Origin of the sequence: Streptomyces sp. NPDC050997 (genome assembly GCF_040660135.1) — a bacterium.
Lineage (GTDB): Bacteria > Actinomycetota > Actinomycetes > Streptomycetales > Streptomycetaceae > Streptomyces.
Genome location: NZ_JBFAGK010000036.1, coordinates 1 through 46,924 on the forward strand (window position 1 = coordinate 1; position 46,924 = coordinate 46,924).

Consider the following 46,924-nt stretch of genomic DNA (forward strand, 5'->3'; position numbering starts at 1 on the left):
CTCGGTGAGAAACCGATTCCGCGCCAGACCGAGGACGGACACCCCCGTCCCGTCCCCGACCCCCACCCCCGAAAGCGTCTCGTACTCTTGAGCCCGTGCAGGAACTCCACGACGCCCCCCTCGCCCCCCTGACCACCTTCCGCCTGGGCGGACCCGCGACTCGGCTGGTCACCGCGACGACCGACGCCGAGGTGATCGCCGCGGTTCGAGAGGCCGACGACACCGAAACGCCGCTGCTGATCATCGGCGGCGGCTCGAACCTGGTCATCGGGGACAAGGGCTTCGAAGGCACCGCACTGGTCATCGCCACCAGAGGCTTCACACTCCAGGGCGCTCACCTGGAACTGGCCGCCGGCGAGGTGTGGACGGACGCGGTAGCCCGCACCGTCGAACAGGGACTCGCCGGCGTCGAGTGCCTCGCAGGGATCCCCGGCTCAGCCGGCGCGACACCGATCCAGAACGTCGGGGCCTACGGTCAGGAAGTCTCGTCGACGATCACAGAAGTCGTCGCCTACGACCGCACCACGCGCACCACGGTCACCCTCACCAACGACGAGTGCGGCTTCTCCTACCGCCACAGCCGCTTCAAGGCCGACCCCGAGCGCTACGTCGTCCTGCGGGTCCGCTTCGCCCTGGAGAACGCGAACGGCCTCTCCGGCCCCATCAGGTACGCCGAGACCGCCCGCGCCCTCGGCGTCGCCCCCGGCGACCGCGTACCGCTGTCCGCCGCCCGCGAGACCGTGCTCAAGCTCCGCTCCGGCAAGGGCATGGTCCTCGACCCCGAGGACCACGACACCTGGTCCGCAGGCTCCTTCTTCACCAACCCGATCCTCACCGACGAGGAGTTCGCCAAGTTCCACGCACGCGTGCGGGACCGGCTGGGCGAGGACGTACAGCCGCCCGCGTACCCGGCCGGGAACGGCCGCACCAAGACCTCCGCCGCCTGGCTGATCGACAAGGCCGGCTTCACCAAGGGCTACGGCACCGGCCCCGCGCGGATCTCCACCAAGCACACCCTCGCCCTCACCAACCGGGGCAAGGCCACCACGGAGGACCTCCTCGCACTGGCCCGAGAGGTCGTCACCGGCGTCAACAACGCCTTCGGCATCACGCTGGTCAACGAGCCGGTGACAGTAGGCGTAACCCTCTGAAAACCCCCGCCCCGCCCTGCCCCGCCCCGAACCGCCTCCGCCCCACAAACGCGTCAGCCGACCGGCCCACTGAGCCAGGCGTCGATCCCCGCCAACAACCCGCCCCGCACATCATCCGGTGCCGCCGAAGCCCGTACCGACTGCCGTGCCAGTTCCGCCAGTTCCTGGTCCGTGAAGGCGTGGTACTCCCGCGCGATCTCGTACTGGGCCGCGACCCGGGAGCCGAACAGCAGCGGGTCGTCAGCACCCAGGGCCAACGGAACCCCCGCGTCGAAGAGCTTCCGCAGGGGCACGTCCTCGGGCTTCTCGTAGACGCCCAGGGCCACATTCGACGCCGGGCACACCTCGCACGTCACGCCCCGGTCGGCGAGCCGCTTCAGCAGCCGCGGATCCTCCGCCGCCCGCACCCCGTGGCCGATCCGGTGCGCGTGCAGGTCGTCGAGGCAGTCCCGCACCGACGCCGGCCCGGTCAGCTCACCACCGTGCGGGGCCGACAGAAGCCCACCGTCCCGCGCGATCCCGAACGCCCGGTCGAAGTCCCGCGCCATGCCCCGGCGCTCGTCGTTGGACAGACCGAAGCCGACGACACCCCGGTCCGCGTACCGCACGGCCAGCCGGGCCAGCGTCCGCGCGTCCAGCGGGTGTTTCATACGATTCGCGGCGACCACGACACGCATCCCGAGCCCGGTCTCCCGCATCGTCGTGTCCACCGCGTCGAGGATGATCTCCAGAGCCGGGATCAGACCGCCCAGGCGTGGCGCGTACGACGTCGGATCCACCTGGATCTCCAGCCAGCCCGAGCCGTCACGCAGGTCCTCCTCGGCAGCCTCCCGCACCAGGCGCTGGATGTCCTCGGGCTCCTGCACGCACGAGCGGGCCGCGTCGTACAGCCGTTGGAAACGGAACCAGCCCCGTTCGTCCGTCGCCCGTAGCTTCGGCGGCTCCCCGCTGGTCAGCGCCTCGGTCAGGGCATCGGGCAACCGCACACCGTGTTTGTCGGCCAGTTCCAGCACGGTGGTGGGCCGCATCGACCCGGTGAAGTGCAGGTGCAGATGGGCTTTAGGCAGCTCAGAGACATCACGTACACGCTCCATCCGAGGATCCTGCCGTACGCCCCCGCCGTCCCGGTACCACTTTCCCCTTTAGTGGTATTGCTCGCACAAACAAACCAAACAAACAGGGCCCCGCCTACGACAACGCGTAGGCGGGGCCCTGCGACGGTACTCAGTCCCGCGCCTCCGCGAGCAACTTCTGGATCCGCGCGACACCCTCGGCGAGGTCCTCGTCACCCAGGGCGTAGGACAGCCGCAGATACCCCGGCGTGCCGAAGGCCTCGCCCGGGACGACCGCGACCTCGGCCTCCTCCAGGATCAGCGCGGCCAGCTCGACCGTGTCCTGCGGCCGCTTGCCGCGGATCTCCTTGCCGAGCAGGCCCTTCACCGACGGGTACGCGTAGAAGGCGCCCTCGGGCTCGGGGCAGACCACGCCGTCGATCTCGTTGAGCAGCCGCACGATGGTCCTGCGCCGCCGGTCGAAGGCCTCGCGCATCTCGGCGACGGCGTCCAGGCCACCCGACACCGCGGCGAGCGCCGCGATCTGGGCCACGTTCGAGACGTTCGACGTGGCGTGCGACTGGAGGTTCGTCGCCGCCTTCACGACGTCCTTCGGGCCGATGATCCAGCCGACCCGCCAGCCCGTCATCGCGTAGGTCTTCGCGACACCGTTGACCACGATGCACTTGTCGCGCAGCTCCGGCAGGATCGCGGGCAGCGAGGTGAACTCGGCGTCGCCGTAGACGAGGTGCTCGTAGATCTCGTCGGTCAGCACCCACAGGCCGTGCTCGACGGCCCAGCGGCCGATCGCCTCGGCGTCCTCCGCGCTGTAGACCGCACCGGTCGGGTTGGACGGCGACACGAAGAGGACGACCTTCGTCTTCTCCGTACGGGCCGCCTCCAGCTGCTCCACGCTCACGCGGTAGCCGGTCGTCTCGTCCGCGACGACATCCACCGGGACACCGCCGGCCAGCCGGATCGACTCCGGGTACGTCGTCCAGTACGGCGCCGGGACGATGACCTCGTCGCCCGGGTCGAGGATCGCGGCGAAGGCCTCGTAGATCGCCTGCTTGCCACCGTTGGTGACGAGGATCTGCGACGGGTCGACCTCGTAGTTCGAGTCGCGCAGCGTCTTCGCGGCGATCGCGGCCTTCAGCTCGGGCAGACCACCGGCCGGGGTGTAGCGGTGGTACTTCGGGTTCTTGCAGGCCTCGACGGCCGCCTCGACGATGTAGTCCGGGGTCGGGAAGTCGGGCTCACCGGCGCCGAAGCCGATCACCGGCCGCCCGGCTGCCTTGAGGGCCTTGGCCTTGGCGTCCACGGCGAGGGTGGCGGACTCGGAGATCGCGCCGACTCGGGCGGAGACCCGGCGCTCGGTGGGAGGGGTTGCAGGGCTCATGGGCCCCATCGTTTCAGACTGGAAACTCCCACGGCACGGGGGTTTCACAGACTGAACAACCGCTGAACAACCGTCCGGATTCGGGCCCCACGCTGGACGATCTTCCGCGAACAACGCCCCTACTGGCACTTTCTGTTCGACGACCGGCCCCGAAACACGTACACTCTCACCTCGTTGGCCTTCAGCGGGCTGCGCTCAACCGGTGCCCACCGAGCACTCGGTCGGATGCGGTACGTTGGATGGCACACAAAGGGTCGTAGCTCAATTGGTAGAGCACTGGTCTCCAAAACCAGCGGTTGGGGGTTCAAGTCCCTCCGGCCCTGCTACACACACCTTCGCCAGGATGTGTGCACGCATGTACGTACAGCAATGCACCGCCGTGCGGCTCAGACCGGGCGCGGCACGGCCACGACCCGGAATCAGGTGAGGACGAGTGACGGACGCCGTGGGCTCCATCGACATGCCTGATGCCCAGGACGAGGCGCCGGAGTCCAAGAAGACTCGTAAGGGCGGCAAGCGGGCCAAGAAGGGTCCGCTGAAGCGTCTCGCGTTGTTCTACCGCCAGATCGTCGCGGAACTCCGCAAGGTCGTCTGGCCGTCACGCAGCCAGCTGACGACGTACGCGACCGTGGTGATCGTCTTCGTGCTCGTCATGATCGGCCTTGTGACCGTGATTGACTATGGTCTCGACCACGCCGCCAAGTACGTATTCGGCTGAGCACAGAGCGAAGGGCGCCGCGGTTACCGGCGCCCGTTTTCGCATGTTCCACCCCTATGTATCCAGGAAGAAGCAGCCACCGTGTCTGACCAGAACCTGAACGACGCCATCGAGCCACACGGGCAGGACGCCGAGTCCGTGGAAGACGAGCTCGAGATCGTCGAGGGCGCGGACGAGGACCTGGACGAGGTCGAGGCTGCCGACGCCGAAGCGGGCAAGCCCGCCGAGGAAGCCGCGCTCCACGCCGATGACGAGAGCGACGAAGCCGCCGAGGGCGCTGACGCCGAGGACACCGACGGTGAGCTCGCGGACGAGGCCGGAGAAGCGGAAGAGGCCGAGGAAGAAGAGCCGGCCGAGCCCGTCGACCCCGTGGTCGCCCTGCGCGAGGAACTGCGCACTCTCCCCGGCGAGTGGTACGTCATCCACACCTACGCCGGCTACGAGAACCGCGTGAAGACCAACCTGGAGCAGCGCGCCGTCTCCCTGAACGTCGAGGACTACATCTTCGCGGCCGAGGTGCCGCAGGAAGAGGTCGTCCAGATCAAGAACGGCGACCGGAAGACCATTCGTCAGAACAAGCTCCCCGGCTATGTGCTGGTGCGCATGGACCTGACGAACGAGTCCTGGGGCGTCGTCCGCAACACCCCCGGCGTCACCGGCTTCGTGGGCAACGCCTACGACCCGTACCCGCTGACCCTGGACGAGATCGTCAAGATGCTCGCTCCGGAGGCCGAGGAGAAGGCCGCCCGTGAGGCCGCCGAGGCCGAGGGCAAGCCGGCTCCGGCCCGCAAGGTCGAGGTCCAGGTCCTGGACTTCGAGGTCGGCGACTCGGTCACCGTCACCGACGGCCCGTTCGCCACGCTGCAGGCGACCATCAACGAGATCAACGCCGACTCGAAGAAGGTCAAGGGTCTCGTGGAGATCTTCGGTCGCGAGACGCCGGTCGAGCTGTCCTTCGACCAGATCCAGAAGAACTAGCTCCTCGGGGTCTTCTGGGCCTACCGCTTCCGACCAGGTCAGACGGGCTGCCTAAAGCCTGTCTGACCTGCTCGGTTTTTGGCCGCGCATCTATACCCGTTATCGTTGTGCGGTATGCCTTCATCCGGGACGCGACCCGGGCGCAGGCACATCCGATTCGAAAGGACCCGGAGAGCAATGCCTCCCAAGAAGAAGAAGGTCACGGGGCTCATCAAGCTCCAGATCCAGGCCGGTGCCGCCAACCCGGCTCCGCCGGTCGGCCCCGCGCTGGGTCAGCACGGCGTCAACATCATGGAGTTCTGCAAGGCGTACAACGCCGCGACCGAGTCGCAGCGTGGCTGGGTGATCCCGGTGGAGATCACGGTCTACGAGGACCGCTCCTTCACCTTCATCACCAAGACGCCGCCGGCCGCCAAGATGATCCTCAAGGCCGCGGGCGTGGAGAAGGGCTCCGGCGAGCCGCACAAGACCAAGGTCGCCAAGATCACCCAGGCGCAGGTCCGCGAGATCGCCACCACGAAGATGCCCGACCTCAACGCCAACGACCTGGACGCCGCGTCGAAGATCATCGCCGGCACCGCGCGTTCCATGGGCATCACGGTCGAGGGCTGAACCCCAGCCCCGTAGCACCTTCGTAGTACCCATGCGGCCTCGGCCGCACGTGGCAGGGCCTGCTCGGCCCGTACCACGACTCCTTTCAGAACACACAGGAGCAGTTGTGAGCAAGCGCAGCAAGGCTCTCCGCGCTGCGGACGCCAAGATCGACCGGGAGAAGTTCTACGCCCCGCTCGAGGCCGTCCGTCTCGCCAAGGAGACCTCCACGTCCAAGTTCGACGGCACCGTCGAGGTCGCCTTCCGTCTGGGTGTCGACCCGCGCAAGGCCGACCAGATGGTCCGTGGCACCGTGAACCTCCCGCACGGCACCGGTAAGACCGCCCGGGTCCTGGTCTTCGCGACCGGTGACCGTGCCGAGGCCGCGACCGCCGCGGGCGCCGACATCGTCGGCTCCGACGAGCTCATCGACGAGGTGGCGAAGGGCCGTCTGGACTTCGACGCCGTCGTCGCCACCCCGGACCTCATGGGCAAGGTCGGCCGCCTCGGCCGCGTCCTCGGCCCGCGTGGTCTGATGCCGAACCCGAAGACCGGCACCGTGACCCCGGACGTGGTCAAGGCCGTGACCGAGATCAAGGGCGGCAAGATCGAGTTCCGCGTCGACAAGCACTCGAACCTGCACTTCATCATCGGCAAGTCGTCCTTCGACGACACCAAGCTGGTGGAGAACTACGGCGCGGCCCTGGAGGAGATCCTCCGTCTGAAGCCGTCCGCCGCCAAGGGTCGCTACATCAAGAAGGCCGCGATCAGCACCACGATCGGCCCCGGCATTCCTCTCGACCCGAACCGCACCCGCAACCTCCTCGTCGAGGAGGACCCGGCGGGGCTCTGATCGGCCGAGCCTGCCGGATCGCCCAGTCGGCGACGGGCCCCGCACCTTCTGGGTGCGGGGCCCGTTCCCATGTGCGGGTGCCGTGCCCTGGGTTAGCGTGCGGACAGGGCAACGCCACGGGGGGACGTATGAAGTGCAGGAACGGGCGCGGGGCCGTCCTCGCGATCGCGATCGCGGCCGCGCTGACGGGCCTGGCCGCCTGTACCTCCTCCGAGTCCTCCGACAAGCCCGAGGGGGAGCGCCGGACGCGTTCCGCGTCCCATGCGGCCCTGCGCCTGGCCGAGCGGTCCACCGACCGCGCCGAGTCGGCCCGGATACGGTCCACGACCGTCATGGGCACCGAACTGTCCCTCAAGGCCGACGGCGTCCTCGGCTGGGGCAAGGGCCTCACCGGCACGCTGACCATCACGTACACCGGCGGCACGACGGCCGAGACGATGCGCGGGCTCGGCATCACCTCGATGGAGGCGCGCTATCTGTCCGACGCCTACTACGCGCACATGGGAGACACGTTCGCGAAGAAGGCTGGCGGCAAGCACTGGATCAAGTACGCCTACGACGACCTCGCGGACCTAGGCGGCGGCGCGACCTTCGGCGACCAGATGCGCAACACCACGCCGAACCAGTCGGTGCGGCTGCTGCTCGACTCCGAGGACGTGCGCGAGGTCGGCGAGGAGAAGGTCGACGGGCGGGCCACCACGCACTACTCCGGCACGGTGGACGTGGGCGAGGTGGCCGACGCGCGGCTGCGCAAGCAGCTCCAAGAGGCCGGTGTCACCACCGAGACTGTGGACATCTGGGTCGACGACCAGGATCTGCTGGTCAAGAAGGTCGAGAAGGGCAGGACCGCGACCGGCGAGTTGACCCAGACCGCCTACTACAGCGACTACGGCGTGCGGGTCTCCGTACGCGAGCCCCCGGCCGGCGACACCGAGGACTTCAGGATCCTGATGGAGCGGCAGGGCGGTTCGGCCTCCTGAGTCCCCGGGAATTCAGGGGTCCCGTTCCGCCTCCTGGGATACGCTCACGGCCTTGCTGTGAATGGTCCATGTGTTCCTTGGGGGGAATCAGTGGCGTCTTCCATACGTATGTCCTTACGGCGTAAATCAGCCGGCACCGGCCTCGCGGCCCTGCTCCTCGCCGCCGGTGCGGCGGGATGCGGGACGGAGAAGTCGCCGAGCATGACGCCGGCCGCGGCCGTCGCCAAGGCGGCGAAGAACACGGAGGACATCACGTCCTTCCGGTACCGCATGACCGGCCGCGTGCCCGAGGAGGGCCGTATCAAGGCCGATGCCTCGATGCGCACCAAGCCCACCGTGGCCATGAGCATGAAGATGACGGCGCTCGACCAGGGCGCGGACGGCACCGCGGAGATCCGGCTCGTCGACAAGGCCATGTACATCGGCGGGGGAGCCGCTGCGGCCAAGGAGATGGACGGCAAGAGCTGGATCAAGTTCGACATGTCCGCGCTGGGCGACAAGGGGCTCGGCGTCGGCGCGGGCACGCCGGGCGCGGGCCAGGCCGACCAGAACCCGGCGACCGAGTCCACCTTCCTCACCGGCGCCAAGGACGTGAAGAAGGTCGGCACCGAGACCGTCGAGGGCACCGAGACCACGCGCTACTCCGGCGTCGTCACCCTCAAGGACCTCAAGGCCTCCCTGAAGGACGAGGACAAGGCCACCCGCGAGCGGCGCGAGAAGAGCATCGAGCAGTACGAGAAGCTGGGCGTCGACGAACTCACGATGGACATGTGGGTGGACGGCGACGACCACACCAAGCAGTTCCGTATGCGGGGCGACGCCGACAAGGGTCCGCTCGACATGACCATCACCTTCCTCGACCTCAACAAGCCGGTGAGCGTGACGGCCCCGCCCGCCAAGGACACGATGGACCTCGCCGAGATGATGAAGGAAGCCCAGAACGGCTGACCGGACGCCGGGAGCCGAGCCCCGTACGACCGGATTTGCCTGACGGCGATTCGGTCGCGTACTCTCCTGAAGAAGCCAAAGACCGCTGGTCGTTGCCGTGTGCTCGCGAGAGGGCGCGGTGGCCGAAGGATCCGCTGCAAACCGCGGACGACCCGCGTAGGTGAATGTGGAAGTACTCCCGGAGTTCGCTGCTCACGCTGCGAAAACCGGTCGAGTTACGCCCCGTGCGCCTGCGCCGGGGCGTTTCGTTTCTCCCAGCCCCTTCCGAGCGGTCGTCATCACCCGGAAGGAGGCCGACGCTCATGGCAAGGCCCGACAAGGCTGCCGCGGTAGCCGAGCTCGCGGAGCAGTTCCGCAGCTCGAACGCCGCTGTGCTGACCGAGTACCGGGGTCTCACCGTCGCGCAGCTCAAGAACCTGCGCCGCTCGCTCGGTGAGAACGCCCAGTACGCCGTGGTGAAGAACACGCTGACCAAGATTGCGGCCAACGAGGCCGGGATCTCGACGCTCGACGACCTGTTCAACGGTCCGACGGCAGTTGCCTTCGTCACCGGTGACCCGGTGGAGTCGGCGAAGGGTCTTCGTGACTTCGCCAAGGACAACCCGAACCTCGTCATCAAGGGCGGTGTCCTTGACGGCAAGGCGCTGTCCGCCGACGAGATCAAGAAGCTTGCGGACCTCGAGTCCCGCGAGGTTCTGCTCTCCAAGCTGGCGGGTGCCTTCAAGGGCAAGCAGACTCAGGCTGCGCAGCTCTTCCAGGCGCTTCCCTCGAAGCTCGTCCGCACCGTGGACGCTCTTCGTGCCAAGCAGGACGAGCAGGGCGGTGCCGAGTAATTCGGCTCGCACACTGACCGCCGCCTGACGCGGTGGTCGACGCGGGCCGAACGTACGCCCGCCGACATGTACATCCGGCACCTGCCGATTTAAGTGGAAGGATCGCCCACATGGCGACGAAGCTGTCCCAGGAAGAGCTGCTCGAGCAGTTCGAGTCCCTCACCCTCATCGAGCTCTCCGAGTTCGTGAAGGCCTTCGAGGAGAAGTTCGACGTCACCGCCGCCGCCGCGGTCGCCGTTGCGGGCCCGGCCGGTCCGGCCGCCGCCGCCGAGGCCGTCGAGGAGCAGGACGAGTTCGACGTCATCCTCACGGGTGCCGGCGAGAAGAAGATCCAGGTCATCAAGGTCGTGCGTGAGCTGACCTCCCTGGGTCTGAAGGAGGCCAAGGACCTCGTGGACGGCGCCCCGAAGCCCGTCGTCGAGAAGGTCGCCAAGGAGGCCGCTGAGAAGGCCGCCGAGGCCCTCAAGGGCGCCGGCGCCTCCGTCGAGGTCAAGTGACCCCACGGAGTCCGCAGGACTCTCTCGCCGGCTGACACGGTCCCTCCGAGAGGGCTGTAACGCTGACGCATCGAAGAGCGATCATCCATCCGGGTGGTCGCTCTTCGGCGTTCCGGGGAGCCGGGCGGCGGCAACCTTGCACCGAGGTGGGTGCGGAGTATGGTGATCTTCGCCGTGTCTCCGGGCGTCCCCGGTGCGGGCTGTACGTGACGAGCGCAGCACCCGGTTCGGGCAAGGGGGGCCTTGACGAACCGCACGCAGCGCGCAATTCTCAGGACGCGTCGTCACAACGATCCGAATCCGAGGCATGGATCGGCGACGGAGAGGGCAGTATCAACGTGCGTTGAGGACGTGGGCTTGCCGAAGGTGTTGAGAACGACGAGGGTCTCAAAAACCCGCACTGGACATCAGTGTGCCAAGTGGCTACACTGACCCTTTGCGCTGCCTGTTAGCTGTCCCCTGCCCGTCACCAGGGGCATGCCCTCACTTGAGCACAGACGATCAGACCGAATCCGACCTGGCCCTTTGGGCTGGAGAGGGAAACGGCTGTCTCTGTGCCCCTGAGAGGGACCGGTACGCGCGTAGTGAGTCCGAGCCCTCGGAAGGACCCCCTCTTGGCCGCCTCGCGCACTGCCTCGACCGCGAATACGAACAACGCCGCCAGCACTGCCCCGCTGCGCATCTCTTTTGCAAAGATCAAGGAGCCCCTCGAGGTTCCGAACCTTCTCGCGCTGCAAACCGAGAGCTTTGACTGGCTGCTCGGCAACGACGCGTGGAAGGCTCGCGTCGAGGCGGCTCTCGAGTCCGGTCAGGACGTTCCCACCAAGTCCGGCCTGGAGGAGATCTTCGAGGAGATCTCTCCGATTGAGGACTTCTCCGGGTCGATGTCGCTGACGTTCCGCGACCACCGTTTCGAGCCTCCGAAGAACAGCATCGACGAGTGCAAGGACCGTGACTTCACGTACGCGGCCCCGCTCTTCGTGACGGCCGAATTCACCAACAACGAGACCGGCGAGATCAAGTCCCAGACCGTCTTCATGGGCGACTTCCCGCTCATGACCGGCAAGGGCACCTTCGTCATCAACGGCACCGAGCGTGTCGTGGTGTCGCAGCTGGTCCGCTCGCCCGGCGTCTACTTCGACTCCTCCATCGACAAGACGTCCGACAAGGACATCTTCTCCGCCAAGGTCATCCCGTCCCGGGGTGCCTGGCTCGAGCTGGAGATCGACAAGCGCGACATGGTCGGTGTCCGCATCGACCGCAAGCGCAAGCAGTCCGTCACCGTTCTGCTCAAGGCTCTCGGCTGGACGACCGAGCAGATCCTCGAGGAGTTCGGCGAGTACGAATCGATGCGCGCCACCCTGGAGAAGGACCACACCCAGGGCCAGGACGACGCGCTGCTCGACATCTACCGCAAGCTGCGTCCGGGCGAGCCCCCCACACGTGAGGCCGCGCAGACGCTTCTTGAGAACCTCTACTTCAACCCCAAGCGCTACGACCTCGCCAAGGTCGGCCGCTACAAGGTCAACAAGAAGCTGGGTGGGGAAGCTCCGCTGAACGCGGGCGTCCTGACCGTCGAGGACGTCATCTCGACGATCAAGTACCTGGTGAAGCTGCACGCCGGCGAGACCGAGACGGCCACTGACAACGGCACGACGATCGTCGTCGAGACCGATGACATCGACCACTTCGGCAACCGTCGTCTGCGCAGCGTCGGCGAGCTCATCCAGAACCAGGTCCGTACGGGTCTGGCGCGTATGGAGCGAGTCGTCCGTGAGCGCATGACGACCCAGGACGTCGAGGCGATCACGCCGCAGACCCTGATCAACATCCGGCCGGTCGTCGCCTCCATCAAGGAGTTCTTCGGCACCAGCCAGCTGTCGCAGTTCATGGACCAGAACAACCCGCTGTCGGGTCTCACCCACAAGCGCCGTCTGTCGGCTCTTGGCCCGGGTGGTCTCTCCCGTGAGCGGGCCGGCTTCGAGGTCCGTGACGTGCACCCGTCCCACTACGGACGCATGTGCCCGATCGAGACGCCCGAAGGCCCGAACATCGGTCTGATCGGTTCGCTCGCCTCGTACGGCCGCGTCAACGCGTTCGGCTTCGTCGAGACGCCGTACCGCCGGGTCACCGACGGTGTCGTCACCGACGAGGTCGACTACCTGACGGCCGACGAAGAGGACCGATTCGTCATCGCGCAGGCCAACGCCACGCTCGACGACGATCTGCGCTTCACCGAGAACCGCGTCCTGGTCCGCCGCCGTGGCGGCGAGGTCGACTACGTCCCCGGTGACGACGTGGACTACATGGACGTCTCGCCGCGCCAGATGGTGTCGGTCGCGACCGCCATGATCCCGTTCCTCGAGCACGACGACGCCAACCGTGCCCTCATGGGCGCGAACATGATGCGTCAGGCCGTGCCGCTCATCAAGAGCGAGGCCCCGCTCGTCGGCACCGGCATGGAGTACCGCTCCGCCGTCGACGCCGGCGACGTGGTCAAGGCCGAGAAGGACGGTGTGGTCCAGGAGGTCTCCGCGGACTACATCACCACGGCCAACGACGACGGCACGTACATCACATACCGCCTGGCCAAGTTCTCCCGCTCCAACCAGGGCACCTCGGTCAACCAGAAGGTCATCGTCAACGAGGGCGACCGGATCATCACCGGTCAGGTCCTCGCCGACGGCCCGGCCACCGAGAACGGCGAGATGGCCCTGGGCAAGAACCTGCTCGTGGCGTTCATGCCGTGGGAGGGTCACAACTACGAGGACGCGATCATCCTGTCGCAGCGCCTCGTGCAGGACGACGTCCTCTCCTCGATCCACATCGAGGAGCACGAGGTCGACGCCCGTGACACCAAGCTCGGCCCCGAGGAGATCACCCGGGACATCCCGAACGTCTCCGAGGAGGTCCTCGCCGACCTCGACGAGCGCGGCATCATCCGTATCGGTGCCGAGGTCGTCGCCGGCGACATCCTGGTCGGCAAGGTCACGCCCAAGGGCGAGACCGAGCTGACCCCGGAGGAGCGCCTGCTCCGCGCGATCTTCGGTGAGAAGGCCCGTGAGGTCCGTGACACCTCGCTGAAGGTGCCGCACGGCGAGATCGGCAAGGTCATCGGCGTCCGCGTCTTCGACCGCGAGGAGGGCGACGAGCTTCCCCCCGGTGTGAACCAGCTGGTGCGCGTGTACGTGGCGCAGAAGCGCAAGATCACCGACGGTGACAAGCTCGCCGGCCGACACGGCAACAAGGGCGTCATCTCGAAGATCCTGCCCATCGAGGACATGCCGTTCCTCGAGGACGGGACTCCGGTCGACATCATCCTCAACCCGCTCGGTGTCCCGTCCCGAATGAACCCGGGACAGGTCCTGGAGATCCACCTCGGCTGGCTCGCCAGTCGCGGCTGGGACGTCTCCGGCCTCGCGGACGAGTGGGCGCAGCGCCTGCAGCTCATCGGCGCCGACCAGGTCGACGCGGGTACGAACGTCGCGACCCCCGTCTTCGACGGTGCGCGTGAGGACGAGCTCGCGGGTCTGCTGAACCACACGATTCCGAACCGCGACGGCGAGCGCATGGTGCTCCCGACCGGCAAGGCACCGCTGTTCGACGGCCGCTCCGGCGAGCCGTTCCCGGAGCCGATCTCGGTCGGCTACATGTACATCCTGAAGCTGCACCACCTGGTCGACGACAAGCTGCACGCTCGTTCGACCGGTCCGTACTCGATGATCACCCAGCAGCCGCTGGGCGGTAAGGCCCAGTTCGGTGGCCAGCGCTTCGGCGAGATGGAGGTGTGGGCGCTGGAGGCATACGGCGCCGCGTACGCCCTCCAGGAACTGCTGACCATCAAGTCCGACGACGTCACCGGCCGCGTGAAGGTCTACGAGGCCATCGTCAAGGGCGAGAACATCCCCGAGCCCGGCATCCCCGAGTCCTTCAAGGTGCTCATCAAGGAGATGCAGTCGCTCTGCCTGAACGTGGAGGTGCTGTCCAGCGACGGCATGTCCATCGAGATGCGTGACACCGACGAGGACGTCTTCCGCGCAGCGGAGGAGCTCGGCATCGACCTGTCCCGGCGCGAGCCGAGCAGCGTCGAAGAGGTCTGACGGGAGTCCGGTACGGAGGTTCTGCGACAAGATCCAGAACCTCCGGCCGGCCCCAGGACCCCCGTTTCAGACCCCTAAGACTTACAACCCTGAGAGGGATTGACGCATAGTGCTCGACGTCAACTTCTTCGATGAGCTCCGGATCGGTCTGGCCACCGCTGACGACATCCGTCAGTGGAGCCACGGCGAGGTCAAGAAGCCTGAGACCATCAACTACCGCACCCTCAAGCCCGAAAAGGACGGACTCTTCTGCGAGAAGATCTTCGGTCCGACCCGGGACTGGGAGTGCTACTGCGGCAAGTACAAGCGTGTCCGGTTCAAGGGCATCATCTGTGAGCGCTGCGGCGTCGAGGTGACTCGCGCCAAGGTGCGTCGTGAGCGGATGGGCCACATCGAGTTGGCCGCCCCCGTCACGCACATCTGGTACTTCAAGGGTGTCCCGTCGCGTCTGGGCTACCTGCTCGACCTGGCGCCCAAGGACCTCGAGAAGGTCATCTACTTCGCGGCGTACATGATCACGTTCGTCGACGATGAGCGCCGTACGCGTGACCTGCCCTCCCTGGAGGCGCATGTCTCCGTCGAGCGGCAGCAGGTCGAGAACCGCCGGGACTCCGACCTGGAGGCCCGCGCCAAGAAGCTCGAGACCGACCTGGCCGAGCTGGAGGCCGAGGGCGCCAAGGCCGACGTGCGCCGCAAGGTGCGCGAAGGTGCCGAGCGGGAGATGAAGCAGCTGCGTGACCGTGCGCAGCGCGAGATCGACCGTCTCGACGAGGTGTGGACCCGGTTCAAGAACCTGAAGGTCCAGGACCTGGAGGGCGACGAGCTCCTCTACCGCGAGCTGCGTGACCGCTTCGGCACGTACTTCGACGGTTCGATGGGTGCCGCGGCGCTGCAGAAGCGCCTGGAGTCCTTCGACCTGGACGAGGAGGCCGAGCGCCTCCGCGAGATCATCCGTACCGGCAAGGGCCAGAAGAAGACCCGTGCGCTCAAGCGCCTCAAGGTCGTCTCCGCGTTCCTGCAGACCAGCAACAGCCCCAAGGGCATGGTTCTGGACTGCGTGCCGGTGATCCCGCCGGACCTGCGTCCGATGGTGCAGCTGGACGGTGGCCGCTTCGCGACCTCCGACCTGAACGACCTGTACCGCCGTGTGATCAACCGGAACAACCGACTGAAGCGCCTTCTCGACCTCGGTGCGCCCGAGATCATCGTGAACAACGAGAAGCGCATGCTTCAGGAGGCCGTCGACGCGCTGTTCGACAACGGCCGTCGTGGTCGCCCGGTCACGGGCCCCGGCAACCGTCCGCTGAAGTCGCTGTCCGACATGCTCAAGGGCAAGCAGGGCCGCTTCCGTCAGAACCTGCTCGGCAAGCGAGTCGACTACTCGGCGCGTTCCGTGATCGTCGTCGGTCCGCAGCTGAAGCTGCACCAGTGCGGTCTGCCGAAGGCGATGGCGCTGGAGCTCTTCAAGCCGTTCGTGATGAAGCGCCTGGTCGACCTGAACCACGCGCAGAACATCAAGAGCGCCAAGCGGATGGTCGAGCGCGGCCGCACGGTCGTGTACGACGTCCTCGAAGAGGTCATCGCGGAGCACCCGGTTCTGCTGAACCGTGCGCCCACCCTGCACCGCCTCGGCATCCAGGCCTTCGAGCCGCAGCTGGTCGAGGGCAAGGCCATCCAGATCCACCCGCTCGTCTGCACCGCGTTCAACGCGGACTTCGACGGTGACCAGATGGCCGTGCACCTGCCGCTGTCCGCGGAGGCGCAGGCCGAGGCCCGCATCCTGATGCTGTCCTCGAACAACATCCTCAAGCCCGCCGACGGCCGTCCGGTGACGATGCCGACCCAGGACATGGTCCTCGGTCTGTTCTTCCTCACCACCGACGGCGAGCTGCGCAACGTCAAGGGCGAGGGCCGGTCCTTCGGCTCCGCGGCCGAGGCGATCATGGCGTTCGACGCCGGCGAGCTCTCGCTGCAGTCGCGCGTGGACATCCGCTTCCCGGTGGGCACCATCCCGCCGCGCGGCTGGACCCCGCCGGCCCGTGAAGAGGGCGACCCGGAGTGGCAGCAGGGTGACACCTTCCGCCTGAACACCACGCTGGGTCGTGCGCTCTTCAACGAGCTGCTGCCCGAGGACTACCCGTTCGTCGACTACGAGGTCGGCAAGAAGCAGCTCTCCGAGATCGTCAACGACCTCGCCGAGCGCTACCCCAAGGTCATCGTGGCGGCGACGCTCGACAACCTGAAGGCGGCCGGCTTCTACTGGGCGACCCGATCCGGCGTCACCGTGGCCATCTCCGACATCGTCGTTCCCGACGCGAAGCGCGCGATCGTCAAGGGCTACGAGGACCAGGACGAGAAGGTCCAGAAGCAGTACGAGCGCGGTCTGATCACCAAGGACGAGCGCACGCAGGAGCTCATCGCGATCTGGACCAAGGCGACCAACGAGGTCGCCGAGGCGATGAACGCGAACTTCCCGAAGACCAACCCGGTCGCGATGATGGTCAGCTCGGGCGCTCGCGGAAACATGATGCAGATGCGTCAGATCGCCGGTATGCGTGGTCTGGTGTCGAACGCGAAGAACGAGACCATCCCGCGTCCCATCAAGGCCTCGTTCCGTGAGGGTCTGTCCGTGCTGGAGTACTTCATCTCCACGCACGGTGCCCGTAAGGGTCTGGCGGACACCGCCCTGCGTACCGCCGACTCGGGTTACCTGACCCGTCGTCTGGTGGACGTCTCGCAGGACGTCATCATCCGCGAGGAGGACTGCGGCACCGAGCGCGGTCTGAAGCTGAAGATCGCCACGCGCGGCGCCGACGGCGTGCTGCGCAAGACGGACGACGTCGAGACCAGCGTCTACGCCCGCATGCTCGCCGAGGACGTCGTCATCGACGGCAAGGTGATCGCGCCGGCCAACGTGGACCTGGGCGACGTGCTCATCGACCAGCTCGTGCACCACGGTGTGGAGGAGGTCAAGACCCGTTCGATCCTGACCTGCGAGTCCCACGTCGGCACCTGCGCGATGTGCTACGGCCGTTCGCTGGCCACCGGCAAGCTGGTCGACATCGGTGAGGCGGTCGGCATCATCGCCGCCCAGTCCATCGGTGAGCCCGGCACCCAGCTGACGATGCGTACCTTCCACACCGGTGGTGTGGCCGGTGACGACATCACCCAGGGTCTGCCGCGTGTCGTCGAGCTCTTCGAGGCCCGTACCCCGAAGGGTGTCGCCCCGATCTCCGAGGCCAACGGCCGCGTGCGGATCGAGGAGACCGAGAAGACCAAGAAGATCGTCATCACGCCGGACGACGGCAGCGACGAGACGGCGTTCCCGATCTCGAAGCGCGCCCGACTCCTGGTCAGCGAGGGCGAGCACGTCGAGGTGGGCCAGAAGCTCACCGTGGGTGCCACCAACCCGCACGACGTGCTGCGCATCCTGGGCCAGCGTGCCGTCCAGGTCCACCTGGTCGGCGAGGTCCAGAAGGTCTACAACTCGCAGGGTGTGTCGATCCACGACAAGCACATCGAGATCATCATCCGGCAGATGCTGCGCCGCGTGACGATCATCGAGTCCGGCGACGCCGAGCTGCTGCCCGGCGAGCTGGTCGAGCGCTCGAAGTTCGAGCAGGAGAACCGTCGTGTGGTCCAGGAGGGCGGTCACCCGGCCTCCGGTCGTCCGCAGCTCATGGGCATCACCAAGGCCTCGCTGGCCACGGAGTCCTGGCTGTCGGCGGCGTCCTTCCAGGAGACGACCAGGGTTCTGACGGACGCGGCGATCAACGCCAAGTCCGACTCCCTGATCGGCCTCAAGGAGAACGTCATCATCGGTAAGCTCATCCCGGCCGGTACGGGTCTGTCCCGTTACCGCAACATCCGGGTCGAGCCGACCGAGGAGGCCAAGGCCGCGATGTACTCGGCCGTCGGCTACGACGACATCGACTACTCGCCGTTCGGCACGGGCTCCGGTCAGGCTGTGCCGCTGGAGGACTACGACTACGGTCCGTACAACCAGTAAGCGAGCGGCTTGAAGTCAGCAGTTCGAGTCGAAGGGCGGTCACCTCTCGGGGTGGCCGCCCTTCGGCGCGTCCGCGACCGGTCCGGTCGCAGCGCCGAGCGGCGGCTGGCGGGCCGCACCCGGTCTCAGCCTGGCGTTCCGGCGGGCCTCCAACGGCGCGCGTGCCGGGCCCATGTGGCGCCCCCGGGGACGGGGCCCCGGGGGGTCCGCAGCCGGGCCTGGTGGTCGCGCTCGGCGGTGTCGCGGCACGGACGCAGCGAGCAGGCGACTCGTGACCCCTGCTGTTCGCCCAGCCACGGGGCATGGACCGCGGCCTCCCGTAGAGCCCGTTCGGCCTCGGCCTCGGCGCTCGCTTCGATGGGATGACGGCGGCATGACGACCGCGTCGACGGGCTCCAGCGCCGTCACGGTCGCCGAGCGGTGACGGCCGCTGAGCGCGGCACCCTCCCGGACCGTCGTTGTCCCACGCGCGAACCAGCCGACGTACGTGATGGAAGGGGCCACGCGAGAAACGGGCGACAATCGGCCGCCTGGCCGACGCGAGGCGTCCGCGCACACGGGTGTTGGCGCATCATGGAGACATCTCGCCGTCCGGGAGGTGCTTCCCGTGTCGTACCCGTCGTGGCAGCCGTGGCAGGACAAGGACGAGTCCCGGCCGGGGCTGGAGCAGCAGCCGGAGCACGGACCCGGGCTGGAGCAGCGGAGCTCGGGCCGCCCGCAGCCCCGGGAGCCCTCGCACTCCTCGCAGCCGTGGCAGCACCCGCAGCACCCGCAGCACCCGCAGCACTGGCAGACCGGGCCGCGGCCCTTGCCGAGTCCTGTCACCCCGTCCATGCTCGCCGCGCACGCCGACCGGGAGCGGGCCGTGGACGTGCTCAGAGCGGGGTACGGCGAGGGGCGGTTGGAGAAGGGGGAGTTCGACCAGCGGGTGGCGCGGGCCTACGCGGCCCGTACGGTGGGCGAGCTGGCTCTGCTCGTCGCCGACCTGCCCACGGGACCCGTACCGCAGCCGGGGGCCGCCCCCGCCGTTCCGTGGACGTTTCTGCCCGCACCGCGGCCGCGGACCAACGGGAAGGCCGTCGGAGCCGCCGTGTGCGGGCTGCTGTGTGTGCCGACCTTCGGGTTCACCGGACTGCCGGCGGTCATCCTCGGCCACGCGGCGCGTTCGGAGATCCGACGCAGCGGGGAGGGCGGTGACGGGCTCGCCATCACCGGACTGGTCCTCGGCTGGCTGTCCACCGCGGGCTGGGCGCTCGTCCTGACGCTGGTGCTGGTGGTAGGGATCACAGTCGGATAGGCCCGCGGTACGGAGGGCGGTCGGATGAACGCCCGCGGTGCGGCCAATGGCTGGATGAACACCCTCCGCGCGGTCACGAAGCGGTGGTCATCCGTGTGCGGTACGTGAAATCAAAGATCATCCACGGCGTTGGGACTTGACATGTCCCGCTTGGCGATGCGATCGCGGTCCTTCTGTTTTGACCGCAGCGTATGAGCTGGGTACGCTCATACCTTGTGCCTGGGGTGTGCCCTGGCTCTCGTGCGTGCCTTCAAACCGCATAGCGAGCCGTCACTGGCCACCGTAATCTGCGCCCTTCTCGTCTTACGGCGAGGGTCTACCGGATTCGACACACCCGACCGCGTGGGTCGGTGATGTTCCAGGTTAGCTTCACCATTCGGCACACAGAAACCGGAGAAGTAGTGCCTACGATCCAGCAGCTGGTCCGGAAGGGCCGGCAGGACAAGGTCGAGAAGAACAAGACGCCCGCACTCGAGGGTTCGCCCCAGCGTCGCGGCGTCTGCACGCGTGTGTTCACGACCACCCCGAAGAAGCCGAACTCGGCCCTGCGTAAGGTCGCGCGTGTGCGTCTGACCAGCGGGATCGAGGTCACTGCTTACATTCCGGGTGAGGGACACAACCTGCAGGAGCACTCCATCGTGCTCGTGCGTGGCGGTCGTGTGAAGGACCTGCCCGGTGTTCGCTACAAGATCATCCGCGGTTCGCTCGACACCCAGGGTGTCAAGAACCGCAAGCAGGCCCGCAGCCGCTACGGCGCCAAGAAGGAGAAGTAGAAAATGCCTCGTAAGGGCCCCGCCCCGAAGCGCCCGGTCATCATCGACCCGGTCTACGGTTCTCCTCTGGTGACCTCCCTCATCAACAAGGTGCTGCTGAACGGCAAGCGCTCCACCGCCGAGCGCATCGTGTACGGCGCCATGGAGGGCCTGCGCGAGAAGACCAGCAACGACCCGGTCATCACGCTGAAGCGCGCGCTGGAGAACATCAAGCCGACCCTCGAGGTCAAGTCCCGCCGTGTCGGTGGTGCGACGTACCAGGTTCCGATCGAGGTCAAGCCCGGTCGCGCCAACACGCTCGCGCTGCGCTGGCTGGTCGGTTACTCCCGCGCCCGTCGCGAGAAGACCATGACCGAGCGTCTGCTCAACGAGCTCCTCGACGCCTCCAACGGCCTTGGTGCCGCTGTGAAGAAGCGTGAGGACACCCACAAGATGGCCGAGTCCAACAAGGCCTTCGCGCACTACCGCTGGTAGTCGCTACCCCCATCGAGACCGAGAGAAGACGAAAGCCTTATGGCTACCACTTCACTTGACCTGGCCAAGGTCCGCAACATCGGGATCATGGCCCACATCGACGCGGGCAAGACGACCACCACCGAGCGGATCCTCTTCTACACCGGCGTCAGCTACAAGATCGGTGAAGTCCACGACGGCGCTGCCACCATGGACTGGATGGAGCAGGAGCAGGAGCGTGGCATCACGATCACCTCTGCTGCCACCACCTGTCACTGGCCCCTCGAGGACAACGACTACACCATCAACATCATCGACACCCCCGGGCACGTCGACTTCACGGTCGAGGTGGAGCGTTCGCTCCGCGTCCTCGACGGTGCCGTCACGGTGTTCGACGGTGTCGCGGGTGTCGAGCCGCAGTCCGAGACGGTGTGGCGTCAGGCCGACCGTTACGGCGTGCCGCGCATCTGCTTCGTGAACAAGCTGGACCGTACCGGCGCCGAGTTCCACCGCTGCGTGGACATGATCTCGGATCGCCTGGGCGCCGTGCCGCTCATCATGCAGCTGCCGATCGGCGCCGAGGCCGACTTCAAGGGCGTCGTGGACCTGGTCCGCATGAAGGCGCTCGTGTGGTCCGCCGAGGCCGCCAAGGGCGAGATGTACGACACCGTCGACATCCCGGCCACGCACACCGAGGCTGCCGAGGAGTACCGCGGCAAGCTGGTCGAGGCCGTCGCGGAGAACGACGACGAGATCATGGAGCTGTTCCTGGAGGGCCAGGAGCCCACCGAGGAGCAGCTGTACGCCGCGATCCGTCGCGTCACCATCGCGTCCGGCAAGTCCGACGGCGTCACCGTCACCCCGGTGTTCTGTGGCACCGCGTTCAAGAACAAGGGCGTCCAGCCCCTGCTCGACGCGGTCGTGCGCTACCTGCCGACCCCGCTCGACGTCGAGGCCATTGAGGGCCACGACGTGAAGGACCCCGAGCTGGTCGTCAAGCGCAAGCCGTCGGTCGACGAGCCGCTGTCCGCGCTCGCGTTCAAGATCATGAGCGACCCGCACCTGGGCAAGCTCACCTTCGTCCGGGTTTACTCGGGCCGCCTGGAGACCGGCACCGCGGTGCTGAACTCCGTCAAGGGCAAGAAGGAGCGCATCGGCAAGATCTACCGCATGCACGCGAACAAGCGTGAGGAGATCGAGTCGGTGGGCGCCGGCGACATCGTCGCCGTCATGGGCCTGAAGCAGACCACCACCGGTGAGACGCTGTGCGACGACAAGCAGCCGGTGATCCTGGAGTCCATGGACTTCCCGGCGCCGGTCATCCAGGTCGCCATCGAGCCCAAGTCCAAGGGTGACCAGGAGAAGCTGGGTGTCGCCATCCAGCGTCTCGCGGAGGAGGACCCCTCCTTCCACGTCCACTCGGACGAGGAGACGGGCCAGACCATCCTCGGTGGTATGGGCGAGCTGCACCTCGAGGTGCTGGTCGACCGTATGAAGCGCGAGTTCCGCGTCGAGGCCAACGTCGGTAAGCCGCAGGTCGCATACCGTGAGACGATCCGCAAGGCCGTCGAGCGCGTGGACTACACCCACAAGAAGCAGACCGGTGGTACCGGTCAGTTCGCCAAGGTGCAGATCGCGATCGAGCCCATCACCGAGGCCGACGGCCCGGCGTACGAGTTCGTGAACAAGGTCACCGGTGGTCGTATCCCGAGGGAGTACATCCCCTCGGTCGACGCCGGTGCGCAGGAGGCCATGCAGTTCGGCATCCTCGCCGGCTACGAGATGACCGGTGTCCGCGTGACGCTGATCGACGGTGGCTACCACGAGGTCGACTCCTCCGAGCTGGCGTTCAAGATCGCCGGTTCGCAGGCCTTCAAGGAGGCCGCCCGCAAGGCCAGCCCCGTGCTGCTCGAGCCGATGATGGCCGTTGAGGTCACCACGCCCGAGGACTACATGGGTGAGGTCATCGGCGACATCAACTCCCGCCGTGGTCAGATCCAGGCCATGGAGGAGCGTGCCGGTGCCCGCCTCGTGAAGGGCCTCGTGCCCCTCTCGGAGATGTTCGGCTACGTCGGCGACCTCCGCAGCAAGACCTCGGGTCGCGCGAGCTACTCGATGCAGTTCGACTCCTACGCCGAGGTTCCGCGGAACGTCGCCGAGGAGATCATCGCGAAGGCCAAGGGCGAGTAACACACCCCGTTTACACGCTTTAGGCTTGACACCGACCGCCGGGTCTCACCCGGTAGGGGAAACCCGGCGGGCGGCACCCCAGCAAAGATCACCTGGCGCCGATGAGTAAGGCGTACCAGAACCACTCCACAGGAGGACCCAGTGGCGAAGGCGAAGTTCGAGCGGACTAAGCCGCACGTCAACATCGGCACCATCGGTCACATCGACCACGGTAAGACGACCCTCACGGCCGCCATTACCAAGGTGCTGCATGACGCGTTCCCGGACCTGAACGAGGCATCGGCGTTCGACCAGATCGACAAGGCTCCCGAGGAGCGCCAGCGCGGTATCACCATCTCCATCGCGCATGTCGAGTACCAGACGGAGACCCGTCACTACGCCCACGTCGACTGCCCCGGTCACGCGGACTACATCAAGAACATGATCACGGGTGCGGCGCAGATGGACGGCGCCATCCTCGTGGTCGCCGCCACCGACGGCCCGATGCCGCAGACCAAGGAGCACGTGCTCCTGGCCCGCCAGGTCGGCGTTCCGTACATCGTCGTCGCGCTGAACAAGGCCGACATGGTGGACGACGAGGAGATCCTGGAGCTCGTCGAGCTCGAGGTTCGTGAGCTCCTCTCCGAGTACGAGTTCCCGGGCGACGACCTGCCGGTCGTCAAGGTCTCGGCGCTCAAGGCGCTCGAGGGCGACAAGGAGTGGGGCAACTCCGTCCTCGAGCTGATGAAGGCCGTCGACGAGGCGATCCCGGAGCCCGAGCGCGACGTCGACAAGCCGTTCCTCATGCCGATCGAGGACGTCTTCACGATCACCGGTCGCGGTACGGTCGTCACCGGCCGTATCGAGCGTGGTGTCCTGAAGGTCAACGAGACCGTCGACATCATCGGCATCAAGACCGAGAAGACCACCACCACGGTCACCGGTATCGAGATGTTCCGCAAGCTGCTCGACGAGGGCCAGGCCGGTGAGAACGTCGGTCTGCTCCTCCGTGGCATCAAGCGCGAGGATGTCGAGCGCGGCCAGGTCATCATCAAGCCGGGCTCGGTCACCCCGCACACCGAGTTCGAGGCGCAGGCCTACATCCTGTCCAAGGACGAGGGTGGCCGTCACACGCCGTTCTTCAACAACTACCGTCCGCAGTTCTACTTCCGTACGACGGACGTGACCGGCGTCGTGACCCTCCCCGAGGGCACCGAGATGGTCATGCCGGGTGACAACACCGAGATGAAGGTGGAGCTCATCCAGCCCGTCGCCATGGAAGAGGGCCTGAAGTTCGCCATCCGTGAGGGTGGCCGGACGGTCGGCGCCGGCCAGGTCACCAAGATCAACAAGTAACTTTGTTGACTTGACCTGGTAGCTCCAGCGCGAGCTCCTGAAGGGGCCCGTACGACTTCGGTCGTACGGGCCCTTTCGTCTGTCGGCGTCCGTCTGTTCGGTCTCCGGGCGTCAAGTGAAGTGTCGGAGAACTCTGTAGGGCGTCTTGGCGAGAGTTGCGGCAACTCCCCGGCGCCCGCGTGTGGAATGTTCTTGTCTGTTCGCTGTGGGGTGTTTGGGGCGGCCGTAGCGTGAGCGGTCCGGCGACCGCCCCGGCCCGGGATTCCCTCGTGAGGACGGACAGGTGTCGATGCGCGGCGCGGACAGTGGGACGTCGATACCGCGACGAGTGGTCGGAGACCTGCAACAGCCGCTTCCCCCGCTCGCCCTGCCCGGACAGCTACAGCACCCGCAGCCCGCCAGGGCGGGCCGCCACACCGCCGTACGGGAGCGCGTGGGCCGTCGGCTGTACGCCGTCGACGGCATCCGTCTGCTCGCCGCCCTGATGGTCGCCATGCACCACTACGCCGGCACCAGCCGCGTCAACCAGCCGGGCAACGCGATCTGGGGCCGGCCGGTGTCCGACATCATGCCCACGGTGTTCCGCCTCTCCTCCTACGGCTGGATCGGCGTCGAGATCTTCTTCGTGATCAGCGGCTTCGTGATCTGCATGTCGTGCTGGGGCCGCACCCCACGCCAGTTCTTCGTCTCCCGGGTGATCCGGCTCTACCCGGCGTACTGGTTCGCGGTGCTGTTCACCACCGGCGTCCTGGTCGCGGTCCCCGGGGTGTGGGAACGGCCGCGGATGCGCGAGGTCCTGCTCAACCTCACGATGCTGCAGTCCGGTTCGGGCGTGGCCAACGTCGATGGCGTGTACTGGACGCTCTGGTCCGAGCTGCGTTTCTACCTGCTGTTCCTGGTGGTCGTCGCCACCGGGCTGACGTACCGCAAGGTCGTGCTCTTCTGCTGTGTGTGGGGCGCGGCCGCGATGCTCGCCCCGGTGTCGGGGCTGCCGCTGCTGGAGCTGGTCGCCAACCCCGAAGGAGCCTGGTACTTCATCGCGGGGCTGGCGCTGTACCTCATGCACCGTTTCGGCCAGGACCTGTTGCTGTGGGGCATCCTCGCGATGGCCTGGCTGATGGGCCAGTTGGAGCTGGGACAGCGGATCGACGAGGTCGAGCATGTCTCCGGCTGGCGGGGGAGCGTGCTGATCTTCACGGTCTTCCTGCTGCTGATGGTGGCCGTCGCCCTGGGCGCGACCGACCGCGTCCGCTGGAAGTGGCTGGTGACGGCGGGCGCGCTCACGTATCCGCTCTACCTGATCCACTACGCGGCCGGTACGGCGATGATCAACCGCCTCCGGGACACCATGGACGCGCGGTTGCTGGTCGTGGTGGTGCTGGCCGGGTTCCTGGCGCTCAGCTGGCTGGTGCACCGGTTCGTGGAGCGGCCGGTGGCCGGGATGGTGAAGCGCGGGCTGGACACGTCGTTCGCACGCATGCGGAACGCGCGGGCGGGTTGACCGACGCGGTCGAGGGGCCTCGGGTCCGGCGAAGGGGCCGTACGACCAAGAAGTCGTACGGCCCCTTCACCGCCGTCGGGCTACGGCGTCACCACCTTGCCGCCGAGGGTCACGGCGAGGCGGCCGTCCGAGGCGAAGGACCAGCCAAGGGCGCCGGAGTACGAGGAGCACCGGGAGCCGTTCGTGCCGGTCCAGAACTGGTTGGAAGTGTCGGCGTCGCCGATGGTCCTGTCGTTCGAGCCGCTGACGCTGAACCGGCACGAGGTGTTGTTCCGGTACACATGGGTGCCGGCGTCGAACGAGAAGTTGCGCTGGGCGTTGTCGATGCTCGCGTTGTTCGAGATCGCCATCTTGCCGGGGTTGCTGTTGTACGTGAAGCCGTGCTTGCCGTTGCGGTAGGCGATGTTGTGCTGCACGACGTGGTTGACCGCGATGTCGTCGCCGCCGAGCTTGTAGCCGTTGCGGTCGCCGTTGGAGTTCACGGTGCCGTCGCTCAGGGTGCCGTTGGTGTAGGCGAGGGAGTACTCGATGGTCACCGGGCCGATGGCGCCCGTGTCGGGCTTGGTGTACAGGTCCCAGCCGTCGTCGATGTTGTTGTGGGAGACGTCGTAACGGAAGACGTTCCCGGTACCGGTGGTGAGCTTCGCGGCGAAGCCGTCGGCGTCCTCACCGTCGGAGTCGGCGTTGTCGTGCGACTCCGAGCTCACGATCAGGTTGTTCGACGGCCACTGGGAGCTCGGGGTGCTGGACGAGATGCGGCCCAACTGCAGTCCCGTGTCGCGGTTGTACCTCGTCACCGTGCGCTCGATGACGTTGTTGCTGCCGCCGACGTAGATCCCGTTGTCCCCGGCGCGCTCGACGGTGAGGCCGTAGAAGCGCCAGTAGTCGGCGTTCAGCTGGAGCCCGCGGTTCGACGAACTCTCGCTCTGGGCCGAGAAGTTGAGCACCGGTTTCTCGCCGGAGTAGGCGGTCAGGGTGGTACGGCCGCTGGAGGTGCCGTTGCTGCCCGCCGGGATCGTGATCGTCGACGAGTAGTTGTACGTCCCGCCGCGCACGTAGATGGTGCCGCCGGGGGCGATGCGGCTGATCGCCGTGGCGAGCGTGGTGGGCGCCGACTGTGTGCCGGCCGCGCTGTCGGTGCCGCTCGGCGAGACGTACTGGGTGGTGCTCGCGGCCTGAGCCGGTGCGCCGGACAGCGCGACGAGCGCGCCGGCCAGCAGGCTGACACATGCGATGACGGGTCTCACTTGCATGGTGGTGCCTCCGGGTTCATCCGTGACCTGGGGTGCCGTGCAAGAGAAAGCGCTTTCTCGGGTTCCTGGATGGGAACGTAAGGCGCTTGCCGTGGACGCGTCAATATATGGGTACGTGATTCTTGTTCATACCTGCGAACGCAAAATTCCTTACGTACTGTCCTCGGGCTACCCCTGAGGTGTGGGTCTGACCGTCGAAGTCGCGTGTCTCGTACGGTAGTTCAGGCCGCTGCGTCGTGATCGAGTCCCTCATCGCGGCAGTCGCGGCAGTAGGCCCCTGGGCGGGGACTGCGGATCGCGCGTTCGCAGCCCTCGCAGTTGTGGAATGGCGGAGGGGCGGCGGGCTGCCTGCCGCCGGGTGGCGGTGTGGCCGGCGCAGGCGGCGGCAGCAACTCGGTGAGGCGGTGGGCGAGGAGCGCCGCCGGGTTGCGGACGGGCTCCCGGGGGAGGTCCGCGGTCAGGGCGTGGCGTACGGCGTCGGGGCGGACGTCGCGTTCGATCCAGGCGGCTACGGCCGGGGCGAGGTGGCGGACGGCGCGTTCGGAGAGGAGGAGGCGGGGGTCGTGGTGGTGGAGCGTCGCGAGGAGGGCGGTGGCTGTGCGGTGGCGGTCCAGGTCGGGGGTCCGGGGTTCGGGGAGTGGGGCTTTGGGGGTGGGGGTCGGGGCGGGGACGGCTTCGGGCGCGGGTTGAGTCTCAGGTGCGGGTGTGGCTTCGGGGCGGGGAGGCCGTGGCGGGGATGCCTCCCTCGGGGGCGGTGGGGGAGTGGGACGTACTTTGGGGTGAGGGGGCTGGCCGGTCTGGGGCTGGTTGTACGACACCGTGTGCGTGACGATGCGGCCGCTCGGGAGGCGCTCGCGGATGCGGGCCAGGTAGCCGTGGGCTTCGAGTTCGCGCAGGGCGGCGGCGATACGGGTCTCGCCCTCGGGGAAGCGGGCGGCCAGGGTCTTGATGTCGACACGGGCATGGGCGGGCAGCGACTGGATGTGGAGGGCGAGGCCCATCGCGGTGAGGGAGAGCTGCCGGTGCTGGGCGAGGTGGTTGCCGACGACCGTGTACCGGGTGGTGTGCGGAGTGTTGATGTGGGTGATGCCGCGAGGATTGAGCGGCTGCGCGCAGGAGGGCGCGCTAAGGTTTTGCGTATCCATCGGGAAGCTCCTACTTCCTCGGTGGTCAGGCCCTCGATCGGGATGCCAGTCCCGGCCGGGGGCCGTCGCATGTCTGGGGTTGTGGTCGGTCGCGGCGAGCATATGCCAGCGAACCGGCCTGAAATCCAGCTGAGTTGAGGATTGCCACTCTTCCGGGTGACCAGGGTTTCTGTGGGGGATCGGTGGGGTGGGGTGGGGTTGGTAATTGCCCCAGGGTCATGGAAAAGCTTTGATCACGCGTGGGGCCGGGCGGTGGAGAACCGGGGCGGGGCGGGGCGCGATCCGGTGGCGCGGAACTCCGCTTCGGCCCAGACGGTCTTGCGCGGGGCGGGGCCGTGGGCCACTCCCCAGCGGTCGGCGAGGGCGTCCACGATGAGGAGGCCGCGGCCGGACTCGCCGTCCAGGTCGGCTTCTTGGACGTACGGCAGCCGGTCACCGCGGGTGTCGGTCACCTCGATGCGAAGGGTGCCGCCGATCACGTAGAGCGTCAGCCGGAAGTCCCGCCCCGGTACGCGGCCGTGGGTGACGGCATTGGCCGCCAGCTCGGCCACGATGTGCTCCGCCGGGTCCAACGGGATTCCCCAGGTCCGGAGTTGTTCCGTGGCGAGGAGACGGGCGAGGCGCGCGCCACGGGGTGTGGACGACAGGAGCTGACTGAAGTTGCGGATGGGGCTGTCGAGTTGGGCCGTGGGGGCGGCGGTTTCTTGATTCACATCACTCAGCGTGGCCGCACATGCCTACCGTGGATAGTGACTGCGCCGTTGCGTACGGTGACTGTCCGGAGTTTGTCCGGCCGTGTCCGGGCTGTCGGAGTGCTCCGTACGGGTACAGGCGTGGCGGTACGACTGGGTACGGCGGAGGGGCGCGCGGGATGTCGGTGGACGCGGACGCGGGACGGCTCAAGAGCGAGGCGGACGAGCCGGGTTGGGAGGTGGACCCGGACGACGAGTGGGGCGTCGCGGTCATCACCACCGTGGGGCGGCAGTTGAAGCTGCGGCGGGAGGCGGTAGGGATGCGGGCCGCCGAGTTCGGGGTGTCGGTGGGGTATGGGGAGGACCTCGTCTACAAGATCGAGGGCGGGAAGCGGATTCCCCGGCAGGAGTATCTGGACAAGGCCGACGAGGTGTTGGAGGCGGGCGGACTCATCGCGGCGGCTTGGGAGGACGTGAAGAGGGTCCGGTATCCGAAGAAGGTTCGGGAACTGGGCAAGCTGGAGGGCAAGGCGGTGGAGATCGCTCTGTACGAGTGCCACATCATCGCGGGGCTATTGCAGACGCCGGATCACGCACGAGCTGTGATCGGGGCAGCGCAGCCGCCGTACTCGCTGGACGATGTGGAACGGATGGTGGCGGCTCGTCTGGCCCGGCAGTCGATCTTCGAACGCTCACCTGCTCCAGCACTCAGCTTCGTTCTGGAAGAGGGGGTTCTGCGACGTCCCATCGGAGGCACAATGGTGTGGCAGCAGCAGCTTGAACGTCTGCTGGAGGTAGGGCGGTTGCATAACGTCGTGCTTCAGGTGATGCCGATGAGCTGCGACACCCACTCCGGTCTGGACGGTCGGATCGAGCTGTTGAAGTTCGCGGACGGTACGGCGGTGGGTCGCTCCGACGGTGCGTTCAACGGCCGACCGACCCCCGAGCCTAAACACCTGCGCATCCTTGAGCTGCGGTATGGCACCATCCGGGCTCAGGCGCTCTCTCCGCGGGAGTCGCTGGTCCTCATCGAGCAACTGCTGGGAGAAGCATGATCCACAAGACCACTGCCGGGGACGCCTCCGAGCTGGCGTGGTTCAAGAGCAGCTACAGCGGCGGCAACGACGGCAACTCCTGCGTCGAGATCGCCCGCACTCCCGGCACCATCCACGTCCGCGACTCCAAGACCGTCGCAGGCCCACAACTGGCCATGGCGCCCGAGGCATGGGCGGACTTCGTGACGTACGCGTCGGGGAGCTGACCACGCACGCCCTCGCCCTGCGCCTGACGACCTGGCTGCAGGAGCGCGTCCGAAGGCCCTTTGCCGGGCTGCTCAAGGCGAGACGTCTGCCACGTCGCCGCTGCGGGCCGCAGGAATCGTCCCCTCCGCGACCAGCTCCGCCACGGTGTCACCGTGGTTGCGGACCAGGTAGTCCATGGCGTGCTCGGTCGAGGACTGGTACTCCAACTGCTCGCCGTAGAAGCGCAGCCGTGCCTGACAGTCCTCGATGATCTCGCCCCACGTTTTGACCCAGATTCGGAACCTCGGCTGGGAGAGCGCACATCCCGGCATGCGGTCATGCTGGTGGGCGAGCTGCCGCAGCCCTTCGTCCATGCCGTTGGCGACCAGCCAGAAATCCCAGGTCACTGCCGTGTCGCGGAACCTGTCAGCCTTCACGACGGCCTGGGCGTAGCTGTTGATCTGTCCGAACTCGGTCATGGTCAGGACCGTGCTCGGCCTCTTCAGCTCGACGACGAGATGGTGTCGCTCCGTCTTTCCTTGCCGCGCAGCCTGGGAGAGCATCAGGTCGACTCGGCCGCGACGCCCGTCCTCCGTCAAAACGGCCTCCGCGGGTACGAGATCCCCGCGACCGAGGAGCCGGCAGTGCCGGCGGAGGACCTCGTCCAGGCTGCGGTCGCTCGCGTGCAGGCCGTACTCCTCGCCGAAGACCCAGCACTCCATCTCCAGGATGCGGTGCAGTTCACGCTGCTCCTTGACGCGCTGTTCGGCTTCCTTGTCGAAGACCAGGTGCTCCAGGGAGGCCAGGAAGTCCAGCCGGTTCGTGGCTGTCGCGGACGCCTTGACCAGAGCCGACAATGGTGTGCGGTCCAGGAGCCTGTGCTCCCTACTGGTCTTCAGCCGAACCTTGACCATGACGTGGGCCTTCCTCCCGAGCACTCCCCAGAGAGGGAGGCGGAGGCCAGGATGTGAGGCTCCGGACCGCTGGACCCGCGGAACCGCCGGGGAATCACCCGTCGGGGTGATCAAGGAGCCGCCGCGCCGCAACCAGGAGCCGGGACCAGCGGGCCCATGCCCGCGTCTCCTTGGTTTGAGCTGCGTCACCCTCGGGGTATTGTCTCCGGCTCGATTGGCCAGGCCGCTGCCCCATATGGCAGACTGTCGGAGTTGCTCGGTCGAGCGTTGATGCTGCGCGCCTCCCGCCGGGAGGACCGAAAGCGAGTCCCACAGTACTCGTCGTCCCAACTGCCAATAGGCAGCGCTGGGGCGGACGTACGGGAATCTTTCGGGAAGTGTCAGTGCAGCGCCGTCCAGGCACCCGGTGGTCACGCGTCAGCAGGTCGGACGCAGCGCCCCGACTTGCGGTTCCGGAAGGGCCGTGCTTTCCCGGACGGGATGTTCCAGAGATGGGACATCTGTGTCAGTGAGAGCGCGACACACCCGACCGCGTGGGTCGGTGAGTGAGTGTGCGGAACACCGGGTTCCAGAGCGTTACGAGAGACAGGACTACTAGTAGCCATGGCGGGACAGAAGATCCGCATCCGGCTCAAGGCCTACGACCACGAGGTCATCGACAGCTCGGCGAAGAAGATCGTCGAGACGGTGACGCGTACTGGTGCGTCGGTCGCGGGCCCGGTGCCGCTGCCCACTGAGAAGAACGTGTACTGCGTCATCAAGTCGCCGCACAAGTACAAGGACTCGCGCGAGCACTTCGAGATGCGCACGCACAAGCGCCTGATCGACATCCTCGACCCGACCCCCAAGACCGTTGACTCTCTGATGCGACTCGACCTCCCGGCCGGTGTCGACATCGAGATCAAGCTCTGAAGGCCGGTGATCTGAGAATGGCTAAGCAGATCAAGGGCATCCTGGGCGAGAAGCTCGGCATGACGCAGGTGTGGGACGCGAACAACCGTGTCGTCCCGGTCACCGTCGTCAAGGCCGGTCCGAACGTCGTGACCCAGGTCCGTACGAATGACAGTGACGGCTACGAGTCGGTCCAGATCGCCTTCGGCGAGATTGACCCGCGCAAGGTGAACAAGCCCCTCAAGGGTCACTTCGCCAAGGCCGACGTCACCCCCCGCCGCCACCTCGTCGAGATCCGCACCGCGGACGCCTCCGAGTACACGCTGGGCCAGGAGATCTCCGCCGAGGTCTTCGAGGCCGGCGTCAAGGTGGACGTGACCGGCAAGAGCAAGGGCAAGGGCTTCGCCGGTGTCATGAAGCGTCACAACTTCAAGGGCCTCGGCGCCGGACACGGCACCCAGCGCAAGCACCGCTCGCCCGGTTCCATCGGTGGCTGCGCCACCCCGGGCCGCGTGTTCAAGGGCCTCCGCATGGCGGGTCGCATGGGCAACGAGCGGGTCACCACCCAGAACCTGACCGTCCATGCCGTTGACGCGGAGAAGGGTCTGCTGCTCATCAAGGGCGCGGTTCCCGGTCCGAACGGCGGCCTCGTCCTGGTCCGCACCGCGGCCAAGGGGGCCTGAGGTACCGATGAGCACTGTTGACATCCTTTCGCCTGCAGGCGAGAAGACCGGAAGCGTCGAGCTCCCCGCGGAGATCTTCGGCGTGGAGAAGATCAGCATCCCGCTGATCCACCAGGTCGTCGTCGCGCAGAACGCCGCTGCCCGTCAGGGCACGCACAAGACCAAGCGTCGCGGTGAAGTCCGTGGTGGCGGTAAGAAGCCTTACCGTCAGAAGGGCACCGGCCGCGCGCGCCAGGGTTCGACCCGCGCGCCGCAGTTCGCCGGCGGTGGCGTCGTCCACGGCCCGCAGCCGCGTGACTACTCGCAGCGGACCCCGAAGAAGATGAAGGCCGCGGCCCTGCGCCACGCCCTCACCGACCGGGCCCGCCACGACCGCATCCACGTCGTCACCGGCGTGATCGAGGGCGAGAACCCCTCCACGAAGGCCGCCAAGACGCTGTTCGGCAAGATCTCGGAGCGCAAGAACGTGCTCCTGGTCATCGACCGCGCCGACGAGGCCGCGTGGCTCTCCGCCCGCAACCTGCCCCAGGTCCACATCCTGGAGCCGGGCCAGCTGAACACGTACGACGTGATCGTCTCCGACGACGTGGTCTTCACCCAGGCCGCTTTCGAGTCCTTCGTGTCCGGCCCGCAGGCCACTGACACCGAAGGGAGCGAAGCCTGATGGCTACGCGTCACCCGAGCATCGCCTCGAAGGCCGCCAAGGCCAAGAAGGTCGCGCGCGTCGCCAAGGCGCGCCGCCACGAGGCCGAGGGCAAGAACACCGTCGTCACCCCGGCGAGCAAGGCCTTCACGGACCACCGTGACGTCCTGCTGAAGCCGGTCGTGTCGGAGAAGAGCTACGCGCTGCTCGACGAGGGCAAGTACACCTTCATCGTCGCGCCCGGCGCCAACAAGACCCAGATCAAGCAGGCCGTCCAGGCGGTCTTCTCGGTCAAGGTCACCGGGGTCAACACGATCAACCGCCAGGGCAAGCGCAAGCGCACCAAGACCGGGTTCGGTCAGCGCGCGGGCTCCAAGCGCGCGATCGTGACCCTCGCCGAGGGCGACCGTATCGACATCTTCGGCGGTCCGACCGCTTAAGCGGGTCGGATCGTCCGATATCGGACGAGGACTGAGAAATGGGAATCCGCAAGTACAAGCCGACTACGCCGGGCCGTCGTGGCTCCAGCGTCGCCGACTTCGTCGAGGTCACGCGGTCCACGCCGGAGAAGTCGCTGGTCCGCCCGCTGCACAGCAAGGGCGGCCGTAACAACGCCGGTCGTGTGACCGTTCGCCACCAAGGTGGCGGACACAAGCGCGCCTACCGAGTGATCGACTTCCGTCGTCACGACAAGGACGGCGTGCCGGCGAAGGTCGCGCACATCGAGTACGACCCCAACCGCACCGCGCGTATCGCGCTGCTGCACTACGCCGACGGCGAGAAGCGCTACATCCTCGCCCCGCGCAACCTGCAGCAGGGCGACCGTGTGGAGAACGGTCCTGGGGCCGACATCAAGCCGGGCAACAACCTGGCCCTCCGCAACATCCCGGTCGGTACCACGATCCACGCGATCGAGCTCCGTCCCGGTGGCGGTGCCAAGTTCGCCCGCTCCGCCGGTGCCTCCGTGCAGCTGCTCGCGAAGGAGGGCCAGATGGCCCACCTCCGCATGCCTTCCGGTGAGATCCGCCTGGTCGACGTGCGCTGCCGCGCCACCGTCGGCGAGGTCGGCAACGCCGAGCAGAGCAACATCAACTGGGGCAAGGCCGGCCGCAAGCGCTGGCTGGGCGTTCGCCCGACCGTTCGCGGTGTGGCGATGAACCCGGTCGACCACCCGCACGGTGGTGGTGAGGGCAAGACCTCCGGTGGTCGCCACCCGGTCTCGCCGTGGGGTCAGAAGGAGGGTCGTACTCGTTCGCCGAAGAAGGCTTCGAGCAAGTACATCGTCCGCCGCCGCAAGACGAACAAGAAGCGCTAGGAGCGGGTTTAGATGCCGCGCAGTCTCAAGAAGGGGCCCTTCGTCGACGACCACCTGATCAAGAAGGTGGACGCCCAGAACGAAGCCGGTTCCAAGAACGTCATCAAGACCTGGTCCCGTCGCTCCATGATCGTGCCGGCCATGCTCGGCCACACGCTCGCGGTGCACAACGGCAAGACCCACATTCCGGTGTTTGTCACCGAGTCGATGGTCGGCCACAAGCTCGGCGAGTTCTCGCCGACGCGCACCTTCCGGGGTCACGTCAAGGACGACCGGAAGTCGAAGCGCCGCTAACGCGGGGTGGAATGACCATGACAGACACTGGAAGGACAACCATGGAAGCCAGGGCCCAGGCGCGGTACATCCGCGTCACGCCCATGAAGGCCCGCCGCGTGGTGGACCTTATCCGTGGCATGGACGCCACGGAGGCTCAGGCGGTCCTGCGTTTCGCCCCGCAGGCCGCGAGCGTGCCGGTTGGCAAGGTGCTTGACAGCGCCATTGCCAACGCCGCACACAACTACGACCACACCGACGCCGACAGCCTCGTCATCTCTGAGGCGTACGTCGACGAGGGTCCGACCCTGAAGCGGTTCCGTCCGCGTGCCCAGGGCCGTGCCTACCGGATCCGCAAGCGGACCAGCCACATCACTGTGGTCGTCAGCAGCAAGGAAGGAACCCGGTAATGGGCCAGAAGGTAAACCCGCACGGGTTCCGGCTCGGCATCACCACCGACTTCAAGTCGCGTTGGTACGCCGACAAGCTGTACAAGGACTACGTCAAGGAAGACGTCGCCATCCGTCGGATGATGACGTCCGGCATGGAGCGCGCCGGCATCTCGAAGGTGGAGATCGAGCGCACTCGTGACCGCGTCCGTGTGGACATCCACACGGCCCGTCCGGGCATCGTCATCGGCCGCCGTGGCGCCGAGGCCGACCGCATCCGCGGTGACCTCGAGAAGCTCACGGGCAAGCAGGTCCAGCTGAACATCCTCGAGGTCAAGAGCCCCGAGACGGACGCTCAGCTGGTTGCCCAGGCCGTCGCCGAGCAGCTCTCCTCCCGCGTCTCCTTCCGTCGCGCCATGCGTAAGAGCATGCAGGGCACGATGAAGGCCGGCGCCAAGGGCATCAAGATCCAGTGCGGTGGCCGCCTCGGCGGCGCCGAGATGTCCCGCTCGGAGTTCTACCGCGAGGGCCGTGTGCCCCTGCACACGCTCCGCGCGAACGTGGACTACGGCTTCTTCGAGGCCAAGACGACCTTCGGCCGCATCGGCGTGAAGGTCTGGATCTACAAGGGCGATGTCAAGAACATCGCCGAGGTCCGCGCCGAGAACGCCGCTGCCCGCGCCGGCAACCGCCCGGCCCGTGGTGGCGGCGGCGCCGACCGCCCGGCCCGTGGCGGCCGTGGTGGCGAGCGCGGCGGTCGCGGTCGCAAGCCGCAGCAGGCTCCCGCTGCCGAGGCCCCCAAGGCCGAGGCTCCGGCTGCCGCTCCGGCTGAGAGCACCGGAACGGAGGCCTGACCGACATGCTGATCCCCCGTAGGGTCAAGCACCGCAAGCAGCACCACCCGAAGCGCCGCGGTCAGGCCAAGGGTGGTACGACGGTCGCGTTCGGCGAGTACGGCATTCAGGCCCTCACGCCGGCGTACGTGACCAACCGCCAGATCGAGGCGGCCCGTATCGCGATGACCCGCCACATCAAGCGTGGCGGCAAGGTCTGGATCAACATCTACCCGGACCGTCCCCTGACCAAGAAGCCTGCCGAGACCCGCATGGGTTCCGGTAAGGGTTCGCCGGAATGGTGGATCGCGAACGTGCACCCGGGTCGGGTCATGTTCGAGCTGTCCTACCCCAACGAGAAGATCGCCCGTGAGGCCCTCACTCGCGCCGCTCACAAGCTGCCGATGAAGTGCCGGATCGTCAAGCGCGAGGCAGGTGAAGCGTGATGTCGGCCGGTACCAAGGCGTCCGAGCTGCGCGAACTGGGTGACGAGGAGCTTCTTGCGAAGCTTCGCGAAGCCAAGGAAGAGCTGTTCAACCTCCGCTTCCAGGCGGCGACGGGCCAGCTCGAGAACCACGGTCGGCTCAAGGCCGTCCGTAAGGACATCGCGCGGATCTACACCCTGATGCGTGAGCGCGAGCTGGGCATCGAGACGGTGGAGAGCGCCTGATGAGTGAGAGCAACGTGACTGAGCAGACTGCAGGGGCCCGAGGCTTCCGCAAGACCCGCGAGGGTCTCGTCGTCGGCGACAAGATGGACAAGACTGTCGTCGTCGCCGTCGAGGACCGCGTCAAGCACGCGCTGTACGGCAAGGTCATCCGCCGTACGAACAAGCTCAAGGCGCACGACGAGCAGAACGCCGCGGGTGTCGGCGACCGTGTCCTCCTCATGGAGACCCGGCCGCTGTCCGCGACGAAGCGCTGGCGCGTCGTAGAGATCCTCGAGAAGGCCAAGTAAATCTCCTGCGGGCAAACCCGCAGGACAGTTCCGCCAGGCTCCGGGAGCCGCTCCCTGAGCGGCTCCCGGGGAACCGGCAGACAATCAGGAGATAGACGTGATCCAGCAGGAGTCGCGACTTCGTGTCGCCGACAACACTGGTGCGAAGGAGATCCTTTGCATCCGTGTGCTCGGTGGCTCCGGTCGCCGCTACGCGGGCATCGGTGACGTCATCGTCGCCACCGTCAAGGACGCGATCCCCGGCGGCAACGTGAAGAAGGGTGACGTCATCAAGGCGGTCATCGTTCGCACTGTCAAGGAGCGCCGCCGTCCGGACGGCTCGTACATCCGCTTCGACGAGAACGCCGCCGTCATTCTGAAGAACGACGGCGACCCTCGTGGCACCCGTATCTTCGGCCCGGTGGGCCGGGAGCTGCGCGAGAAGAAGTTCATGAAGATCATCTCGCTCGCGCCGGAGGTGCTGTAAGCATGAAGATCAAGAAGGGCGACCTGGTCCAGGTCATCACCGGTAAGGACAAGGGCAAGCAGGGCAAGGTCATCGCGGCCTTCCCCCGCGAGGACCGGGTCCTGGTCGAGGGTGTCAACCGGGTCAAGAAGCACACCAAGGCCGGTCCGACTGCCAAGGGTTCTCAGGCCGGCGGCATTGTCACGACCGAGGCCCCTGTTCACGTGAGCAACGTTCAGCTCATCGTGGAGAAGGACGGCAACAAGGTAGTGACCCGCGTCGGTTACCGCTTCGACGACGAAGGCAACAAGATCCGCGTTGCCAAGCGGACGGGTGAGGACATCTGATGACGACCACCACCACTCCGCGTCTGAAGACGAAGTACCGCGAGGAGATCGCGGGCAAGCTGCGTGACGAGTTCAAGTACGAGAACGTCATGCAGATCCCCGGTCTCGTCAAGATCGTGGTCAACATGGGTGTGGGCGACGCCGCCCGCGACTCCAAGCTGATCGACGGCGCGATTCGCGACCTCACCACGATCACCGGTCAGAAGCCGGCGGTCACCAAGGCCCGTAAGTCCATCGCGCAGTTCAAGCTGCGTGAGGGCCAGCCGATCGGTGCGCACGTCACGCTCCGTGGCGACCGCATGTGGGAGTTCCTGGACCGCACCCTGTCGCTCGCGCTTCCGCGCATCCGCGACTTCCGCGGCCTGTCTCCCAAGCAGTTCGACGGCCGTGGCAACTACACCTTCGGTCTCACCGAGCAGGTCATGTTCCACGAGATCGACCAGGACAAGATCGACCGCACCCGGGGTATGGACATCACCGTGGTGACCACGGCGACCAACGACGCTGAGGGCCGCGCGCTCCTTCGTCACCTCGGCTTCCCCTTCAAGGAGGCGTGAGCGAGATGGCGAAGAAGGCTCTGATTGCCAAGGCTGCTCGTAAGCCCAAGTTCGGAGTACGTGGCTACACGCGCTGCCAGCGCTGCGGCCGTCCGCACTCCGTGTACCGCAAGTTCGGCCTGTGCCGCGTGTGCCTTCGTGAGATGGCTCACCGTGGCGAGCTGCCGGGCGTGACCAAGAGCTCCTGGTAATCCCCTACTTCGGGATTCCAGAGGCTCTCGGTAAGTAAAGGGCGGTGTCAGGTGCCCACCCCTTCATGGCTTAGGCTAGGAGGGTTGGGCGCTTGGACGCCCATACGACTTACTACGCCGTAGGTCCACCGCGCCGCACCCGTCCCGTCTCGGATCGGGGAGAGGGATGGCGCACCAGGAAACCCCGGCGAGAGAGGCCGAAGGCCAATTCATGACCATGACTGATCCGATCGCAGACATGCTTACGCGTCTGCGGAACGCGAACTCGGCATACCACGACTCTGTGACGATGCCGGCATCGAAGATCAAGTCTCACATCGCGGAGATCCTCCAGCAGGAGGGCTTCATCACGGGCTGGAAGGTCGAGGACGCCGAAGTCGGCAAGAACCTCGTCCTGGAGCTGAAGTTCGGCCCCAACCGTGAGCGCTCCATCGCGGGGATCAAGCGCATCTCCAAGCCCGGTCTCCGGGTGTACGCGAAGTCCACCTCCCTGCCCAAGGTGCTGGGTGGCCTCGGCGTGGCGATCATCTCCACGTCGCACGGTCTCCTCACCGACAAGCAGGCCGGCAAGAAGGGCGTAGGCGGAGAAGTTCTCGCCTACGTCTGGTAGCGGAAGGGAACGGAGGAAACAGCTATGTCGCGCATTGGCAAGCTCCCCATCACGGTTCCCGCCGGCGTGGACGTCACCATCGACGGCCGTACGGTTTCGGTCAAGGGCCCCAAGGGTTCTTTGAGCCACACCGTTGCCGCGCCGATCGACATCGCCAAGGGTGAGGACGGCGTGCTCAGCGTCACCCGCCCCAACGACGAGCGTCAGAACAAGGCCCTGCACGGCCTGTCCCGCACGCTGGTGGCGAACATGATCACCGGCGTGACCGAGGGTTACGTGAAGAAGCTCGAGATCAGCGGTGTCGGTTACCGCGTTGCGGCCAAGGGATCGAACCTCGAGTTCGCGCTCGGCTACAGCCACTCGATCACCGTCGAGGCGCCCGAGGGCATCTCGTTCAAGGTCGAGAACCCGACGCACTTCTCGGTCGAGGGAATCGACAAGCAGAAGGTCGGCGAGGTTGCGGCCAACATCCGCAAGCTGCGCAAGCCCGACCCGTACAAGGCCAAGGGCGTCAAGTACGAGGGCGAAGTCATCCGCCGCAAGGTCGGAAAGGCGGGTAAGTAAGCCATGGCATACGGACAGAAGATCCTCAAGGGCGACGCCTACAAGCGCGCCGCGATCAAGCGCCGCCACATCCGGATCCGCAAGTCGATCAACGGTACGGCGGAGCGTCCTCGTCTGGTCGTGACCCGCTCGAACCGCCACATCGTGGCCCAGGTGATCGACGACATCAAGGGTCACACCCTGGCGTCGGCGTCCACCCTGGACACCTCGATCCGCGGTGCCGAGGGCGACAAGTCGGCCCAGGCCAAGCAGGTCGGCGCCCTGGTCGCCGAGCGCGCCAAGGCCGCTGGTGTCGAGGCTGTCGTATTCGACCGTGGTGGCAACCAGTACGCCGGGCGCATCGCCGCCCTGGCGGACGCCGCCCGCGAAGCCGGGCTCAAGTTCTGAGCCGCTTCCGTAGCTAGCGGAAAGAGAGAGGTAATCCAATGGCTGGACCCCAGCGCCGTGGAAGCGGTGCCGGTGGCGGCGAGCGGCGGGACCGGAAGGGCCGTGACGGCGCATCTGCCGCCGAGAAGACCGCGTACGTTGAGCGCGTTGTCGCGATCAACCGCGTCGCCAAGGTTGTGAAGGGTGGTCGTCGCTTCAGCTTCACCGCGCTGGTCGTGGTGGGCGATGGTGACGGCACCGTGGGTGTCGGTTACGGCAAGGCCAAGGAGGTGCCGGCCGCCATCGCCAAGGGTGTTGAGGAGGCCAAGAAGCACTTCTTCAAGGTCCCCCGTATCCAGGGCACCATCCCGCACCCGATCACGGGTGAGAAGGCTGCCGGCGTCGTACTGCTCAAGCCCGCGTCCCCCGGTACCGGCGTTATCGCCGGTGGCCCGGTGCGTGCCGTGCTCGAGTGCGCCGGTATCCACGACATCCTGTCGAAGTCGCTCGGCTCGTCGAACGCGATCAACATCGTGCACGCGACCGTGGCGGCCTTGAAGGGCCTGCAGCGTCCCGAGGAGGTCGCGGCCCGCCGTGGCCTGCCGCTCGAGGACGTCGCTCCCGCGGCTCTGCTGCGTGCACGTGCCGGGGCTGGTGCTGCGTAATGGCACAGCTCAAGATCACGCAGAAGAAGTCGTACATCGGCAGCAAGCAGAACCACCGTGACACCCTGCGCTCCCTTGGTCTCAAGGGCATCAACACGCAGGTCGTCAAGGAGGATCGTCCCGAGTTCCGCGGCATGGTGCACACCGTCCGCCACCTCGTGACGGTCGAGGAGGTCGACTGATCATGGCGGAGAACAACCCGCTCAAGATCCACAACCTCCGTCCCGCCCCGGGCGCCAAGACCGCCAGGACCCGTGTGGGTCGTGGTGAGGCGTCGAAGGGTAAGACGGCTGGTCGTGGTACCAAGGGCACGAAGGCCCGTTACCAGGTTCCGGCACGCTTCGAGGGTGGGCAGATGCCCCTCCACATGCGTCTCCCGAAACTCAAGGGCTTCAAGAACCCGTTCAAGACCGAGTACCAGGTCGTGAACCTCGACAAGCTGGGCGAGCTGTACCCCGAGGGTGGCGAGGTCACCGTCGAGGGTCTCGTGACCAAGGGTGCCGTTCGCAAGAACAGCCTCGTCAAGGTCCTCGGCCAGGGCGAGATCTCCGTGGCGCTGCAGGTGACGGTCGACGCCGTCTCCGGCTCCGCCAAGGAGAAGATCACCGCCGCCGGCGGTACGGTCACCGAGCTCATCTGAGCCCGGGCGGCCCCGCCGCACACGCACAGAGGCCGGGCAGTTCTCCCGTGGGGGAGCTGCCCGGCCTTTGCCGTACGTACGATCGGCCGCGAGCGCCGTGTGATAAAGGTCCGCGGAAATCGGCTCGCGGAGGCGGCTTGTGGAGAACGGCTTGTGGAGAACGGCCGAAAAGAGCCGGTGCCCGGCGCTTCATCCGTCGGAGACCGGCAACAATGCAAGGAAAACTCCCCGTTTTCCCCTTTATTCCTCGCTGGTCGCTTCGCAGATGTCAACGTGATTTGACCGGCACCGGGTGACGACGGAGATCTTCACCGCCCCGTCCCTGACCGAGCCTTGACCTGCCGCCTGTCAGGCAAGCTTCACCTGGCTGCGCAGGCGCTGTTAGAGTCCGTGAGGTCCACCTGTGCCCGCGCGAGGTATGCCGTTCGGTGTCGAGGTGGTAGAAAACATCGTTCGGCCCACTGGGCCCTGTTTATACGACTAGTCCCTGCCGCGCGCGGCGCGGGGGTCGCAGGAGGAACCGTGCTCACCGCGTTCGCCCGGGCGTTCAAGACGCCCGACCTGCGCAAGAAGCTGCTCTTCACGCTCGCCATCATCGTGGTCTACCGAGTCGGTACCCACGTTCCGATCCCGGGCGTCGACTACACGGCCGTCCAGCAGTGTGTGGACGAGGCGTCCGGCAACCAGGGCCTGTTCGGTCTGGTGAACATGTTCAGCGGTGGTGCCCTGCTCCAGATCACCATCTTCGCGCTGGGCATCATGCCGTACATCACCGCGAGTATCATCCTGCAGCTGCTGACCGTCGTGATCCCGCGTCTGGAAGCCCTGAAGAAGGAGGGGCAGGCCGGCACCACGAAGATCACGCAGTACACGCGGTACCTGACGGTGGCGCTCGCCATCCTGCAGGGCACCGGTCTCGTCGCCACCGCGCGCAGCGGTGCGCTGTTCAGCGGCTGCCAGGTCGCCAGCTCGATCGTCCCGGACCGCGCGATCTTCACCACCATCGTGATGGTCATCTGCATGACCGCCGGTACGGCCGTGGTCATGTGGCTCGGCGAGCTCATCACCGACCGCGGCATCGGCAACGGCATGTCGATCCTGATGTTCATCTCGATCGCCGCGACCTTCCCGTCCGCGCTGTGGGCCATCAAGAAGCAGGGCACCCTGGCCGACGGCTGGATCGAGTTCGCCACGGTCATCCTCGTCGGCCTGGTCATGGTCGGCCTGGTGGTCTTCGTCGAGCAGGCCCAGCGCCGCATCCCGGTGCAGTACGCGAAGCGGATGATCGGCCGCCGTTCCTACGGCGGTACGTCGACGTACATCCCGCTGAAGGTGAACCAGGCGGGCGTGATCCCCGTGATCTTCGCGTCGTCGCTGCTCTACATCCCGGCTCTGGTCGCGCAGTTCTCGAGTGGTACGTCGGGTTGGAAGACCTGGATCGAGGGTCACCTCGTCAAGGGAAACCACCCCTACTACATCATTTCGTACTTCCTGCTGATCGTTTTCTTCGCGTTCTTCTACGTGGCGATCTCCTTCAACCCCGAAGAAGTCGCCGACAACATGAAGAAGTATGGTGGCTTCATCCCGGGCATCCGGGCTGGCCGACCGACCGCTGAGTACCTGTCGTACGTGCTCAACCGGATCACCTGGCCGGGTTCGCTGTATCTGGGTCTGATCGCTCTCGTACCGACGATGGCGTTGGTTGGTTTCAATGCGAGCCAGAACTTCCCGTTCGGTGGGACGAGCATCCTGATCATCGTGGGTGTCGGTCTCGAGACGGTGAAGCAAATCGAGAGCCAGCTCCAGCAGCGCAATTACGAAGGGTTCCTCCGCTGATGCGTATCGTCCTCGTCGGGCCGCCGGGTGCCGGTAAGGGAACGCAGGCCGCGTTCCTAGCCCAGAACCTGTCGATCCCGCACATCTCCACGGGCGACCTCTTCCGGGCCAACATCAGCAAGCAGACGGAACTCGGCAAACTGGCGAAGTCCTACATGGACGCGGGCAACCTGGTCCCGGACGAGGTCACCATCGGGATGGCCAAGGACCGCATGGAGCAGCCCGACGCGGAGAACGGGTTCCTGCTGGACGGCTTCCCGCGCAACGTGTCGCAGGCCGAGGCGCTGGACGAGATGCTGCAGTCCGAGGGCATGAAGCTGGACGCGGTGCTGGACCTCGAGGTCCCCGAGGAGGAGGTCGTCAAGCGGATCGCCGGTCGGCGCATCTGCCGCAACGACTCCGCGCACGTCTTCCATGTGTCGTACAAGGCGCCGAAGCAGGACGGTGTCTGCGACATCTGCGGCGGGGAGCTGTACCAGCGCGACGACGACTCCGAGGAGACCGTCCGCAAGCGACTGGAGGTCTACCACACGCAGACCGAGCCGATCATCGACTACTACAAGGCGCAGGGCCTGGTGGTCACGATCTCGGCGCTCGGCAAGGTGGAGGACGTCACCGGGCGTGCCATGGAGGCGCTCAAGCGCGAGGACCACGCCGCGTAGCCCGTCCTGACAGCGTTCCGCACAGCCGTTCCACCTGGTCGCTCTTCGCAGTCGTTCTTCGCAGTCGTCCTTCGTACGTCGTCGCAGCCGCGGTTCCCTCTGGAGGGGCCGCGGCTGCTGCGTGGGTGCACGTATCGTTGACGACACCCGTCCTCTCCCGATCCGAGAAAGGCTCCCGCCGCCATGGTGCAGATCAAGTCCCCCGAGCAGATCGCCAAGATGCGTGAGGCGGGGTTGGTCGTCGCAGCCATCCATGCGGCGACGCGTGAGGCCGCGGTGCCCGGGGCCACGACCAGGGATCTGGACCAGGTCGCGCGCAAGGTCCTCGCGGAGCACAACGCGAAGCCGAACTTCCTGGGCTACGGCGGATTCCCGGCGACCATCTGCACCTCGGTGAACGAGGTCGTCGTGCACGGCATCCCGTCCGACGAGGTCGTCCTCAAGGACGGCGACGTCATCTCCATCGACTGCGGCGCGATCATCGACGGCTGGCACGGTGACGCGGCCTACACGGCCTTCGTGGGCTCCGGGCACGCTCCCGAAGTGGTCGAGCTCTCCCGGGTGACCGAGGAGTCGATGTGGGCCGGCATCGCGGCCATGAAGCAGGGCCACCGGCTCGTGGACGTCTCCCGGGCCATCGAGACGTACATCCGCCGCCAGCCGAAGCCCGGCGGCGGCCGCTACGGCATCATCGAGGACTACGGCGGCCACGGCATCGGCACCGAGATGCACATGGACCCGCATCTCCTGAACTACGTCGACCGCCGCCGCGGCAAGGGCCCCAAGCTGGTCCCCGGCTTCTGCCTCGCCATCGAGCCGATGGTCTCCCTGGGCACCCCGAAGACGGAGGTCCTCCAGGACGACTGGACGGTCATCACCACCGACGGCACGTGGTCGTCCCACTGGGAGCACTCGGTGGCCCTGACGGAGGTCGGCCCGCTGGTGCTGACGTCTCCCGACGGGGGTAAAGCGAAGCTCGCCGAGTACGGCATCACGGCCGCGCCCGACCCGCTGGCTTAGGGCGCAAGCGATCGGGCGCCGCGGTGCCCTGTGTGCTTAATGATCTCTCTCTTGGGGCATCCTTCCTCGATTCGTCTTTCCGGGTGCCCTGTCGTAGACTGACTCGTCGGCTCTCGTGCACCCGCATGTCCGCATGCGCCCGTAAGGGACGCAAAGAGAGTCGATCAAGGTAGTCGATTCGAAGGGCGAAGCGTGGCCAAGAAGCAAGGTGCCATCGAGATCGAGGGCACTGTCGTCGAGTCTCTTCCGAACGCCATGTTCAAGGTTGAGCTCCAGAACGGCCACCAGGTCCTGGCACACATCAGCGGCAAGATGCGTATGCACTACATCCGCATCCTCCCTGACGACCGGGTCGTGGTGGAGCTGTCTCCGTACGACCTGACGCGTGGCCGGATCGTCTACCGGTACAAGTAGATCTTGCCTTTGCCCCGCTTCCGGCGGGGTGGTGGCACTGACCCGGAGAACCTCACCCCATGAAGGTCAAGCCGAGCGTCAAGAAGATCTGCGACAAGTGCAGGGTGATCCGCCGTCACGGCCGGGTCATGGTCATTTGCGACAACCCGCGCCACAAGCAGCGCCAGGGCTGACGCACGACCCACCCTCTGCGATTCGCAGAATTTCGCGCGACGCGAGCTGAACATGTTCATACGCAGGACCCGGGCGGCGCTAGCGTCCGCCTGACACCCCCGGTTCGGAGGCCGGGGACCCGGTACGTACCTGGTACGGCGGCTGGGAATCGGTTCTGTGGAAGACCTCCGAGGATCAACTGGAGCCATTGAATGGCACGCGTTTCCGGTGTTGACATTCCGCGCGAAAAGCGCGTGGAGGTCGCCCTCACCTATGTGTTCGGCATCGGCCGGACCCTGTCCCAGCTGACGCTGGCCGAGACCGGCATCGACCCGAACACCCGCGTTCGCGACCTCTCCGAGGAGCAGCTCGTCGCGATTCGTGAGTACGTCGACAGCAACATCAAGACCGAGGGTGACCTCCGTCGCGAGATCCAGGCCGACATCCGCCGCAAGGTCGAGATCGGCTGCTACCAGGGTCTCCGTCACCGTCGTGGTCTGCCCGTCCGCGGTCAGCGCACCAGCACGAACGCCCGCACCCGCAAGGGCCCGCGTCGCGCCATCGCCGGCAAGAAGAAGCCGGGCAAGAAGTAGTCCTCAGCGGACGCTCACCAGCGGTCTTCGCTGTAGGACCGACCACCTCCCGTAGGAGTAATAGATGCCCCCCAAGGGTCGTCAGGGCGCTGCCAAGAAGGTGCGCCGCAAGGAAAAGAAGAACGTCGCTCACGGTCACGCGCACATCAAGAGCACGTTCAACAACACCATCGTCTCGATCACGGACCCCTCGGGCAACGTGATCTCCTGGGCCTCCGCCGGCCACGTCGGCTTCAAGGGCTCGCGCAAGTCCACCCCCTTCGCCGCGCAGATGGCCGCCGAGTCGGCCGCCCGCCGCGCGCAGGAGCACGGCATGCGCAAGGTCGACGTCTTCGTCAAGGGTCCCGGCTCCGGCCGTGAGACCGCGATCCGCTCCCTCCAGGCCACCGGCCTCGAGGTCGGCTCGATCCAGGACGTCACCCCCACCCCGCACAACGGCTGCCGTCCGCCCAAGCGCCGCCGCGTCTGAGGCCAGGTCGTCTTGAGGTTGCGGGCGGTACGGCTCTTCGGGGCGGTGCCGCCCGTACCCTTGCAGTACCCCGCACTTTCGCCGGTGCGGGTCCGTCGGGCGTCAAATAGCGGGCGTCCACGAAAAAAGGATCTGATCCACACATGCTGATCGCTCAGCGCCCCTCGTTGACCGAAGAGGTCGTCGACGAATTCCGCTCCCGGTTCGTGATCGAGCCGCTGGAGCCGGGCTTCGGATACACCCTTGGCAACTCCCTCCGCCGTACCCTCCTGTCGTCGATCCCCGGTGCCGCTGTCACCAGCATCCGCATCGACGGCGTCCTGCACGAGTTCACCACCGTGCCGGGCGTCAAGGAGGACGTCACCGACCTGATCCTCAACATCAAGCAGCTGGTCGTCTCCTCGGAGCACGACGAGCCGGTCGTGATGTACCTGCGCAAGCAGGGCCCGGGTCTGGTCACCGCCGCCGACATCGCGCCCCCGGCCGGTGTCGAGGTGCACAACCC

The 46,924-nt window shown here is 66.7% G+C and carries 51 protein-coding genes, 1 tRNA gene and 3 pseudogenes; 49 read left to right on the forward strand and 6 right to left on the reverse strand.

The window, feature by feature from the left end:
- Window positions 1–77: 77 nt before the first annotated feature.
- A pseudogene (locus AB0H86_RS42085) lies at window positions 78–1,151 on the forward strand (UDP-N-acetylmuramate dehydrogenase); the annotation flags it as partial.
- Window positions 1,152–1,204: 53 nt separating this feature from the next.
- On the opposite strand, the gene AB0H86_RS42090 reads toward AB0H86_RS42085, so the two are convergent.
- Window positions 1,205–2,245: an adenosine deaminase gene (locus AB0H86_RS42090; RefSeq protein ID WP_362451297.1), complete on the reverse strand. Its 1,041-nt coding sequence runs from the start codon at window positions 2,243–2,245 to the stop codon at window positions 1,205–1,207.
- A 130-nt stretch (window positions 2,246–2,375) separates the two neighbouring features.
- Window positions 2,376–3,602 (reverse strand): pyridoxal phosphate-dependent aminotransferase, encoded by a 1,227-nt coding sequence (locus AB0H86_RS42095; RefSeq protein ID WP_362451299.1) that lies wholly within the window; start codon window positions 3,600–3,602, stop codon window positions 2,376–2,378.
- A gap of 250 nt (window positions 3,603–3,852) precedes the next feature.
- Between AB0H86_RS42095 and AB0H86_RS42100 the strand changes: the two genes are divergently transcribed.
- The 17 genes from AB0H86_RS42100 (at window position 3,853) to AB0H86_RS42180 (ending at window position 25,658) form a co-directional block, all read left to right on the forward strand.
- Window positions 3,853–3,925, forward strand: a tRNA-Trp gene (locus tag AB0H86_RS42100).
- Window positions 3,926–4,035: 110 nt separating this feature from the next.
- Window positions 4,036–4,320, forward strand: a complete 285-nt coding sequence (gene secE / locus AB0H86_RS42105; RefSeq protein WP_362451301.1) for a preprotein translocase subunit SecE — start codon at window positions 4,036–4,038, stop codon at window positions 4,318–4,320.
- A gap of 81 nt (window positions 4,321–4,401) precedes the next feature.
- Entirely contained in the window at window positions 4,402–5,298 is an 897-nt protein-coding gene (gene nusG, locus AB0H86_RS42110) for a transcription termination/antitermination protein NusG (RefSeq protein WP_362451303.1), read from the forward strand.
- 177 nt (window positions 5,299–5,475) lie between these two features.
- The gene (gene rplK / locus AB0H86_RS42115; RefSeq protein ID WP_030359033.1) at window positions 5,476–5,910 is read left to right on the forward strand and encodes a 50S ribosomal protein L11; all 435 of its coding nucleotides are present in this window, start codon (window positions 5,476–5,478) and stop codon (window positions 5,908–5,910) included.
- A 106-nt stretch (window positions 5,911–6,016) separates the two neighbouring features.
- Window positions 6,017–6,742 carry a 50S ribosomal protein L1 gene (gene rplA / locus AB0H86_RS42120; RefSeq protein ID WP_362451305.1) on the forward strand — a complete coding sequence of 242 codons (726 nt, stop codon included), beginning with the start codon at window positions 6,017–6,019 and terminating at the stop codon, window positions 6,740–6,742.
- A gap of 128 nt (window positions 6,743–6,870) precedes the next feature.
- Entirely contained in the window at window positions 6,871–7,722 is an 852-nt protein-coding gene (locus tag AB0H86_RS42125) for an LppX_LprAFG lipoprotein (RefSeq protein WP_362451307.1), read from the forward strand.
- A gap of 90 nt (window positions 7,723–7,812) precedes the next feature.
- The gene (locus AB0H86_RS42130) at window positions 7,813–8,670 is read left to right on the forward strand and encodes a DUF1396 domain-containing protein (protein ID WP_362451309.1); all 858 of its coding nucleotides are present in this window, start codon (window positions 7,813–7,815) and stop codon (window positions 8,668–8,670) included.
- 302 nt (window positions 8,671–8,972) lie between these two features.
- A complete protein-coding gene (gene rplJ / locus AB0H86_RS42135) occupies window positions 8,973–9,503 on the forward strand; it encodes a 50S ribosomal protein L10 (RefSeq protein WP_362451312.1) in 531 nt (176 codons plus the stop codon).
- A 110-nt stretch (window positions 9,504–9,613) separates the two neighbouring features.
- Window positions 9,614–10,000: a 50S ribosomal protein L7/L12 gene (gene rplL, locus AB0H86_RS42140; RefSeq protein WP_362451313.1), complete on the forward strand. Its 387-nt coding sequence runs from the start codon at window positions 9,614–9,616 to the stop codon at window positions 9,998–10,000.
- A gap of 614 nt (window positions 10,001–10,614) precedes the next feature.
- A complete protein-coding gene (gene rpoB, locus AB0H86_RS42145) occupies window positions 10,615–14,100 on the forward strand; it encodes a DNA-directed RNA polymerase subunit beta (RefSeq protein ID WP_362451316.1) in 3,486 nt (1,161 codons plus the stop codon).
- Between the two features lie 109 nt (window positions 14,101–14,209).
- Window positions 14,210–18,109, forward strand: coding sequence for a DNA-directed RNA polymerase subunit beta' (locus AB0H86_RS42150; protein ID WP_362451318.1), 3,900 nt, complete (start codon window positions 14,210–14,212; stop codon window positions 18,107–18,109).
- Window positions 18,110–18,941: 832 nt separating this feature from the next.
- Window positions 18,942–19,406 carry a DUF1707 and DUF4190 domain-containing protein gene (locus tag AB0H86_RS42155; protein ID WP_362451367.1) on the forward strand — a complete coding sequence of 155 codons (465 nt, stop codon included), beginning with the start codon at window positions 18,942–18,944 and terminating at the stop codon, window positions 19,404–19,406.
- Window positions 19,407–19,807: 401 nt separating this feature from the next.
- Entirely contained in the window at window positions 19,808–20,179 is a 372-nt protein-coding gene (rpsL, locus tag AB0H86_RS42160) for a 30S ribosomal protein S12 (RefSeq protein ID WP_003948652.1), read from the forward strand.
- A gap of 3 nt (window positions 20,180–20,182) precedes the next feature.
- Entirely contained in the window at window positions 20,183–20,653 is a 471-nt protein-coding gene (gene rpsG / locus AB0H86_RS42165; protein ID WP_005481264.1) for a 30S ribosomal protein S7, read from the forward strand.
- Window positions 20,654–20,692: 39 nt separating this feature from the next.
- Window positions 20,693–22,822 (forward strand): elongation factor G, encoded by a 2,130-nt coding sequence (fusA, locus tag AB0H86_RS42170; RefSeq protein WP_362451320.1) that lies wholly within the window; start codon window positions 20,693–20,695, stop codon window positions 22,820–22,822.
- A 141-nt stretch (window positions 22,823–22,963) separates the two neighbouring features.
- Complete coding sequence (gene tuf / locus AB0H86_RS42175; protein ID WP_362451321.1) at window positions 22,964–24,157, forward strand: elongation factor Tu; 1,194 nt, start codon at window positions 22,964–22,966, stop codon at window positions 24,155–24,157.
- Window positions 24,158–24,440: 283 nt separating this feature from the next.
- Entirely contained in the window at window positions 24,441–25,658 is a 1,218-nt protein-coding gene (locus AB0H86_RS42180) for an acyltransferase (RefSeq protein WP_362451323.1), read from the forward strand.
- An 80-nt stretch (window positions 25,659–25,738) separates the two neighbouring features.
- On the opposite strand, the pseudogene AB0H86_RS42185 reads toward AB0H86_RS42180, so the two are convergent.
- The 3 genes and pseudogenes from AB0H86_RS42185 to AB0H86_RS42195 form a co-directional block, all read right to left on the reverse strand.
- Window positions 25,739–26,824: pseudogene (locus AB0H86_RS42185) on the reverse strand (right-handed parallel beta-helix repeat-containing protein); the annotation flags it as partial.
- Window positions 26,825–27,132: 308 nt separating this feature from the next.
- The gene (locus tag AB0H86_RS42190) at window positions 27,133–28,056 is read right to left on the reverse strand and encodes a helix-turn-helix domain-containing protein (RefSeq protein WP_362451326.1); all 924 of its coding nucleotides are present in this window, start codon (window positions 28,054–28,056) and stop codon (window positions 27,133–27,135) included.
- A gap of 233 nt (window positions 28,057–28,289) precedes the next feature.
- A complete protein-coding gene (locus AB0H86_RS42195) occupies window positions 28,290–28,769 on the reverse strand; it encodes an ATP-binding protein (protein ID WP_362451328.1) in 480 nt (159 codons plus the stop codon).
- A 158-nt stretch (window positions 28,770–28,927) separates the two neighbouring features.
- Between AB0H86_RS42195 and AB0H86_RS42200 the strand changes: the two genes are divergently transcribed.
- Window positions 28,928–29,803 (forward strand): helix-turn-helix transcriptional regulator, encoded by an 876-nt coding sequence (locus AB0H86_RS42200; protein ID WP_362451331.1) that lies wholly within the window; start codon window positions 28,928–28,930, stop codon window positions 29,801–29,803.
- Complete coding sequence (locus AB0H86_RS42205) at window positions 29,800–30,009, forward strand: DUF397 domain-containing protein (RefSeq protein ID WP_362451334.1); 210 nt, start codon at window positions 29,800–29,802, stop codon at window positions 30,007–30,009. The genes AB0H86_RS42200 and AB0H86_RS42205 overlap by 4 nt, the downstream gene beginning before the upstream one ends.
- Before the next feature lie 72 nt (window positions 30,010–30,081).
- Here the strand turns inward: AB0H86_RS42205 and AB0H86_RS42210 are convergent, their stop codons facing one another.
- The gene (locus AB0H86_RS42210) at window positions 30,082–30,903 is read right to left on the reverse strand and encodes a hypothetical protein (protein WP_362451336.1); all 822 of its coding nucleotides are present in this window, start codon (window positions 30,901–30,903) and stop codon (window positions 30,082–30,084) included.
- A 603-nt stretch (window positions 30,904–31,506) separates the two neighbouring features.
- On the opposite strand from AB0H86_RS42210, the gene rpsJ reads away from it, so the two are divergent.
- The 29 genes and pseudogenes from rpsJ to AB0H86_RS42355 form a co-directional block, all read left to right on the forward strand.
- Window positions 31,507–31,815, forward strand: a complete 309-nt coding sequence (gene rpsJ / locus AB0H86_RS42215) for a 30S ribosomal protein S10 (protein ID WP_003948644.1) — start codon at window positions 31,507–31,509, stop codon at window positions 31,813–31,815.
- Window positions 31,816–31,832: 17 nt separating this feature from the next.
- Window positions 31,833–32,477 carry a 50S ribosomal protein L3 gene (gene rplC, locus AB0H86_RS42220; RefSeq protein ID WP_362451338.1) on the forward strand — a complete coding sequence of 215 codons (645 nt, stop codon included), beginning with the start codon at window positions 31,833–31,835 and terminating at the stop codon, window positions 32,475–32,477.
- A 7-nt stretch (window positions 32,478–32,484) separates the two neighbouring features.
- The gene (rplD, locus tag AB0H86_RS42225; RefSeq protein ID WP_362451340.1) at window positions 32,485–33,141 is read left to right on the forward strand and encodes a 50S ribosomal protein L4; all 657 of its coding nucleotides are present in this window, start codon (window positions 32,485–32,487) and stop codon (window positions 33,139–33,141) included.
- Window positions 33,141–33,560, forward strand: coding sequence for a 50S ribosomal protein L23 (gene rplW / locus AB0H86_RS42230; protein ID WP_362451342.1), 420 nt, complete (start codon window positions 33,141–33,143; stop codon window positions 33,558–33,560). Before rplD ends, rplW begins: the two co-directional genes overlap by 1 nt.
- 38 nt (window positions 33,561–33,598) lie before the next feature.
- On the forward strand, window positions 33,599–34,435 hold the full coding sequence (gene rplB, locus AB0H86_RS42235) for a 50S ribosomal protein L2 (RefSeq protein ID WP_362451344.1): 837 nt from the start codon (window positions 33,599–33,601) through the stop codon (window positions 34,433–34,435).
- 12 nt (window positions 34,436–34,447) lie between these two features.
- A complete protein-coding gene (rpsS, locus tag AB0H86_RS42240) occupies window positions 34,448–34,729 on the forward strand; it encodes a 30S ribosomal protein S19 (RefSeq protein ID WP_057607913.1) in 282 nt (93 codons plus the stop codon).
- 41 nt (window positions 34,730–34,770) lie between these two features.
- Entirely contained in the window at window positions 34,771–35,118 is a 348-nt protein-coding gene (rplV, locus tag AB0H86_RS42245) for a 50S ribosomal protein L22 (RefSeq protein ID WP_030619142.1), read from the forward strand.
- Window positions 35,118–35,951, forward strand: a complete 834-nt coding sequence (gene rpsC / locus AB0H86_RS42250) for a 30S ribosomal protein S3 (RefSeq protein WP_362451346.1) — start codon at window positions 35,118–35,120, stop codon at window positions 35,949–35,951. The genes rplV and rpsC overlap by 1 nt, the downstream gene beginning before the upstream one ends.
- 5 nt (window positions 35,952–35,956) lie before the next feature.
- Entirely contained in the window at window positions 35,957–36,376 is a 420-nt protein-coding gene (gene rplP, locus AB0H86_RS42255) for a 50S ribosomal protein L16 (RefSeq protein ID WP_004927269.1), read from the forward strand.
- Window positions 36,376–36,600 carry a 50S ribosomal protein L29 gene (gene rpmC / locus AB0H86_RS42260; RefSeq protein ID WP_003998824.1) on the forward strand — a complete coding sequence of 75 codons (225 nt, stop codon included), beginning with the start codon at window positions 36,376–36,378 and terminating at the stop codon, window positions 36,598–36,600. The genes rplP and rpmC overlap by 1 nt, the downstream gene beginning before the upstream one ends.
- Window positions 36,600–36,887, forward strand: a complete 288-nt coding sequence (gene rpsQ, locus AB0H86_RS42265) for a 30S ribosomal protein S17 (protein ID WP_362451348.1) — start codon at window positions 36,600–36,602, stop codon at window positions 36,885–36,887. The genes rpmC and rpsQ overlap by 1 nt, the downstream gene beginning before the upstream one ends.
- 97 nt (window positions 36,888–36,984) lie before the next feature.
- Window positions 36,985–37,353, forward strand: a complete 369-nt coding sequence (rplN, locus tag AB0H86_RS42270) for a 50S ribosomal protein L14 (protein ID WP_003992364.1) — start codon at window positions 36,985–36,987, stop codon at window positions 37,351–37,353.
- 2 nt (window positions 37,354–37,355) lie between these two features.
- Entirely contained in the window at window positions 37,356–37,679 is a 324-nt protein-coding gene (rplX, locus tag AB0H86_RS42275) for a 50S ribosomal protein L24 (protein WP_362451350.1), read from the forward strand.
- Window positions 37,679–38,236 (forward strand): 50S ribosomal protein L5, encoded by a 558-nt coding sequence (gene rplE / locus AB0H86_RS42280; protein WP_280886337.1) that lies wholly within the window; start codon window positions 37,679–37,681, stop codon window positions 38,234–38,236. Before rplX ends, rplE begins: the two co-directional genes overlap by 1 nt.
- 5 nt (window positions 38,237–38,241) lie before the next feature.
- On the forward strand, window positions 38,242–38,427 hold the full coding sequence (locus AB0H86_RS42285) for a type Z 30S ribosomal protein S14 (protein WP_003948630.1): 186 nt from the start codon (window positions 38,242–38,244) through the stop codon (window positions 38,425–38,427).
- A 211-nt stretch (window positions 38,428–38,638) separates the two neighbouring features.
- Window positions 38,639–39,037 carry a 30S ribosomal protein S8 gene (rpsH, locus tag AB0H86_RS42290; protein ID WP_013001411.1) on the forward strand — a complete coding sequence of 133 codons (399 nt, stop codon included), beginning with the start codon at window positions 38,639–38,641 and terminating at the stop codon, window positions 39,035–39,037.
- 24 nt (window positions 39,038–39,061) lie between these two features.
- A complete protein-coding gene (gene rplF, locus AB0H86_RS42295) occupies window positions 39,062–39,601 on the forward strand; it encodes a 50S ribosomal protein L6 (RefSeq protein ID WP_362451352.1) in 540 nt (179 codons plus the stop codon).
- Window positions 39,602–39,604: 3 nt separating this feature from the next.
- Entirely contained in the window at window positions 39,605–39,988 is a 384-nt protein-coding gene (gene rplR / locus AB0H86_RS42300; RefSeq protein ID WP_362451353.1) for a 50S ribosomal protein L18, read from the forward strand.
- A 38-nt stretch (window positions 39,989–40,026) separates the two neighbouring features.
- On the forward strand, window positions 40,027–40,632 hold the full coding sequence (gene rpsE / locus AB0H86_RS42305) for a 30S ribosomal protein S5 (protein ID WP_362451356.1): 606 nt from the start codon (window positions 40,027–40,029) through the stop codon (window positions 40,630–40,632).
- Entirely contained in the window at window positions 40,632–40,814 is a 183-nt protein-coding gene (rpmD, locus tag AB0H86_RS42310; protein ID WP_280886335.1) for a 50S ribosomal protein L30, read from the forward strand. Before rpsE ends, rpmD begins: the two co-directional genes overlap by 1 nt.
- A 2-nt stretch (window positions 40,815–40,816) precedes the next feature.
- Window positions 40,817–41,272, forward strand: coding sequence for a 50S ribosomal protein L15 (gene rplO, locus AB0H86_RS42315; protein ID WP_362451358.1), 456 nt, complete (start codon window positions 40,817–40,819; stop codon window positions 41,270–41,272).
- Window positions 41,273–41,794: 522 nt separating this feature from the next.
- Window positions 41,795–43,108, forward strand: a complete 1,314-nt coding sequence (gene secY / locus AB0H86_RS42320; RefSeq protein WP_362451360.1) for a preprotein translocase subunit SecY — start codon at window positions 41,795–41,797, stop codon at window positions 43,106–43,108.
- Entirely contained in the window at window positions 43,108–43,770 is a 663-nt protein-coding gene (locus tag AB0H86_RS42325; protein WP_362451362.1) for an adenylate kinase, read from the forward strand. The genes secY and AB0H86_RS42325 overlap by 1 nt, the downstream gene beginning before the upstream one ends.
- Window positions 43,771–43,953: 183 nt before the next feature.
- Window positions 43,954–44,790, forward strand: coding sequence for a type I methionyl aminopeptidase (gene map, locus AB0H86_RS42330; protein WP_362451364.1), 837 nt, complete (start codon window positions 43,954–43,956; stop codon window positions 44,788–44,790).
- Window positions 44,791–44,982: 192 nt separating this feature from the next.
- Window positions 44,983–45,204, forward strand: coding sequence for a translation initiation factor IF-1 (gene infA / locus AB0H86_RS42335; protein WP_003948620.1), 222 nt, complete (start codon window positions 44,983–44,985; stop codon window positions 45,202–45,204).
- Between the two features lie 59 nt (window positions 45,205–45,263).
- On the forward strand, window positions 45,264–45,377 hold the full coding sequence (gene rpmJ / locus AB0H86_RS42340; protein ID WP_003974245.1) for a 50S ribosomal protein L36: 114 nt from the start codon (window positions 45,264–45,266) through the stop codon (window positions 45,375–45,377).
- A 192-nt stretch (window positions 45,378–45,569) separates the two neighbouring features.
- On the forward strand, window positions 45,570–45,950 hold the full coding sequence (gene rpsM, locus AB0H86_RS42345) for a 30S ribosomal protein S13 (protein ID WP_362155169.1): 381 nt from the start codon (window positions 45,570–45,572) through the stop codon (window positions 45,948–45,950).
- Between the two features lie 64 nt (window positions 45,951–46,014).
- A complete protein-coding gene (gene rpsK / locus AB0H86_RS42350) occupies window positions 46,015–46,419 on the forward strand; it encodes a 30S ribosomal protein S11 (RefSeq protein ID WP_003956432.1) in 405 nt (134 codons plus the stop codon).
- Window positions 46,420–46,562: 143 nt separating this feature from the next.
- A pseudogene (locus AB0H86_RS42355) lies at window positions 46,563–46,924 on the forward strand (DNA-directed RNA polymerase subunit alpha); the annotation flags it as partial.

Excerpts from the sequence above, each read along its gene's own strand:
- rpsJ (WP_003948644.1), top strand. The coding sequence starts at position 31,507 with ATGGCGGGACAGAAGATCCGCATCCGGCTCAAGGCCTACGACCACGAG.
- AB0H86_RS42190 (WP_362451326.1), bottom strand. The coding sequence starts at position 28,056 with ATGGATACGCAAAACCTTAGCGCGCCCTCCTGCGCGCAGCCGCTCAAT.
- rplW (WP_362451342.1), top strand. The coding sequence starts at position 33,141 with ATGGCTACGCGTCACCCGAGCATCGCCTCGAAGGCCGCCAAGGCCAAG.
- rpmJ (WP_003974245.1), top strand. The coding sequence starts at position 45,264 with ATGAAGGTCAAGCCGAGCGTCAAGAAGATCTGCGACAAGTGCAGGGTG.
- rplO (WP_362451358.1), top strand. The coding sequence starts at position 40,817 with ATGGCGGAGAACAACCCGCTCAAGATCCACAACCTCCGTCCCGCCCCG.
- rpsS (WP_057607913.1), top strand. The coding sequence starts at position 34,448 with ATGCCGCGCAGTCTCAAGAAGGGGCCCTTCGTCGACGACCACCTGATC.
- AB0H86_RS42125 (WP_362451307.1), top strand. The coding sequence starts at position 6,871 with ATGAAGTGCAGGAACGGGCGCGGGGCCGTCCTCGCGATCGCGATCGCG.
- rplR (WP_362451353.1), top strand. The coding sequence starts at position 39,605 with ATGGCATACGGACAGAAGATCCTCAAGGGCGACGCCTACAAGCGCGCC.
- rplC (WP_362451338.1), top strand. The coding sequence starts at position 31,833 with ATGGCTAAGCAGATCAAGGGCATCCTGGGCGAGAAGCTCGGCATGACG.
- AB0H86_RS42210 (WP_362451336.1), bottom strand. The coding sequence starts at position 30,903 with ATGGTCAAGGTTCGGCTGAAGACCAGTAGGGAGCACAGGCTCCTGGAC.
- rplP (WP_004927269.1), top strand. The coding sequence starts at position 35,957 with ATGCTGATCCCCCGTAGGGTCAAGCACCGCAAGCAGCACCACCCGAAG.
- rpsM (WP_362155169.1), top strand. The coding sequence starts at position 45,570 with ATGGCACGCGTTTCCGGTGTTGACATTCCGCGCGAAAAGCGCGTGGAG.
- AB0H86_RS42095 (WP_362451299.1), bottom strand. The coding sequence starts at position 3,602 with ATGAGCCCTGCAACCCCTCCCACCGAGCGCCGGGTCTCCGCCCGAGTC.
- rplD (WP_362451340.1), top strand. The coding sequence starts at position 32,485 with ATGAGCACTGTTGACATCCTTTCGCCTGCAGGCGAGAAGACCGGAAGC.
- AB0H86_RS42285 (WP_003948630.1), top strand. The coding sequence starts at position 38,242 with ATGGCGAAGAAGGCTCTGATTGCCAAGGCTGCTCGTAAGCCCAAGTTC.
- rpsC (WP_362451346.1), top strand. The coding sequence starts at position 35,118 with ATGGGCCAGAAGGTAAACCCGCACGGGTTCCGGCTCGGCATCACCACC.
- rpmC (WP_003998824.1), top strand. The coding sequence starts at position 36,376 with ATGTCGGCCGGTACCAAGGCGTCCGAGCTGCGCGAACTGGGTGACGAG.
- AB0H86_RS42205 (WP_362451334.1), top strand. The coding sequence starts at position 29,800 with ATGATCCACAAGACCACTGCCGGGGACGCCTCCGAGCTGGCGTGGTTC.
- rpmD (WP_280886335.1), top strand. The coding sequence starts at position 40,632 with ATGGCACAGCTCAAGATCACGCAGAAGAAGTCGTACATCGGCAGCAAG.
- AB0H86_RS42325 (WP_362451362.1), top strand. The coding sequence starts at position 43,108 with ATGCGTATCGTCCTCGTCGGGCCGCCGGGTGCCGGTAAGGGAACGCAG.
- rplJ (WP_362451312.1), top strand. The coding sequence starts at position 8,973 with ATGGCAAGGCCCGACAAGGCTGCCGCGGTAGCCGAGCTCGCGGAGCAG.
- map (WP_362451364.1), top strand. The coding sequence starts at position 43,954 with ATGGTGCAGATCAAGTCCCCCGAGCAGATCGCCAAGATGCGTGAGGCG.
- fusA (WP_362451320.1), top strand. The coding sequence starts at position 20,693 with ATGGCTACCACTTCACTTGACCTGGCCAAGGTCCGCAACATCGGGATC.
- rpsK (WP_003956432.1), top strand. The coding sequence starts at position 46,015 with ATGCCCCCCAAGGGTCGTCAGGGCGCTGCCAAGAAGGTGCGCCGCAAG.
- AB0H86_RS42090 (WP_362451297.1), bottom strand. The coding sequence starts at position 2,245 with ATGGAGCGTGTACGTGATGTCTCTGAGCTGCCTAAAGCCCATCTGCAC.
- rplV (WP_030619142.1), top strand. The coding sequence starts at position 34,771 with ATGGAAGCCAGGGCCCAGGCGCGGTACATCCGCGTCACGCCCATGAAG.
- rpsH (WP_013001411.1), top strand. The coding sequence starts at position 38,639 with ATGACCATGACTGATCCGATCGCAGACATGCTTACGCGTCTGCGGAAC.
- rpsQ (WP_362451348.1), top strand. The coding sequence starts at position 36,600 with ATGAGTGAGAGCAACGTGACTGAGCAGACTGCAGGGGCCCGAGGCTTC.
- rplB (WP_362451344.1), top strand. The coding sequence starts at position 33,599 with ATGGGAATCCGCAAGTACAAGCCGACTACGCCGGGCCGTCGTGGCTCC.
- AB0H86_RS42155 (WP_362451367.1), top strand. The coding sequence starts at position 18,942 with ATGCTCGCCGCGCACGCCGACCGGGAGCGGGCCGTGGACGTGCTCAGA.
- rplF (WP_362451352.1), top strand. The coding sequence starts at position 39,062 with ATGTCGCGCATTGGCAAGCTCCCCATCACGGTTCCCGCCGGCGTGGAC.
- rplE (WP_280886337.1), top strand. The coding sequence starts at position 37,679 with ATGACGACCACCACCACTCCGCGTCTGAAGACGAAGTACCGCGAGGAG.
- rplX (WP_362451350.1), top strand. The coding sequence starts at position 37,356 with ATGAAGATCAAGAAGGGCGACCTGGTCCAGGTCATCACCGGTAAGGAC.
- AB0H86_RS42200 (WP_362451331.1), top strand. The coding sequence starts at position 28,928 with ATGTCGGTGGACGCGGACGCGGGACGGCTCAAGAGCGAGGCGGACGAG.
- rpsE (WP_362451356.1), top strand. The coding sequence starts at position 40,027 with ATGGCTGGACCCCAGCGCCGTGGAAGCGGTGCCGGTGGCGGCGAGCGG.
- rpsG (WP_005481264.1), top strand. The coding sequence starts at position 20,183 with ATGCCTCGTAAGGGCCCCGCCCCGAAGCGCCCGGTCATCATCGACCCG.
- rplK (WP_030359033.1), top strand. The coding sequence starts at position 5,476 with ATGCCTCCCAAGAAGAAGAAGGTCACGGGGCTCATCAAGCTCCAGATC.
- rplL (WP_362451313.1), top strand. The coding sequence starts at position 9,614 with ATGGCGACGAAGCTGTCCCAGGAAGAGCTGCTCGAGCAGTTCGAGTCC.